A 57,671-nucleotide genomic window follows, 5' to 3' on the forward strand; every position below is an offset into this window, starting at 1 on the left:
GCAAGCCGGCTCCTACAGTTGACCGCGTTTCACTGTAGGAGCCGGCTTGCCGGCGATGGGGCCTTCACATTCAACCAACAATTACCCGCTTTCCCCTCAACCAGCCTTATGGCAACTTGCAGGCCCTTGTCGAGAGCCGAGCCATGGCCAACCCCTACCGCGAACTGTTCAAAGCCCCGGGCAGCCGAGCCTTTGTGCTGGCCGGGATGATCGCGCGCATGCCGATTTCCATGACCGGCATCGGCCTGATCACCATGCTCTCGCAATTGCAGGGCGGCTACGGATTGGCCGGTGCGGTGGCAGCGACGTTTGCCTTGGCCACGGCGTTTTGCGCGCCGCAGGTTTCGCGGCTGGTGGACCGTTTCGGGCAGCGTCGGATTTTGCCGGTGTCGGCACTGATCGGTGGCGGCGCGTTGTTGCTGGTGTTGTTGTGCACGCGTTTGCAGGCGCCGCAATGGACGCTGTTTGTGTTTGCCGCGCTGGCCGGTTGCATGCCGAGCATGTCGGCGATGGTGCGAGCGCGCTGGACCGAGGTCTATCGCGGCCAGCCGCAACTGCAAACCGCGTACGCCCTGGAGTCGGTGCTCGATGAAGTCTGTTTTATTGTCGGGCCGCCGCTGTCGGTAGGCTTGTGCGTGGTGGTGTTCCCCGAAGCAGGGCCGTTGGCGGCACTGCTGATGCTGGCGATTGGCGTCACGGCGTTCGTCCTGCAACGGGACACCGAACCGGCGATACATCCCCATGAAGAACACCATCAGGGCTCGATCATTCGTTCCAGCGAGATTCAGTTGCTGATGCTGTTGATGGTCGCCATGGGCACCATTGTCGGCGTGGTGGATGTGGTCAGCGTGGCCTTCGCCCAGCATCAAGGGCAACCGGCGGCGGCGAGCATTGTGTTGTCGGTGTATGCCATCGGTTCATGCCTGGCCGGTTTGGCGTTCGGCGCGTTGCGCTCGAAAGTGCCGCTGCCGCGACTGTTTCTGTACGGCGGGGTGGCGACGGCGGTGACCACGTTGCCGTTGCTGCTGGCGACCAATATTGTCGGGTTGGCGCTGGCCGTGTTCGTCGCGGGTCTGTCTTTTGCGCCGACGCTGATTGTCGCCATGGCGTTGGTGGAACGCATCGTGCCGCCGGCCAAACTCACCGAAGGCCTGACCTGGCTGGTGACGGGGATGAGCATCGGCGTGGCGATTGGCGCGGCCAGCTCGGGTTGGTTGGTGGATGCGTTTGGCGCGCGCAGCGGGTTCTGGGTAGCGATTGCGGCAGGGGCCGTCGTGCTCGGTTCCGCGGTCCCAACCTATCGCCATTTGAAATAGTGCTTTACCTGTAGGAGCTGGCTTGCCAGCGATGGAGGCCGGAACGCCGCGTTTATCCAGAAAGAACGCGTCATCGTTGGCGACTCCTACAGGGTGGTTGTATGACTAATTCCCTGCGGACCTCATCCGTTCTCTTAGCAGACAACTTTTCGAGGTAAGCCCGGTGACCCAGCTGACATTGCTGTGCCTGCCCTATTCAGGCGCGAGCGCCATGGTTTACAGCCGCTGGCGGCGCAAACTGCCGGAGTGGCTCAAGCTGCAGCCGGTGGAACTGCCGGGCCGTGGCGCGCGGTTCGGCGAACCGTTGCACACCGACATGCGGCGCCTGGCGCTGCAACTCGCCCAGGAACAGAAAGCCACGCTCAAGGCGCCGTACGCGCTGTTCGGTCACAGTCTTGGCGCGTTGCTGGCCTGTGAAATGGCCCATGCCTTGCGCTCGCTGGGTTGCCCGGAACCGGTGGCGCTGTTTGCCTCGGGCACCGCTGCACCGACGATGCGGGCTGATTACGATCAGGGTTTCGCCGATCCGAAAACCGATGCCGAGCTGATCGAGCAACTGCGCACCCTCAATGGCACCAGCGAAGAGGTGCTGGCCAATGAAGAACTGATGAGCCTGACGCTACCGATCCTGCGCGCGGATTTCCTGCTGTGTGGCCGTTTCGAGCCGATCCAGCGTCCGTTGCTGAAATGCCCGGTGCACGTGCTCGGCGGCAAAGAGGATCGCGCAACCACCGAACAGCTGATCGGCTGGAGCAAGGAAACCCACGGCAGCTTTTCCGTGGACATGCTGGCCGGCGGTCACTTCTTCATCCATGAGCACGAAGCCAAGGTGCTGCGCGTGATCAAGGACCAGCTCGACGTCCACCATCGCCGGCACGCCATGGCCGCGACTGCCTGACCCAATACCCTGTAGGAGCGAGCCTGCTCGCGAAAAACTTGAGAGCGCCGTGGGGTGTCAGGATGCCAGCGTTATCGTTGACGACCATCGCGAGCAGGCTCGCTCCTACAAGTTCTCATTCGCTAATTTTTCCGGTCTGCATTCGTTTTATAGGGACGACGTGCCTTTGTGCTTCCCGCCACTGATCCGGATGCTTAGAAATGAATGCTGATGACTCCTTGAAACTTGCTCGCCGGTTTATCGGGTTGCCCCTGGAAAAGCGCCAGATGTTCCTTGCGGCCCTGCAAAAGGAAGGCATTGATTTCGCCCGCTTCCCCATTCCTGCCGGCGTCGAGGCCGAGGATCGCCAGGCGCTGTCGTATGCCCAGCAACGCATGTGGTTTCTCTGGCAACTGGACGCGCAAAGTGGCGCCTACAACCTGCCGGGCGCGGTGCGTTTGACCGGTGCGTTGAACCTGTCGGCGCTGGAACAAGCCTTCGTCAGCCTCGTGGAGCGTCACGAAACCCTGCGCACGGTGTTCCAGCGCCAGGCCGACGACACCTTGCTGCAAGTGCCGGCCAGCGCGCCGCTGATTATCAAACACGTGGACTTCAGCGCCTTGCCGGAAACGGAGCGCGAACGTGCCGTCGCCCAAGCGGCCGAACAGCAATCGGTGCTGCCTTTTGATCTGTCCATCGGCCCGCTTCTGCGGGTGACCTTGCTCAAACTCGCCGAGCAGGAACACGTCCTGCTGCTGACCCTGCACCACATCGTCTCCGACGGCTGGTCGATGAACGTGCTGATCGACGAATTCATCCGCTGCTACGACGCCTTCGAGGCCGGTGCACAACCGCAACTCGCGCCGCTGCCGATCCAGTACAGCGACTACGCCTTGTGGCAACGCCGCTGGCTGGAGGCGGGCGAGCAGGCGCGCCAACTCGATTACTGGCAAGCGCAACTCGGCGATGAGCACCCGGTGCTCGAACTGCCGACCGACCACTCGCGCCCGGCGATGCCGAGCTATCGCGGCACGCGCTACGAGTTCGCCGTCGACACGCAACTGGCCGAGCAACTGCGCGCCACCGCGCAGAAACACAACATCACCCTGTTCATGCTGTTGCTCGGGGCGTTCAATGCGTTGCTGCATCGCTACACCGGGCAGACCGATATCCGTGTCGGCGTGCCGATTGCCAACCGCAACCGAGCGGAAATCGAAGGCCTGATCGGCTTCTTCGTCAACACCCAAGTGCTGCGCACCCAGCTCGATGGCCATACCCGCGTTGACGATCTGCTGCGTGCCATCAAGGAGACTGCGCTCGGTGCCCAGGCCCATCAGGACTTGCCGTTCGAGCGTCTGGTCGAAGCGCTGAAACTGGAGCGCAGCCTCAGCCACACGCCGCTGTTCCAAGTGATGTACAACCACCAGCCGCAGGTTGCGGACATGTCCAGCATCAGTACCGCGTCCGGCCTGGTGCTGGGCGCGATCGAGTGGGAAGGGCGCACCACGCAGTTCGACCTGACCCTCGACACCTATGAAAAGAGCGGCAAGCTGCACGCCGCGCTGACCTACGCCAGCGACCTGTTCGACGCGCCGACCATCGCGCGCATGGCGCAGCACTGGACGTGGCTGTTGCAGGCAATGGTGATCGACACACATCAGCGGGTCGGCGAGCTGCCGATGCTGGCGGCGGATGAACAACAGGTGCTGGTGCATGACTGGAACCGCACCGCCGAAACTTATCCCGTCGAGCAATGCATTCATGAACTGATCCACGCCCAGGCCTTGCGCACACCCGAGGCGCCGGCGCTGGTGTTTGGCGACCGACAGCTGACTTATGCACAGCTCGATGCGCGCACCAATCAGTTGGCGCATTACCTGCGCGAGCAGGGTGTCGGTCCCGATGTGCTGGTGGGGATCGCCGTCGAGCGTTCGCTGGAAATGGTCATCGGCCTGTTGGCGATTCTCAAGGCTGGCGGCGCTTACGTGCCGCTCGATCCGGAATACCCGGCGGAACGCCTGGCCTACATGATCGAAGACAGTGCGATTGGCGTGTTGCTGACCCAAAGCGCCCTGGCTGGCACGCTGCCGACCGAGGGCATCAAGGTCATCGCACTGGATCAGGACGAGGACTGGCTGGCCGGTTACAGCGAAAATTGCCCGCAGGTGTCGGTGAATCCGCTGAACCTGGCCTATGTGATTTACACCTCCGGTTCCACCGGCAAACCCAAGGGCGCCGGTAACAGCCATGCGGCGCTGGTCAACCGTTTGTGCTGGATGCAACAGGCGTACGGGCTGGACGGCAGCGACTCGGTGTTGCAGAAAACCCCGTTCAGTTTCGACGTGTCGGTCTGGGAGTTCTTCTGGCCGTTGATGACCGGTGCTCGTCTGGTGGTGGCGCCGCCGGGCGCGCATCGCGAGCCGGCGCGGTTGATCGGCCTCATCGGCGAGTTCGGCATCAGCACCTTGCACTTTGTGCCGTCGATGCTTCAGGCGTTTATCCACGAGCCGGGCGTTGAAGCCTGCACCAGCCTCAAGCGCATCGCGTGCAGCGGCGAAGCCCTGCCGCTGGATGCCCAGCTTCAAGTGTTCGCCAAGCTGCCGGGCGCCGGATTGTTCAATCTGTACGGTCCGACCGAAGCGGCCATCGACGTGACCCACTGGACGTGCGTTGACGAGGGCGCCGACAGCGTGCCCATCGGCCGGCCGATTGCCAACCTGCGCACCCACGTTCTGGACGCGCAGTTGCTGCCGGTGCCGGCGGGCGTGGCGGGGGAGTTGTACCTGGGCGGCGCCGGCCTGGCGCGCAGTTATCACCGGCGTCCGGGGCTGACGGCCGAGCGCTTTGTGCCGTGCCCGTTCCATGACGGCGCACGCCTGTACCGCACCGGCGACCGCGTGCGCCAGCGTGCCGACGGGGTGATTGAATACCTCGGCCGCCTCGACCATCAAGTGAAACTGCGCGGCCTGCGTATCGAACTGGGGGAAATCGAAACCCGCCTGATGCAGCATCCGCTGGTGCGCGAGGCGGTGGTCCTGGTGCAGGGCGGCAAACATCTGGTGGCGTACCTGGTGCTGGAAAACGCCGAGCCGCAGTGGCCGGAAACCCTCAAGGGCTGGCTGCTCAATAGCCTGCCGGAATACATGGTGCCCACCTACCTGATGCCGCTCGATGCCTTGCCGGTGACCGCCAACGGCAAACTGGACCGCAAGGCCCTGCCGCAACCGGACGCGGCGCCGCAACAGGCGTTCGTCGCGCCGCAAGATGCGATGCAGATGGCATTGGCGCAGATCTGGCAGGACGTCCTGGGCCTGGAACGTGTGGGCCTCGAAGACAACTTCTTCGAGCTGGGCGGTGATTCGATCATCTCCATTCAAGTGGTCAGCCGCGCCCGTCAGGCCGGCATCCGTCTCAGCCCGCGCGACCTGTTTCAGTACCAGACCGTGCGCAGCCTGGCGCTGGTGTCGGCATTCGACAACCGCAGTGCCATCGACCAGGGGCCGGTCAGCGGTGAGGTGATCCTGACCCCGGCGCAACACTACTTCTTTGAGCAGGCCATCGCGCAACCGCAACACTGGAACCAGTCCTTGCTGTTGACGCCGCGCGAGGCGCTGAACCCGCAAGCACTGGAAGCCGCGCTGGTGACGGTAATCAACCATCACGATGCCTTGCGCCTGCGGTTTACCGCGAGTGTCGATGGCTGGCAGCAGTCTCATGGACCACAGGTCGAAACGGCCGGATTGTGGCAGCGTCACGCGGCGTCGACCGAGGCGTTGACGGCCCTGTGCGACGAAGCACAACGCAGCCTCGATCTGGCCGAAGGGCCGTTGCTGCGCGCGCTGCTGGTCAGTCTCGACGATGGCTCGCAACGTCTGCTGCTGGCGGTCCACCATCTGGCGGTGGACGGCGTGTCCTGGCGGGTGCTGCTCGAAGACCTCCAGCAAGCCTATGCACAATTGGCGGGTGACAGCGCCGCAACGTTGCCGAACAAAACCAGCGCTTATCAACACTGGGCCAGACACCTGCAAGCGCATGCCCGCACGCTGGATCAACAACTGCCTTACTGGCAGGCACAACACGCCGATGCCCGCGACCTGCCGTGTGAAAATCCGCTGGGCAGCCTGCAGCATCGCCACGGCCACAAAATCGAATCGAAGCTCGACGCCGGGTTGACCCGGCAGTTATTGCAAACGGCGCCGGCGGCCTATCGCACTCAGGTCAACGACCTGCTGTTGACCGCGCTGGCGCGGGTGATTTGCCGTTGGACCGGGCACAATTCGACGCTGATCCAGCTCGAAGGCCATGGCCGTGAAGACCTGTTCGACGACCTCGACCTGACGCGCACCGTGGGTTGGTTCACCAGCCTGTTCCCGGTGCGCCTGCAACCTCACGCGCAAACGGCGAACACGATCAAGGCGATCAAGGAACAACTGCGCGCCATCCCCGACAAAGGCCTGGGATATGGCATGCTGCGTTACCTCGGTGAACCGGCCCAGCGTGAAGCGTTGCAAGGGTTGCCGACACCACGGATCACCTTCAACTACCTCGGCCAGTTCGACCGCCAGTTCGATGAAGACGCGTTGTTTGTACCCGCAGCGGAAAGCGCCGGTCAGGCCCAGGGTGACGATGCGCCGCTGGCCAACTGGCTGACGCTGGAAAGCCAGGTCTATGGCGGTCAACTCTCGCTGCAGTGGGGCTTCAGTCGCGACATGTTCGCCGACAGCACCGTTCAAAAACTGGCCGACGCCTACACCGAAGAACTCACCGCACTGATCGAACACTGCTGCGCCACGCCGGCGGGCCAGGTCACGCCGTCGGACTTCCCGCTGGCACGGATCAATCAGGCGCAGCTGGACGCCTTGCCCGTCGCAGCCCCGGCCATCGAGGACATTTATCCGTTGACGCCGATGCAGCAGGGCATGCTGTTCCACACCTTGTATGAGCCGCAGGCCGAGGCCTACATCAACCAACTGCGCCTGGAGATTCAGGGACTGGAACTGGCGGCCTTCGGCCGGGCGTGGCAGGCGGCGATCAACCGTCACGACATTCTGCGCAGCAGCTTCCACTGGTTGGGCCTGGAAGCTGCACATCAGGTGATTCATCGCCAGATCGACCTGCAATTGCAGGTGATCGAGGCGGCCGATATCGACCTCGATGCACTGGCCGCCGAAGAGCGCAGCCGTGGCTTCGAACTCAGTGCCGCGCCGCTTTTCCGGCTGATGCTGGTGCGCCAGAGCGGTGACGCCTGGCACCTGATCTACACCAGTCATCACATCCTCATGGACGGCTGGAGCAACGCGCAGTTGCTCGGCGAGGTGATTCAGCATTACGCCGGGCAAACACTGGCCAAGCCTTTGGGGCAATACCGCGACTACCTCGGCTGGATTCAGCAGCAGCCACCGGCGGCGGGCGAACAGTTCTGGAAACAGGCGCTGGCCGCACTCGAAACGCCGACCTTGCTGGCGCACGCCTTGCCGACGCCGGTCGAAGGGCGCGGGATGGGCGAGCATCACCTGACGCTCGAAAGCGCCGCGATACAGCGTCTGACAGAGTTCGCGCGGCAGCAGAAAATCACCCTCAACACCTTGTTGCAGGGCGCATGGGGCCTGCTGTTGCAGCGCTACACCGGCCAATCGTGCGTGGCGTTCGGCGCGACGATTGCCGGGCGATCCGCACCGTTGCCGGGTATCGAGCAACAGTTGGGCCTGTTCATCAACACCTTGCCGATCATTGCCGCGCCGTCGTCCGCGCAACCGGTCAGCCAATGGCTCAATGAACTGCAAGCGCTGAACCTGAGCCTGCGCGAGTTCGAGCATGTGCCGCTCTACGACATCCAGGGCTGGGCCGGGCAGCAGGGCAACGCGCTGTTCGACAGTTTGCTGGTGTTCGAAAACTTCCCGGTGGCCGAAGCGCTGAAGCAAGGGGCGCCAGCGGGACTGACCTTCGGCGCATTGCGCAATCACGAAATTACCAGCTACCCGCTGACCCTCGGCATCGAAGTCGGCGCTAGCCTGCGTCTGGAATTCAGTTTTGACCGGGCCTTGTTCAGCGCCGCGCAGATAGAGCGTTTGAGTGCGAACCTGCTGCATGTGCTGGAGCAATTCGTTGCGCAGCCGCAGCAGGTGTTGGGCGCCGTCAGTCTGTTGGACGCGAAGCAAAAAGCACAGGTACTGCTGGGCTCGCGTCCCGCCGCGCCGCAGCTGGACAGTCCGCTGTTGGCGCATCAGCGTTTCGAGCAGCAAGCGGCCCGCACGCCGGATGCATGGGCCGTGATTGTCGGCGACGAGCGACTGACTTATGCACAGCTCAACGCCCAGGCCAACCAGCTCGCCCATCGCCTGCGCGAACACGGCGTGGCGCCGGGGCAGCGGGTCGGCCTGTCGGTGCGGCGCAATGCGCAGATGATCGTCAGCCTCATGGCCATCCTCAAGTCCGGCGCCGGTTATGTGCCGCTGGACCCGGACTACCCGGCCGAGCGCCTGGCCTACATGATCGAAGACAGCGGCATGGACCTGCTGCTGGCGCAACCGGAGCTGCTGACCGAAGTCGCGCTACCCGAAGGCTTGCCGCGCCTGGCGCTGACGACGGCGTCGCTGGCCGGCTATTCCAAGGCCAACCCGGTCAACCTCGCCTGTGCCGAAGACCTCGCGTACCTGATTTACACCTCCGGTTCCACCGGGCGGCCGAAAGGCGTGTGCCTGGCCCATGCCGCACTGCGCGAGTTTTGCGTGATTGCGGCGGACTATTCGCAACTCAGCGCCGACGACCGCGTGCTGCAATTCGCCACGTTCAGCTTCGACGGCTTTGTCGAGCAATGCTACCCGCCGCTGTGCGTGGGTGCGGCGCTGGTGTTGCGCGGCGATGAGTTGTGGGACACCGACACCTTGTACCGACAGATCATCGAACAGGGCGTGACCCTGGCGGACCTGCCGGCGGCCTACTGGTATTTGCTGGCTCAGGAATGGGCCGCGCAGCCTCAGCGCGACAAAGGTCGGTTGCGGCAGGTTCATGTCGGCGGCGAAGCCATGTCGCTGGAAGGCCTGAAACTCTGGCATGCCGCCGGGCTCGGCGACGTACGTCTGCTCAACACCTATGGGCCGACCGAAGCCACGGTGGTTTCCAGCACCCACCTGTGCACCCTGGCCGACACGCAAAACCTGATCGGCGTGCCGATTGGCCGCGCCTTGCCCGGTCGGGCGTTGTACGTGCTGGACACCGAAGGCCATCTGCTGCCAACCGGTTGCGTGGGCGAGTTGTGCATCGGCGGCGATGCCGGCATTGCCCAGCACTATCACCAGCGTCCGGGTTTGAGTGCCGAACGCTTTATCGCCGATCCGTTTTCCACCACGCCGGGCGCACGTTTGTACCGTAGCGGCGACCTGGCGCGGTATCGCGAGGACGGCGCGCTGGAATACCTGGGACGCATCGACCATCAGGTGAAAATTCGCGGTTTCCGCGTTGAACTCGGTGAACTGGAAGCGCACCTGCAAGGCTTGCCGATGATCAGCGAAGCCGCAGTGCTGGTGCACGAAGGCGTCGGTGGCAAGCAACTGATCGGTTATGTGGTGCCGGTGTTGCCGAACGCTGATTCGCGTCAACTCACCGAGACCGTGCGCCAGGCTTTGGGCGAGCGTCTGCCGGACTACATGCTCCCGGCGCAACTGGTGGTGATGAGCGCATTGCCGCTCAACCGCAACGGCAAACTCGACCGTGCGGCGCTGCCGGCACCCGAAGTCTGGGAAGCCGTGGCTGGCACCGCACCGCAAGGTGAGCTGGAAATCGAGCTGGCGCAGATCTGGCAACAGGTGTTGCAAGCTGCCCGTGTCGATCGCGAAAACAGCTTCTTCGAGTTGGGCGGTCATTCATTGCTGGCCACGCAGATCGTTTCGCAGATTCGTCAGCGACTGGGCCTGTCGGTGAGTCTGCGCAGCCTGTTCGAACACCCGCGTCTGCAGGATTTCGCGGCTCAGGTGCAAGGCCTGCGACACGCCGCCAATGTCTGCGAACGCCCGGCGCTGGTGGCGGACCACTCCGGCGAACGCCAGCCGCTGTCCTTTGCCCAGCAGCGGTTGTGGTTCCTGTGGAACCTCGAACCCGACAGCTCGATGTACAACATGCCCGGCGCCTTGCGGTTGCGCGGCGCGTTGAACCTGTCAGCGTTGCAGCAAACCTTCGAAACCCTGGTGCAACGCCACGCCGTGCTGCGTACCACGTTCTATGAGGAAGACGGCCAGGCCTGGCAGCGGGTACACGCCGAACTGCCGCTGGATTTCGCCATCAGCGACCTGCGGCATTTGCCGGCCCCGGACGTCGAAGCCGCGCAGTTGGCCCGTGAAGAAGTCGCCCGGCCGTTCGATCTGCGCAACGGGCCGTTGCTGCGGGTGCGGGTGTTGCAGGTTGCGGATCAGGAGCATGTGCTGCTGCTGACGGTGCACCACATCGCGGCGGATGACTGGTCGTTCCGGATTCTGATCAATGAATTCGTCACGCTGTACCCGACCCTCAACCGGGGCGGCGTCGCGCAGTTGCCGGAGCACAGCGTGCAATACGCCGACTTCGCCAAATGGCAGCGCCAGTGGCTGGAGCAAGGCGGCGAGCTGCAACGTCAGCTCGATTACTGGCAGGCGCGCCTCGGTCAGCCGCAAGCCGTGCTGGAGCTGCCGGGCGACGGCGATCAGCGTCAGGCGCAGGAAGGCGCCAGCCAACATTTCACCTTGAATGCGACCTTGAGTCAGCAGTTGCGCGACTTCGCCCAACAGCGTGGATTGTCGCTGTTCATGGTGCTATTGGCCGGCTTCACCCTGGTGTTGCGTCAGCGTACCGAGGTCAGCCGCGTGCGCATCGGCACCGATATCGCCAACCGAAATCAAGTTGAGCTTGAACAAATGGTCGGCTTCTTCGTTAACCAATTAGTGCTGCAAGTGGAGGTCGATGCCGACCAGGCTGCCGGGCAACTTTTGCAAGCCTGTCGCCGTGCGGTTCTGGAGGCTTCGGACCATCAGGATTTGCCGTTCGAGCGATTGGTGGAAGCGTTGCGCTTGCCGCGTCGGGCCGGGCGTTCGCCGTTGTTCGACATCAAGTTGATCTATCAGGAAGGCGTCGGTCGCTTGCCCTCCATGGACGGCTTGTTGGTCGAGGACTTCCCGTCGGGCCGGCAAGCTGCCGAGATCGGCATGGTCGCTGCGTTCTACAACGAGGCCGAACACATTCACCTGAGTTTCGAAACACCCGCCGGGCAGTACTTGCCGAGCACGCTGCAAAGCCTGTTCGAACAAATCGAGGCGGTACTGCAAGCGTTGTTGCGCGCCGACGAGCTGACGGTCAGCGATCTGCTGGAACTGGCCACCGAGGTGCAGCGCCGTACCGATGCGCGATTGAACGAGCAGCGCAAGGCATTGCTGGGCGGGCCCATGGCGATCAAGCGTCGTCGCGGCACGCCGGCAACGCAAGGTGCGGCGGACTGATTCATTGCGGCGGCGCCAACCGGGCGCCGCCGTCATCATTTTCTGGAGGGGTTTATGACTGTTTCAACCACCAAGTCCATTCCCAAAATCGGCCGCGGTGCGCGCAAGAGCCTGTCCACCGACCCGACCCGGCTGGTGAGTTTTGCGCCGATGTTCGACGGTGCCAGCATGCCGCTGGTGTGCCGCCCGGCAGTGCCTGGTGTGAGCCTGGTGGAATGGGCGACGGAGAATCGCGCCCTGATCGAAAGCAAGCTGCTTGATCACGCGGTGATTCTGTTCCGTGGCTTCCAGGTGGCCGACATCGCCGAATTCAACCGCTGCGTGGCGGCAATTTCCGACGGCGCCCTGGAGTACCTGTTCCGCGCCTCGCCACGGACCCAGATCACCGGTCAGTTCAAGATCTACAGCTCCACCGATTACCCGGCAGCGGAGAAAATCTTCCCGCACAACGAGCATTCCTATTCGCCGGTGTTCCCGCGTCACCTGTACTTCTACTGCGACACGCCCTCGACCACCGGCGGCGAAACACCGTTCGGCGACACCCGCGAAATCCTCGCGCGGATCGACCCGGCCGTGCGCGAGGAGTTTCAGCGTAAACGCATCATGTACGTGCGCAACTACGGCGACGGCATGGGGCTGCCATGGCAGACCGTGTTCCAGAGCGAAGATCGCGGCGAAGTCGAAGCCTACTGCGCGAAGATCGGCATTCAGGCCGAGTGGAAATCGGGCAATCGCCTGCGTACCCGGCAAAACGGCCCGGCCATCGTGCGCCATCCGCTGACGGGCGAGCGCATCTGGTTCAACCACGGCACCTTCTTCAACGCGCTGACCCTGCCGGACAGCATCCGCGACAACCTGCTGCGTGAATTCGGCCCGCTGGACCTGCCGCAAAACACCTTCTTCGGCGACGGCTCGGCCATCCCCGACGACGTCATCCGCCACCTGCAAGGCATCTATCGCGACGTGATGGTCGAGTTCGCCTGGGAGAAGGGCGACGTGGTCCTGCTGGACAACATCCTCAGCGTGCATGCGCGCAACGAATTCACTGGCTACAGAAAAATCCTCACGGCCATGGCCATCGCGCAGAAAAGCGCCGACCTGGATCAGGAATAAGGACCCTCGACATGAACACCACCGCCCTCGAACCTTCGGTAGACGTTTTCCAGACTTCGGCTCAGCAGGCCTTTTATTTGCGCGCTCAGGAGCTGGGCGGACAGCCGCTGTTCGCCGCCCTGACGGTACCGGTTGACCAGGCTGTGGAGGCGCAGGCATTGCGTGCGGCACTGGATAAACTGGGCCAGCGCCATGAAACCCTGCGCACGGTCTATCGCCGACTGCCGGGGATGAAATGGCCGGTACAGAGCCTGTGCGACGAGTTGCCGGTCGCGTTGCTGGGGCGCGTGTCTTCGCTGGATGAAGCGCTGAGTCGCAGCCGCGAAACCCTGGCTGAGGCGTCGGATCGGGTGCTGGTGGTGGCGTCAGTGGAAACCACGGACGGGCAGCATTTCGTCACCTTACTGGCGCTGGCCAGCAGCCTCGACGAAGCGTCGCTGCGGGTGCTGTCGGCGGAGCTGGCGAGCCTGTTGCGCGGCGAAACACTGGCCGACAATCAGGAAGACTTGCAGTACCTGGATTACACCGCGTGGCAGGAAGAACTGCGCGAAGAAGATATCGGCCATCAAGGCGCCGCGTTCTGGCGCAACCTGCAACAGCAGTTTGCGCAGGCCCATCGTCTGCCTTTTGAAAAGGCTGTTGAAGTGACGTTGGCTCGCCATCAGGCGACGCTCGACGACGGGGCATGGCTGGCTGATGTGCAACGGCTGGCCGCCGCTCAGGGCGTCGAAGCGCAGCGCGCGGCGTTGTTGCTGTGGAGCGCGTTTGTGGCGCGCATCGGCAATCAGGAAAAGTTGCTGATGGGCTGGGAAGTGGCGGGGCGCACCGAGCAGACCGAAGCGACCCTGGGGCGTTTCGCCCGCCGTTTGCCAGTAGCGTTTGATCACCGCAGCCACGAAACCCTGGCGCAAGCGCTGGCCTCGTTTGCTGGCAACGTCGAGCAATCGCTGTCCTGGCTCGACTGCCTCAACGAGTTCGAACTGAGCGCTGAAGTCGCGACGCCGCTGCGTTATGGCCTGGTGTATCAGGCCGATGCCGACGTGAACATCGAAGTGGACGACGCCAACCCGGAAGTCCTGCGCCTGCGGATTCAAGGCGAACAGTTGCAGCTGTCGTGCCTGGCCGGCGCGGTGCCCGAGTCGATGCTGGCAGCGTGGCTGGAACAGTTTGTCGAATTCAGCCGCCAGTTGCTGACCTCGCCCGAGCTGACCCTGGGCCAGGCCACTCAGGTCAACGCGGTGCAACTGACCCGTTTGATCGAAAACTTCAACCCGCTGGCCGTCGAGCAAGTACTGCCGCATCGCTACCTGCAAGACCTGTTCACCGAACAGGCACGCCTGCATCCGCAGCGCATCGCCGTCAGCGTCAATGGCCAACGCCTGAGCTACGCCGAACTGGATGCACGCTCCAACCAGGTCGCCAATACCCTGCGCGCCCAAGGCGTGGCGCCGGATGAAATCGTCGCGGTTTACGGTCAGCGTTCGCTGGAAATTGTTATTGCACTGCTGGGCACACTCAAGGCCGGCGCCGCTTACCTGCCACTCGATCCGAACTACCCGATCGAGCGTCTGGCGTTCATGTTGCAGGACGCCGCTGCACGCCAGGTATTGGCCTGCCAGCCACTGCCGGAAGCGTTGCACGGCGAGCGGGTGATTTCGCTGATGGCGCAGGCCGAAGTCTGGTCCGCATCGCAGGAACAGCCAGCCCCACTGGGCGACAGCGCCACTCTGGCCTACGTGATTTACACCTCCGGCTCCACGGGCAAACCCAAGGGCGTGATGATCAGTCACGCCAACGCAGTGGCCTCGACCCTCGCACGCAGCGCGTTCTATCGTCAGCCGTTGCGCGCGTTCCTGATGCTTTCGTCGTTCTCCTTCGACAGCTCGGTGGCCGGGGTTTTCTGGTCGTTGGGGCAGGGCGCGACCCTGTGCCTGCCGGACGAAGACAGCTACAAGGACCCGGCGCTGCTGGCGGCGCTGATCCAGCGTGAAGAGGTTTCCCACTACCTGACCTTGCCGTCCTACCACGCGCAGATTCTCGAACACCTCGAAAACCCGGCGCTGGCGTGTGTGATCGTGGCCGGCGAAGCGTGCAGCAACGCCCTGGTCGCACGACATCGCGAGGCCTTGCCGCAGGTGGCGCTGGTCAACGAATACGGGCCGACCGAAGGCACGGTCTGGTGCTCGGCGTGGGAACTGCCGCTCGGTCAGGATGACGACACCATCCCGATTGGCCAGCCGATTCCGGGGATGCGCATTCATGTGCTGGGCCCGGACCTGATGCCAGTGGCCGTGGGCGTCGAAGGTGAGCTGTATGTCGGCGGCACCGGCATTGCTCGCGGCTACCTCAAGCGTGCCACGCTGACCTCCGAACGTTTTGTGCCCGATCTGTTTGCGAAGCAGGCCGGTCAACGCCTGTACCGCACCGGCGACCTCGCGCGCTACCGCGCCGATGGTGTGCTGGAGTACCTCGGGCGGGTCGATCATCAAGTGAAAATCCGTGGTTTCCGCATCGAGTTGGGCGAGATCGAGTCCGCCATGCGCAGCGCCCCCGGCATCGAAGACGCCGCCGTCATCGCCCGTGAAACGCCGACCGGTCCGCAACTGCTGGGCTTCGTGATTTCCCCGGCCGACACCGCCGACATCCGCCTCAACGAATTGCGCAGCCACCTCAGCGAAGCGCTGCCGGAGCACATGCAGCCTGCGCGCTTGCAGGTGCTGGAACGTTTCCCGCTGATGCCCAACGGCAAACTCAACCGCCAGGCCTTGCTCGACCTCGACGTACGTCGCAGTGCCTTCGTCGCCCCGCGCACCGATCTGGAAAAAGTCCTGGCGGCGATCTGGGCCGAAGCGCTGCACGTGGAGCGGGTCGGCGTGCACGACAGCTTCTTCGAGCTCGGCGGTCACTCGCTGTTGGCAACGCGGATTCGGGCGCGGATTCAGGAAGAACTGAACCTGGCGATCCCGCTGAAGCTGTTCTTCGAAGGCGACACCCTGGAGCGCCTGGCGGCGGAAATCGAGCAGTTCCGTCAGCACAGTGAACACAAAGAAAACGATGTAGACGCGCTGGAAGCGTTGTTCGACGAAGTGGATGAGGAACACACGCGATGAGTGCTGCACCGGACAGAATGATGACCCTGGCCCAGCGTTTCTGCGGCTTGAGCCTGGACGCACGGCGTGCCTTGCAAGAAAAGATGCACGCGCAAGGCCTGACCCTTGAGCTGCTGCCGATCCCGCCAAGGGACCCGGCGGTCGACACGCTGCCGGCGTCGTACGCGCAGCAGCGCTTGTGGTTTTTGTGGCAGATGCAGCCGCAGGCGACCGCGTACAACCTGACCGGTGCCTTTCGCCTGAGCGGTGAACTCAACCGCGCCGCGCTGGCGCAAACCCTCGCTGCGCTGGTGCAGCGTCATGAAGTACTGCGCACCACCTTCGTGTTCGATGAGCAGCAGGTGCTGCAAAAAATCCACCCGCAGATGGACGCGCCGCTGGTCGAGGCAAACGCCGCCGACGAGGCCGAACTGCATCGCCAGGTCGGCCTCAACGCCGAGCAGCCATTCGATTTGCAGAACGGTCCGCTGATGCGGTGCCGGTTGATCCGCCTCGACGCGCAGCAGCATGTGCTGGTGCTGACGTTCCATCACATCGTCACCGACGGCGGTTCGCTGCCGATTCTGTTGCAGGAATTCACCCAGCTCTACGCGCAACTCAGTGCCGGGCAAGCGCCGCAACTGCCGGAGTTGGGCATTCAGTACGCCGATTTCGCCCGTTGGCAGCGCCTGTGGCTGGAGGCCGGCGAGGCCGAGCGTCAGCTTGCTTACTGGCGTGAACAACTGGGTCGCGAGCACCCACCGCTGAACCTGCCGGCCGACCGTCGTCGCCCGGCGATCCCGAGCCAGCAGGGCGCCAGCGTCGAGCTGAACGTGCCGGCGGCCCTGGCGTCTGCTCTGAAAGATCTCGCCCGTCGCGAAGGCTGCACGCTGTTCATGGTGTTGATGGCGTCGTTGCAAACCCTGTTGCATCGCTACAGCGGCGAACGGGACATTCGCGTCGGCGTGCCGATTGCCAACCGTACCCGTCAGGACGTGGAAAACCTGCTGGGCTTTTTCGTCAACACCCAGGTGCTGCGTACCCAACCCCATGCCGACCAGCCATTTTTGCAGTTGCTGGCCGAGGTCAAGGCGGCGGCACTGGGCGCGCAGGCGCATCAGGATTTGCCTTTTGAACAGTTGGTCGATGGGCTCGATGTCGAGCGCAGCCTGAGCCACACGCCCTTGTTCCAGGTGATGTTCAACCACCAGCGTGATGCCGGCGGCGAACAGCGCTGGGACTTGCCGGGCCTGAGCGTCGAGCCGCTGATCTGGGACGAAAAGACCACCAAGTTCGAGCTGATGCTCGACACCGTGGAGAGCGACGACGGCATCCACGCCTCGTTCGTCTATGCCACCGAATTGTTCGACGCTTCGACCATCGAGCGTCTCGGCCAGCATTGGCTGAATCTGTTGCAGGCGATTTGCGCTGATGGCTCGGTCGCCTTGGCCGACCTGAACATGCTCGCCGCAACCGAGCAGCACGCCACGTTGCTGGACTGGAACCGCAGCGCCGCTTCGCAAGCCACGAACACGCTGTGCGCGCATCAACTGATCGAAGCCCAGGCCGCCGCGCACCCGCACAACATCGCGGTGACCTGCGACGGCGCGACCCTCAGCTACGCGCAACTGAACGAACAGGCCAACCGCATCGCCCAGCGTCTGCGCGAACGCGGCGTCGGGCCGGACGTGTTGGTCGGGATCGCGCTGGAGCGGTCGCTGGAAATGATCGTCAGCGTGCTGGCGATCCTCAAGGCCGGTGGCGCCTATGTGCCGCTGGACCCGGAATACCCGCAGGATCGTCTGGCCTACATGCTGGCCGACAGCGGCACGCGCTTGCTGCTGACCGACTCCGCGCTGCTGCCGCGCCTGCCGTTGTCCGAAGGCATCGAAGTGATTTGCCTCGACCACGCCAGTGACTGGCTGAATGAGGCGTCCGTCGAGAACCTGCCGAACCTGACCTGCCCGGAAAACCTGGCGTACGTCATCTACACCTCCGGTTCCACCGGCAAACCCAAAGGCACCTTGTTGCCGCACAGCAACCTGACCCGCTTGTTCAGCGCCACCGAACACTGGTTCGGTTTCAACGCGAACGATGTCTGGAGCCTGTTCCATTCCTACGCTTTTGACTTCTCCGTCTGGGAAATCTTTGGCGCGTTGTTCTACGGCGGCAAGCTGGTGGTGGTGCCGCACGCCATCAGCCGTTCCCCGGAAGAGTTTGCCCGGTTGCTGTGTGATGAACGGGTCACGGTGCTCAACCAGACCCCGTCGGCGTTCCGTCAACTGATGCCGTTTGCTTGCGCCAATGCCCAGGGCATGGCCCTGCGTTATGTGGTGTTCGGCGGCGAGGCGCTGGACGTCGCGAGCCTGCGTCCGTGGTACGACGCGTTCGACGACCAGCAGCCGTTGCTGATCAACATGTACGGCATCACCGAAACCACGGTGCACGTGACGTACCGGCCGTTGTCCCGCGCCGACCTCGACGGCGCCAACAGCTCGCCGCTGGGCGAGCCGATTGCCGACCTGCGCTGGTACGTGCTCGACCCACGCCTGAACCCGGTGGCCAAGGGCTGCGTCGGCGAGCTGTACGTCGGCGGTGCCGGTCTGGCGCGGGGTTATCACCAGCGCGCCGATCTGACCGCCACGCGGTTTGTCCCGGACCTGTTCGCCGCCGAGGCGGGTGCACGCCTGTATCGCACCGGCGATCTGGCGCGCTATTGCGCCGATGGCAGCATCGAGTACGCCGGACGCATCGACCATCAAGTGAAGATTCGTGGCTTCCGCATTGAGCTGGGGGAAATCCAGGACCGCCTGCAAAGTCACCCGGCCATCGAACAAGCACTGGTGCTGGCGCCCGAGATCAATGGCAGTCAGCAACTGGTCGCCTGGTTCACCGTCACCCAGGACATCGCCGATTTGCGTCAGGCGCTGCGTGAACATTTGCAGGCCGGTCTGCCGGATTACATGGTGCCGGCGCATTTGCTCAAGCTCGACCAGTGGCCGCTGACCAGCAACGGCAAGCTCGACCGCAATGCGTTGCCCAAACCTGACGCTACGCTGGCGCAACAGGTTTACACCGCGCCGGTGGACGACCTGCAAGCCGAGTTGGCGGCGATCTGGCAAGACGTGCTCAAGCTTGAGCGCGTGGGGATCGACGACAACTTCTTCGAACTGGGCGGCGACTCGATCATCTCGATTCAGGTGGTCAGCCGTGCGCGTCAGGCCGGCATTCGCATCACCCCGCGTGACCTGTTTCAACACCAGACTGTGCAGAGTCTGGCGAAGGTCGCGCAGCGCAGCGCCGGTCTGGTCATCGATCAGGGACCGGTGCGCGGTGATGTGCTGCTTACACCGATCCAGCACTGGTTTTTCGAGCAGGCCATCGAGTCCCGGGACCACTGGAACCAATCGGTGCTGCTGGAACTTCGCGAGCCGCTCGACAGCGCGTGCCTGCAACAGGCATTGGCCGCGTTGCTGGAACATCACGACGCATTGCGCCTGCGATTGAGTCAAGTGAATGGCGTGTGGCAACAGGCTCAGGCCGAGCACTGGAACAACGCAGAACTGCTGTGGCAACGTCAGGCTGCGAACGCCGACGAATTGCTTGAACACTGCAACGCCGCACAGGCCAGCCTGAATTTGCACGATGGCCCATTGTTGCGTGCCTTGCTGGTGGACATGGGCGCGGGCGGTCAGCGCTTGCTGCTGGTGGTGCATCATTTGGCGGTGGACGGCGTATCCTGGCGTCTGTTGCTCGAAGATTTGCAAACAGCCTACGACCAGGCGCGTCAGGCTCAACCTGTGCGCCTGCCGGCCAAATCCAGCGCCTATCAAGCGTGGGCGGCGCGTTTGCAAACCCATGCGCAAAGTCCCGAACTGGCGAGTCAGGCCGCTTACTGGCAGCGCCAATACCACGACGTGGTGGTGGACCTGCCCGCCGATAATCCTCAAGGCAGCTTCGCCAGCCAACACGCCGTAAGCGTGGAAACCGTGCTCGACAGCACCTTCACCCGCCAACTACTGCAAGACGCCCCAGCGGCTTACCGCACGCAGGTCAACGACCTGTTGCTGACGGCGTTGGCGCGGGTGCTGGGCGACTGGACCGGCCAGCCATCGACCCTGGTCAAACTGGAAGGTCATGGTCGTGAAGACCTGTTCGACGACATCGACCTGACTCGCACCGTGGGTTGGTTCACCTCGATTTTCCCGGTCAAGTTGACCCCGGCCAGTGATCTGGCCGGGAGTATCAAGGCGGTCAAGGAACAGCTACGCGCCGTGCCGGACAAAGGCATCGGTTTCGGCATCCTGCGGTATCTGGCGCAGGCCGGTCTTGAGGATTTGCCGCAACCGCAAGTCACCTTCAACTACATGGGCCAGTTCGATGCCAGTTTCGATGAGCAGGCACCGTGGCGCCCGGCCCGTGAAAGCGGGGGTGCCGAGCAGGGCGCTTCGGCCGAGCTGGACCGTGGCCTGAGCATTAACGGTCAGGTGTACGCCGGGCAATTGCGCCTGAGCTGGACCTTCAGCCGCGACGTGTTTGCCGAGCACACCGTGCAGCGCCTGGCCGACGCCTATGCCGCTGAGCTGCAACGACTGATCGAACATTGCCTCAGCGGTGCCGGTGGCCTGACGCCGAGTGACGTGCCGCTGGTCCGCGTCGATCAGGCGCAACTCGATGCACTGCCACTGGCGGCGCATGAGATCGAAAACATCTTCCCGCTGTCGCCGATGCAGGAAGGCATGTTGTTCCACAGCCTGTTCGCCCCGGATGCCGGCGCCTACATCCCGCAAATGCGCGTGGACGTGCAGGGCATTGACGTCGAGGCGTTCCGCAGCGCCTGGCAACAGACGCTGGAAAACCATGAAGTGTTGCGCGCCGCGTTCTTCAGCGAGAGCCTTGGCTCGCAGCCGCTGCAAGTGATTCTGGCCAACGCCACGTTGCCGGTGACCGTGCTCGACTGGCGCAATGAAGCGGATCAGGCACACGCCCTGGAACGTCTGGCCGAAGACGATCGCCTGCGCGGTTTCGACCTGACAGCCGCGCCGTTGCTGCGCCTGACCTTGGTGCAGACCGCGAACGACACCCATCACCTGATCTTCACCAACCACCACATTCTGCTGGACGGCTGGAGCACCTCGCAGCTGTTCGGCGAAGTGTTGCAGCGTTACTCCGGTGTGATGCCGGTGGCGAGCGGCGGTCGTTATCGTGATTACATGACGTGGCTGGGCGGGCGTGATCGTGCCGCGTGCGAAGCGTTCTGGCTGGAGCAGTTGCAGGCGTTCAACGAGCCGACACGTTTGGCCGGCGCGATGCCGGGACCGGTCGCAGGGCAGGGCGACGGTCATCGCACCGTTCACCTGAGCCTGGACCGGGCGGCCACCGAACGCCTGAGCGGGTTTGCCCGTCAGGCCCGCGTGACGCCGAACACCTTGCTGCAAGCGGCGTGGCTGTTGCTGTTGCAGCGCTACACCGGCCAGCGCACCGTCGCGTTCGGCGCCACGGTGTCGGGTCGTCCGAGCGAGTTGCAGGGGATCGAGCAGCAAGTCGGCCTGTTCATCAACACCTTGCCGGTGATCGCCACGCCGCATCCCGAGCGCACGGTCAGTCAATGGGTGGACGAGGTGCAGGCGCTCAATCTCAAACTGCGCGATGTCGAATACACGCCACTGGCGGATGTGCAGCGTTGGGCCGGGCACTCCGGCGAGGCATTGTTCGACACGCTGCTGGTGTTCGAAAACTACCCGGTCGCCGAGGCGCTGGAGGGCGGTAATCCTAGTGCGCTGAAGTTCTCGGGTATAAGCAATCACGATCAAACCAGTTTCCCGCTGGCCATCGCCGCCGAGCTGGGCGAGTGCCTGGACCTGCGTTTCAATTACGACACCGCGCTGTTTACCGCCGAGGCCATCGACGGCCTGAGCAAGCGTCTGGTGGCGTTGCTCGATGCCATGGTCCGTGAGCCGCAACTAGCCTTGGGTCGCCTGAGCCTGCTCGACGCTGCGCAGACCGAGCAACAAGTGCAAGGCTTCAACGACACCGCCGTGACCTGGCCCGACGTGCGTCCGGTCCACCTGTGCTTCGAAGCCCAGGTGCTTAAAACCCCGGACGCCCAGGCTTTAGTGTTTGCTGGTCAGAGCCTGACGTATCGCCAACTCAACCAGCAGGCCAACCGACTGGCGCACTACCTGCGCGCCCAAGGTGTCGGCGCCGAAGTGCTGGTGGGGATTGCCGCCGAGCGTTCGCTGGAACTGGTGATCGGTCTACTCGCGATCATGAAGGCCGGTGGCGCCTACGTGCCGCTGGACCCGGATTACCCGCGCGAGCGCCTGGAGCATATGTTCGAGGACAGCGGCGTGCACGTGCTGTTGACCCAGCGTCATCTGCTGGCGCAATTGCCGATTCCCGCCGGGACCACGGCGATCTGCCTGGACGACAGCGCTCAGCTGGTCGAAGGCTTGAGCGACGAAAACCTGCCGTGCGTGGTCGAGTTGCAGTCGCTGGCGTACATGATTTACACCTCCGGTTCCACCGGTAAACCGAAGGGCGCGGCCAACCGTCACGATGCGTTGTACAACCGCATTGAGTGGATGCAGGGCGCGTACCCGCTGGACGGTCGCGACACCGTGCTGCAAAAGACACCGTTCAGTTTTGACGTGTCGGTGTGGGAGTTCTTCTGGCCGCTGATGGTCGGTGCGCGCCTTGCGGTGGCCGAACCGGGCGCCCATCGCGACCCGGCGCAGCTGGTGCGTTTGATCGAGCAGTATCAGGTCAGCACCCTGCATTTCGTGCCGTCGATGTTGCAGGCCTTTGTTCAGGGCGAAGGCTTTGAGCGTTGCGCCAGCCTGCGGCAGATCATGTGCAGCGGCGAAGCGTTGTCGGCGGATTTGCAGAACAGTCTGTTCCGCGTGCTGCCCGGCGTTGCTTTGTACAATCTGTACGGGCCGACCGAAGCGGCCATCGACGTGACCCACTGGACGTGCGTCGATGACGGCTTGATCAGCGTGCCGATCGGTTACCCGATTGCCAACCTGGTGACCTACATTCTCGACGACAGCCTGCAACCGCAAGTGGCGGGCTGCGTCGGTGAGCTGTACTTGGGCGGCATCGGTCTGGCGCGGGGTTACCATCGCCGTCCGGACCTGACGGCCGAGCGTTTTGTTGCCAGCCCGTTCGGCGCACAGGGCGAGCGGCTGTATCGCACCGGCGACCTGGCGCGTTACCGCGATGACGGCGTGATCGAATACGTCGGCCGCATCGACCATCAAGTGAAGATCCGTGGCTTGCGTATCGAACTGGGTGAAATCGAAGCCTGCCTGCTGGAACATCCACAGGTGCGCGAGGCGGTGGTGATCGCGCTGGATGTCGGTAAATCCAAGCAACTGGTGGCTTACGTGGTCGGCCAGTCGCTGGCACTCGATGGGCTGAAGCAGCACCTGCGCAACGCGTTGCCCGAGCACATGCAACCGAGCCATGTGATGTTGCTGGAGCAACTGCCGGTGACGCCGAACGGCAAACTCGATCGCCGCGCCTTGCCGCAACCCGATCAGCAAGTGCGTGAATACATCGCGCCGCGCAATGCCGTGGAGGCGACGCTGCAAGAAGTCTGGCAGGCGTTGTTCGAAGTGCCGGTCGGGATTCAGGACAACTTCTTCGAGCTGGGCGGCGACTCCATCGTGTCGATCCAGGCGGTCAGCCGTGCGCGCAAAGCCGGCCTGAGCATTTCGCCGAAACACGTGTTCAGCCACCCGACCATCGCTGAACTGGCGACCGTCGCCCAGGCTGTGGAGACCGAGGAAGCCGCGCCGGTAGTGGCTGCGCCGGCGCTGAAGATCGAGCTGAGCGAAGCGCAATATCAGGCGCTGGCATTGACGGCAGACGAGGTGGACGACGTTTATCCACTGTCGCCGATGCAGCAGGGCATGCTGTTCCACTCGGTGCAGGACGGCGACTCGGGGCTGTACGTCAACCAGATCGAAGTGGGCGTGCGTGGCGTTGACGGTCCGCGTTTCCGCGAGGCCTGGGCCGACGCCGCGCAGCGTCACGCGATCCTGCGCACCGCGTTCCTGTGGGAGGGCGACAAGGAGCCGCTGCAAGTGGTGCTGCGCAACGCACCGGCGCTGCTGACCGAGCTGGACTGGCGCGGTCTGGATAACCAGCCCGAGCGTGTGCGCCAATTGGCCACCGATGAACGTGAACGTGGCTTCTCGCTGAATCGTGCGCCGTTGTTGCGCCTGCTGCTGGTGCGTCTGGAAGACGACCGCTATCGCCTGATCTGGACCTACCACCACATCCTCATGGACGGCTGGAGTGTGTCGCGCCTGATCGGTGAAGTGCTGCGTCATTACAGTGGCGATGCGCAGGAACCGGTGGCCGCGTATCGCGACTACATCGACTGGCTCGGCCAGCAAGTCGCCGAGGCCAGCGAAGCGTTCTGGAAAGCCAGACTCAATGCCCTCGAAGGCGCCACGCACCTGGCCCGCGCATTGCCAGTGAAGGCGCCGCAAGCGGGTTATCACGCGATCTATACGCACCTGAGTGCGCAGCAGACTGCGCGTTTGCAGGCGTTTGCCCAACAACAGCAAGTCACGCTCAACACCCTGGTGCAAGCCGCGTGGCTGCTGCTGTTGCAGCGTTATACCGGCCAGCGCACGGTGACGTTCGGCGCCACGGTGTCGGGTCGACCGGAAACCCTCAACGGTTCGGAGAACATGCTCGGGCTGTTCATCAACACCTTGCCGGTGGTCAACAGCGTGCCGACCGAGGCGAGCGTCGGTGACTGGCTGCGCGAGATCCAGGCCTACAACCTGGATATCCGCGACTTCCAGCAAACCCCGCTCAGCGACATTCAACGCTGGGCCGGGCAGGGCGGGCAGTCGCTGTTCGACAGCATCATCGTTTTCGAAAACCAGCCGGTGGACCGCACGTTGCGCGAGTGGAACGGCGATTCCCTGCGCTTCGAAGATGTCTCCGACTTCGGCCTGACCAGCTTTGCGATGGACTTGATGGTCAGCCTCGATGAAGGGTTGCGCATCGAGTACATGCACCAGTGCGATCAGTTCGACCTCGCCACCGTCGAAGTGCTGCGCAGCCATATGGAAAGCCTGATGCAGCGTCTGTGCGACAACGCCGGGCGCGCCGTCGGCGAGATCGGTTTGCTGACGCTGGACCAAGGCCGGCAACTGGACGGCGAGCTGCCGACGCTGGCCGACGACCACGAACGGCCGGTGCACGAGCTGATCCGCGAGCGAGCGCGGCTGCAACCGGAGCACACTGCGTTGGTGCTCAGCTACGCCGACCGCGACGCCGAACAGTTGAGTTATGCCGAGCTGGACCGTCGTTCCGACGCACTCGCGGTGCACCTGCTGGAGCAGGGCGTGCAGGCCGAAGACGTGATTGGCGTGTTCATGGAACGCTCGCTGGAACTGGTGGTTTCGCTGCTGGCGGTGATGAAGTGCGGCGCCGCGTACGTGCCGCTGGACCCGCAATATCCGCAGGAACGCCTGCGCTACATGATGGCCGACAGCGACATGCGCTTGCTGCTGACCCAGGAGCGTTTGCGTGACACAGCGCAACTCAATCCGGGCACGCCGATGGTCGCCGTGGATCGCTTGAGCCTCGACGTCGAGGTGGCTGCGCCGCAAAACAACGTACACGCCGAGCAACTGGCCTACCTGATTTACACCTCGGGCTCGACCGGCAAACCGAAAAGCGTGGCCGTGGCCCACGGGCCGTTGAGCATGCACGTGCAGGCGATTGCCGAGCTGTACGAAATGGACCCGGCCAATCGCGAACTGCATTTCATGTCGTTCGCCTTCGACGGTGCCCATGAACGCTGGATCACCGCGCTGATCAGCGGCTCGACCCTGGTGGTGCGTGACAACACCTTGTGGACCGCCGAACAGACGCTGGCGGTGTTGCACCGTCAGCGCATCAGCGTCGCCTGCTTCCCGCCGGCGTACTTGCTGCAACTGGCCGAACACGCCGAGTTGCAGGGCGGCAACCCACCGCCAGTGCGCATCTATTGCTTCGGTGGCGATGCGGTGCCGGACGCCACGTTCGAACGGGTCAAGCACACGCTCAAACCGCAATACCTGGTGAACGGTTACGGCCCGACGGAAACCGTGGTCACGCCGCTGCTGTGGAAAATCGCTGCCGACGGTCACTGCGAGGCGATGTATGCGCCGATTGGCCGCCGCGTCGGCACCCGCAGCCTGCATGTGCTGGACATGGACCTCAATCCGTTGCCGGTGGGCATGGTCGGCGAGCTGTACATCGGTGGCCGTGGCGTTGCGCGCGGCTACCACCGTCACCCGTGGCAAACCGCCGAGCGTTTTGTTGCCGACCCGTTCAGCCGCGACGGCGGTCGCTTGTACCGCACTGGTGACCTGGTGCGCCGCCGCGAGGATGGCGTGTTCGATTACGTGGGGCGCATCGACCATCAGGTCAAAGTGCGCGGCTTCCGCATCGAACTGGGCGAAATCGAAGCTCGTCTGCGCGAGCAAGTCGCGGTCAATGACGCGCTGGTGGTGGTGCGTGACGGCGGGCAGGGGCCGCAACTGATCGGCTATGTGGTCGCGGCTGAAGACGACGGCCTGGGCCTGCGTTGCCAGGCGGCCCTGCGTGAAAGCCTGCCGGATTACATGGTGCCGACGCAGGTCGTGGTGTTGCCGCGTTTCCCGCTGACACCGAACGGCAAGCTCGACCGCAAGGCCTTGCCCGATCCGACCTTCGAGGGCCGCGAGTACGTGGCCCCGCGCACGCCGCTGGAATGGGCGCTGGCCGAGATCTGGCAGCAAGTGCTGGGCGTCGACAAAGTCGGCATCACCGACAACTTCTTCGAGTTGGGCGGCGACTCGCTGCGCACCCTCAAAGTGATCTCGAAGGTGCGGGCGCTGAATCAACCGGACTTCCAGTTGAAGCTGCGCGACATGATGGCCAAACCGACCATCGCCGGGTTGTCCGGTGTCGATGAGCAACCGCTCAAACAGAGCCCGGAACTGTTGCTGCTGTTGAACCAGCCGGTGGACGATCAACCGGCGCTGTTCTGCCTGCACGCCGGGTTCGGCACGGTGTTCGACTACGAACCGCTGGCCCGTCGACTGGAAGGCCAGCGCACGGTGTATGGCGTGCAATGCCGCATGTTGCTCGACCGCCAGTGGCACGACACTTCGCTGCAACAAATGGCCGCGGACTACGTCAAGGCGATCCGCCGCAAGCAACCGCAAGGCCCGTATCACTTGCTGGGCTGGTCGTTGGGCGGGGCGTTGGCGTTGATGGTCGGCGACCTGCTTGAACAGCAGGGCCAGCGTGTGGCATTCGTCGGCCTGGTGGACAGCTTTGTGCCGACCCAGGCCAACGCCGTCGCCAGTGTGGATGAGTGGCGGGCGGACCTGCGCGAGTTCCTCGGTGCGACCTTGAGCATGGACAGCGATGCCATTGCCCAGGCGTTGAGTGCCGAAACCACGGGTGATCAGGATGCAGTCGCACGGATCGTTCGCACGGTGATCGACACCGAAGGCGAGCAGGCCAGCGGTTACGCATTGCTGGGGGCCGATGAGTTGGCGCAGACGTTCATGGTCAGCATGCGCTTGAAGGCGCTGTCGCGGCAGGTCGAGACCTTGCCACTGCCGCACGCCGAACTGTGCTGCTGGTGGGCCGATGGCAACCCGACGGCCGAACGCGCGACGCTGGAGCGTCAGCAACCACGGCTGCGCAAAGTGCAAACCGTCGCCGCCAGCCACTTCGATATCCTGCAACGGGATGAATGCCTGAGCGCTGTGGTGACGGCACTCGGTCGCGAGGTGGTGGCGCAGGACTAAGGTTTTACCGCGCCAAAACAAGCTCGCCCTAATGAACGGCCCTGACGGTTCGTTTATAGGGCGAGCTTTTTTATTTTTTGGAGACCACCGCCCATGGCACTGCACCCGGACATCGAAGGTTTTCTAGAGCTGGCCGAGTTCGGCCGCCTCACCGGCAAAAGCCTGCCTATGCACGAGCTGGACCCGACCGAAGCGCGCCAGCAATTCGAACAAACCTCGCAGCTGCTCGACGCCGCACCGATGGGCGCGCTGACCGTGACTGCGGTCAGCATTCCGGCCCGCGACGGCCATCTGCTCAATGCTCGCCTCTACGCTCGGCCGTCACTGGGCACGCAGGAACGCCCGGTGCTGCTGTATTTCCATGGCGGCGGTTACGTGGTCGGCAGCCTCGATTCCCACGACACCCTATGCCGCCGACTGGCACTGGCGGGTGGTTTTGCGGTGCTGTCGGCGGATTATCGACTGGCCCCGGAGCATCGTTTTCCTACCGCCTACGAGGATGCCGAAGACGTGACGCGCTGGCTCGCCACCACCGGCGCCGGAGCCCTAGGGCTGGACCCTGCACGTATCGCATTGGCGGGAGACAGCGTCGGCGGCAGCCTGGTGGCTTCCTTGTCGATTGCTATCACCCAGAACCCGCAGGCCTGGCTGCTCACGCCACGGCTGCAAGTGCTGTTGTACCCGGTGATCGACGCCGTGGAAAAACGCCCGTCGCTTGCACGTTTCGCTGAAGGCTACCTGCTGGAAGCGACCACGCTGGAATGGTTCTATCAGCAGTATCAACGCAGCGTTGATGATCGCCGCGACTGGCGCTTTTCCCCGTTGTTCGCCGAAACCCTGCAAGGGCTGACACCGACCTTACTGTGGCTGGCCGAATACGACCCGTTGCTGGATGAAGGCCTGGCCTGGGCCGAAAAATTGCGTGCTGCCGGACAACCCGTAGTGCTGGACGTGAAAGCCGGAATGACCCACGACTTCGCACGGATGGGGGAGATGGTCCAGGAAGTTCCGGCGATGCTGGAGCAACTGGCGGCACAGATCACTGAAAGCCTGGGTTGATGCGTGATCTGTAGGAGCCGGCTTGCCGGCGATGGCCCCACCGCGGTGAATCAGGCAAACCGTGTCGCCTGCATCGTCGGAACGCCGCCCGCAGCAAGCTGGCTCCTACAACCTACGCAACTCCTGTAGGAGCCGGCTTGCTGGCGATAAACGATAACGCGGTCTACCTGACCGAAACCGCACAACCTCCTGCTTTTCCAGACAATCCAGCACCCGATTCATCGCCAATTCCGCCAGCAAGATGACTTGCGAAATGCCAAATTTTGAATAATGGCATTATGATGTTGTTGCAGATGACGGCTCAGGTAGCCTGTACATCGCAGACTGCAAAGCCAGTTTCACACCGCTGACGGTGATTTCCGGCGGCTGCAAACCATCCAACCTCAAGAAGCAAGGACGCTCAATGCGCACTCTGTTTAAGCTTTGGCTCGGCGCGACTATCGTTTCGCTGACCCTCTATCTTCCGTTCTATGTGTTCTCCAACAACGCCATCGACGCTGTCGAAGAGCTGACTCCCATTGACCTGATTCCGGTGACCGGGATGAAGGGCCAAGACCCGGAACAACGAGAGAACATGCTGAAAAGGATGGGTATCGATACGTCCATGGAGCTTGAGGATGCCTTGGACGACAATGATCGTTTATCCAATGTCGATATCGATTACGTGGACACCGATGAAGCCCGGCAGGTCGAGTTGACCAGTGGTCTCAAACTCGTGGCGGCAACAGCAGATATTGATGGTGGCAAGCAACTGAAGATCGTTTTCGGCGTTGTGCCGAAGCGCTTTCTGAAAAGTGCCGCTGGCGTTGCAGGTATCGTTGCTTTCCAGATTACCGATGGCAAGCATTCACTTGAGATCATCCATGGCTTGTCTGATGAGCTCTATCTGTGGACGTTGTTTGAGCCCACTGGAAAGGGCGGCGTCGAGTCCGTCGATCGAATGGTTCATCTGTTCGATGCGCATGTCGCCAGAATCGAAGAAGACAAACGTGCCCGTGAGCAGGACCAAGCTGCGCAGGCGAATGCCCAACGCTCAACCCTGGCAGTAGATACTCAGGCAGCTGCGCCACAGGCTCGCCAATTCGAGAGCCGCACCGTCGCGGGTAATCCGAGCCCTGAACAGGTCATTATTTTCCAGTGGGAAGGTCAGCCTGCTTACTGTGCGGATGAAGGGGTCGATGGCGCTAATTGCCGTGGCGATGGTTCCGCCTTCATTGGGCAGGGGTCTCACAAGGACTATATGGATTCCGGCAGTGCGCTCTGCATTGCAGGTGAGCCGGATTGCAAGCTTCCACAGTATTTTCCGGAAGACGTTCGAGGATAGTCGGCGTAGACGCTCTGGCCAGCAGCGCCCCTGGGCGCTGTATTGAAATCAAGTACCCCGGTCATACCAATCCCCAAAAACAAAACCGGGCCGCAAGCGGCCCGGTAATGTTCAGCATTTAACGTGTACAGCAATCAATAATTAGCCCGCAACGTCAACGTCAGATTACGTGGATCGCCGTAGAAGTTTGTCCCCCACGAAGCATCCACGCGATCGTAGTACTTTTTATCAAACAGGTTGTTGCCGGTCAGTGTCGCCGACAGGTTCTCGTTGAACTTGTAGCCCACCTGCGCGGTGGCGATGCCGTAGCCGCTTTGTTCGAAGCGCACTTCACGCTGGTACCAGGTCTTGCTGACCACACGCACGCCGCCGCCGACGCTGAAGTCTTTGAGCGGGCCGTCGGCGAATTCATATTTGGTCCACAGGTTGAAGTTGTGCTTCGGCGTGATGGTGCTGAAGGTGCTGCCTTCGGTCGCGTCGTCAGATTTCAACAATTTGGTGGTGGTGAAGGCGTAACCGGTGACGATGCTCCAGTTGTCGGTCAGGTTACCGCTCAACTCGGTTTCCCAGCCCTGGCTGCGCGCCTTGCCTTGTGCTTCGTTTCCACCGGTGTCGGCGTTGAATTGAGCACGGTTTTCATCGTAGATGCGGAACATCGCGATGCTGGCATTCAGGCGGCCGTCATAGAACTCGCGCTTGAGGCCGATTTCATATTGCTTGCCTTTACGCGGTCCGATGGGCGAATTGTCGCTGCCGAGCTCGCTTTGTGGCTTGAACACGCCGGTGTAGCTGGCGTAGGCCGACAGTTCCGGGGTCAGCTTGGCAATGATGGCGCCATAAGGCACGACCTTGCGGTTGATGCTGGTGTGGGCTTCGCCGAAGCTGTTGAAGAAGGCGTTGGCGTTTTTCGCGTCGCTTTCGTACCAGGTCACGCGGCTGCCGCCGATCACGTCGAGCCAGTCAGTGACGTTGAACTTGGCGCGGGTATAGAGGCCGTACTGGTCGGATTTTGACCAGTTGCCGTTGACCCGCTCATAGTCGTTCTTGGGAATATCGATACTGCCCGGGTTGTAGACGTTGATCGGGAAGTACTCGCCGCCGCCGTATTCGAAGTCTTTGTCGAGGTGCTGGTACTCGGCGCCCACGGTGAACTCGTGTCTGCGATCAGCGAATTCGAACGGCGTGGTGACGAAGCTGTCGACACCGATAGTCTTGATATGGGTGTAGTAGTCATACGCCACGGCCCAGCTGTCACCGGTATCCGGATCGACTGCACCGTCGGCCCAGGTGAAGTTTCGCTGCGGCGTTTCAGCGTCGCGGTAGGTGACGGTGGTCTTGAACTGACCGCCGTTGTCCAGCGCGTGATCGACCTCGGCGAAGGACTCCCAGACTTTCTCGTTCAGGGTGTTCCACTTGGCATCGACGAAGGTCGAGCGCGACACGTCCAGCAACTTGCCGTCGGCAAAGGCCGGCAAGCCGAACGCCGGGGTGGAGTGGTTTTGCTGGTAGGCGCCGCCGACCGACAGGGTGGTGGACGGGTCGAGGTCGAATTCCAGGCGACCGTAAACCATCGGGCGCTCGTTCTGGGCGGAGTCGACGAAGGATTTGTTGTTTTCGTAAGCGGTGATGAAGCGACCGCGTACGGTGCCTTGATCGTTCAGCGGGCCGGTGACGTCTACCATCGAGCGGTAGTGGTCATAGGAACCTGCGCCCAGCTCGCCGCCGAGGGCGAATTTGTTCAGGGCGCGCTTGCGCACCACGTTGATGGTGCCGCCGGGTTCGCCAGCGCCTTGATACAGGCCCGACGGGCCGCGCAACACTTCGACGCGATCGTACATCGCGAGGTCGAAGCTGGTGCCCATGTCGCCCTGGCCGGTCGGTTGCGATACGCCGTCAACCTGTACCTGGTCGACGAGGAAGCCGCGCATGTAGACGTCGTTCAGGCTGGAACCGGAGTTGTAGGTCTTGATGGTGACGCCGGTGACCTGGCGCATCGCGTCTTGCAGGCTGTTCATGTTCTGGTCGTCCATGCGCTGGCGCGTGACGACGGACACCGACTGCGGGATGTCCTTGAGCTTGATGTTGCCCTTGCCGATGCTCACTTGATCGGTGGTGTAGGAATGCGTGCCTTCAGTGGTAGGCCCCGGCGCCACGCCGGAAATGGCGGTCGCGCCCAGTTGCAGCGCACTGGAGTTACCCGCGACCGGAATCAGCGAAACGGTGTTGCCAGTCAGTTGAAACGTAATGCCGCTCCCCAGCAGCAACGTATTCAATGCCTGTTCCGGTTCCAGATTGCCGGAAACCGCCGTGGACTTGAGGCCGTTGACCATGTCCTGGCTGTACAGAATCTGCAGGTCGGTCTGTTGACCCAGTTGCTGCAGCGCGCTGGCCAGCGATTGCGCAGGCACGTTGACGTTCACCGGCGCGGCCTGGACCTGAGAGGTGCCCAGCAGCAACAGGGTCAGCAACGCACCCGGTACGACTGTTCGGAATTTCTTTTGCGGCGCGATGGCCAGTGCCAACGGCGCGCGGGACAGGGTAGGGCTTTGCATTGCTCAAATCGCTCCTAAGGTGTGCAGATTTTTTTAGTTAATGATAATTATTATTAGACGCATCACCCCGACGAAACCGGAAAACAAACTCCGAAAATCGTCGAGATATTGGGATTCAATGGAGCTCAGGCGGTCGCCCGTTCCGTCACCACACGGCCCGATTCCATGCGAACCAACTGATCGGCCATGTCGAAATAGCGGTCGTCGTGGGAGATGACGATGATGGTTTTGCCCAGGCGCTTAAGGTCCGGAAGCAGCTCGGTGTAGAAGATCCGGCGGAAGGTCGGGTCCTGGTCGGCCGCCCACTCGTCAAACACCAGCACCGGACGTTCTTCCAGCCAGGCATTGACCAGTGCCAGGCGTTTACGCTGGCCGGTGGACAGGTCGGTGGTGGTGAAGCTGCCATCCTTGACGCTGACCTTGTGCGCGATTTCCAGGCGTTGCAGGTATTTGTTGGCGTCTTCGGGAATGTGCTGATCGCCCTGCACGACGTCATCGAACAGGTAGTAGTCGGCAAAAATCGTGGTGAACAGTTGGCGATAGTCGTCACGGTTCTGCGCATCGACACCTTCGCCGTTGAGCAGGATTGCGCCTTGTTGCGGCGCATAAAGCCCCAGCAACAACTTGATCAGCGTGGTCTTGCCGCAGCCGTTTTCGCCGACGATGAAAATGATGTCGCCCTGTTCGATGGTCAGGTTCACCGGCCCCAGGCGGAACGCTTCGCTGCCCGGTGCAGCCGGGAAGGCATAGCTGACGTTGTCCAGTTGCAGGCTGTTGACCATGGTCGGTTTTTTGCCGGTGTCGTTGAGCAGCAAGTGCGGCTCGGGTGAGGAAAACCGGCTCGACAGTTCGGCGATGCGGCGGAAGGCAATCCGCGCCCGGCTGACCACCGGCAAGGTGCCGACCAGATGCTCGATAGGCCCTTTCATGTACAGCAGCACCAGGACGAAGCCGCTCATCACCGACTTGTCGGCGCTGGGCCAGAACGATTGCAGGGCCAGCGCGAGACCGATGACCACGAAGAACAGCATCGACCCCAGCGTCTTGGCGATCACGAAGGTATTGATCGAACGCACCTGGGTGTTGCAGATGAAGTCTGCCGTGCCCTGAATGCCCGAGGTGAACATGCGCTGGCGGCGCGGACGGTGAATGCGCAGTTCCTTGGCGCCGCCGGCGATGGCGTTGTAGTGCTTTTGCAATTCGTCTTCGGCGTCACGGGCGGCCATGAAGCCCTTGATGCCCTTGCCCTGTGCGTAGAACTGGATGCCGGTGCCGATGGCAATCGCCAGCACCATCATCAGGAACATCGGCCACGACAACAGGGCCAGGTAGCCCATGCAGCCGAGGGTCACGGTCAGGGAAATGGCCAGCGGCGCGAAGGCAAACGCGAAGTCGCTGATGGTGTCGACGTCATGGGTCAGCACCGGGATCAAACGGTGGCTGCGATAGCGTTCGATCTGTTCGATGGGCGCCGACAGCACCTTTTCCCCCAGCTCTTTGCGCAGCTTGGCGATGATGTGCTGGCCGACGTAGTTGGTGCCGATGTCCGAGCAGATCGAACTCGCCAGCGCCAACAGGCAAAGGCCGCCGAACAGTGCGACCACGCCCTGGGTCAGGCCGCTTTCCGAATGCAGGGCATTGTTGATCGTGGCCAGCAGCACCGTCACGCTCAGACCGCCCACCATGCCCAGAATGATCGACAGGCTGACCACCAGCCGGAACGGTTTCAGGAGGGTGAACAATTCATGAATTGCACCGCGCGTAGGCTGGGTCATGAGGAAACGGTTCCTTGGGTCTTGAGGCAGATACCCAGAAGAACGTGTGGCCAGGCGTTTAATTTAGACGGCCGCCGACTGGCGGCGGCCGGGGGGAAGGTGTGTCAGCCTTTGGACGGCAGATCGCGCACGACGCGGAAACCGATCCAGTCGCCACGGGTTTGCGGGTAGATGTTGTTGCGGTTGCCGGAGCGCGAGAACACCGGCGCTTCGCCCCAGTCATTGCCGCGAATCTGCAAGGCTTCGCAGTTGGGTTCGACCCACGCGCTGCCGTCTGTGGGGGCGCCTACGTAATCGCTGTGTTCGCAGTCGGCGATCCACTCGTAGACGTTGCCGTGCATGTCGTACATGCCAAAGGCGTTCGGCGGGTAGCTGCCGGCCGGGGAAGTGTAGCTGTAGCCGTCGGTTGGCCCGTAAGTATTGGCATGGGTGGCGATGCTGTACTCGGTGCCTTCATCGAACGGGAACGGGAACGGCCCCGTTGAACCGGCACGGGCGGCGTATTCGCGCTGGGCCTCGCTGACGATGTGGTAGTGCTGGCCGGTCTTGAGCGACAGCCACGCGACATACGCGCTGACCTCGGCAAAGTTCATGCACACCGCCGGCTGACGCGGGCTTTGTGGATAACGCGGCTTGCTGTTGATGCACTCGCGGCCGGGGCGGGTATCGCCGTCGGGAATGGTGATCCCGGTTTCTTTCAGGTACTGGTCCCATTCGCCGGCGGTGATCTGGTAACGGCTCATGGCGAACGGCTTGTCGAACGTCACTTCGTGCATCGGGCCTTCATCGGGTTCGCGACCGACTTCACCTTCCGGCGTGCCCATGGTGAAAGTGCCGGCGGGCAGCACCACCATTTCCGGGCAGTTGCGGCAATCCTTGAACACCTTGCCCGGCAGCGGTGCGGTGGTGGCCTGGGCGGCGCCGGGCAACGCGGTGCCGAGCAATGCCAGGATTGTCAGTGCCCCGAGTTGTGGGAGCGACAAGCCGAGTCTGTGCAGGATGTTTTTCATATGCATTCTCGCTAAAGGAAATCGGTGTTTCAGAGCTTGCTGGCCAACAACGTCATGACGCGGTCGATGTGCGCCTCGGTGTTGAGCAGGCCCGGCGACAGGCGAATGATCGGGCCGACATCGCGGTCCACGGCATCGCAGACCACGCGCTGGTCCATCAGGAAATTGGCGACTTCTTCGCAGTCGCGGTTCTTGATCCGGAAGAACGTGAAGCCGGCGGAATACTCCGGCGACAACGGCGTGACGAGCTCCACTGACGGATGCTCCTGCAAGCGCTTTTTCAGGTAGCTGTTGATTTCATGGATGCGTGCCTGAACCTCGGCCTTGCCCAGGTCCAGATGCAACTTGAAGGCTTCGGTCAGCGCCCAGCGGTGTTCAAACGAGTGATAGCCGCCGTAGGTCATGACCGTGGAAAACGTGGTTGCTTCGGAGAACGTCGGGATGGTCGGCGTGAGGTCCTTCATGTCATCGGAGCGCGCGCAGATGATCCCCGTGCCCCGTGGGCCAAACATCCATTTGTGGGTGCCGGCGATGAAGTAGTCGCAATGCATGTCCGGGAAATCGAGGTTTTCCACGCCGAAGCCGTGGACGCCATCGACCACATAAAGGATGCGATCCTTTTCCTCGCGGTCGCGGTTTTTCTCGGCGACCAGTTTGCCGATTTCGCCGATGGGCAGCTTCACACCGCTGCCGGAATGCACCCAGGTCATGCCGAGCACGCGAGTCTCAGGGCGAATGTTGCGGGCAATCGAGGCCAGTATTTCTTTCGTCGAAACCTTGTACGGGTCTTCGAACAATTTGATTTTACGGACCTTGGTTCCGTCCTTTTGCGTGCGGAATTCAAACACGCTGTTGGCGGCGTAGTGCTCATGTTCGCTGGTCAGGATTTCCTGATCCGGACGCACGTGAATGCCGGCGTAAATCATCGCCAGGCCTTCGGTGGTGCTGCCGGTCAGGGCGATCTGCGAAGGCTTGGCTTTCAAGTAGCGGCCGGCCCACACGCGCACGTCTTCTTCACGGCGTTCGGTTTCGCCGCGATGCCAGTCCATCGCCAGGCCGGGGTTGCGGTCGAGGTTGGCGCGGTGCATCTCGATGGCTTCGCGCACGGGACGAGGGTGTGAGGTCACCAGGAAATTGGCGAAATGCAGGTAATCGGGATCCTGATTGAACAGCTGGCGAAACTGCGCCCATTTGTCTTTGGGCAGCGGCGCCGGCGTGGCGGCCAGCGCCGGCAGGCTGACCGCTGAACCCAGGGGAATGGCGGCCGCGACAATGCCGGCCTGCTTGAGGAATGTACGACGGTTGGTCATGAATTCGGTTCGCTTGGCAAAGTGAATGTCAGTGTTTGGCGACGGGTCTGGAGGACTTCTGCACCTGATCCCAGACGCGCAGGAAATTGCCGCCCCAGAGCTTGGCGATGTCGGCCTCGCTGTAACCGCGGCTGATCAGTTCGGCGGTCACGTTGCGTGCCTCGCTGACGTCTTTCCACCCGTTCAGGCCGCCACCGTCGTTGAAGTCGGAGCTGATGCCGACGTGATCGATGCCGATTTTTTTCACTGCGTAGTCGATGGCGTCGCCGTAATCCTTGAGGGTGGCCTTGGGTTCTTCATCGACAATGCCGTAGAGCTGACTGGCGTATTCGCCGAAACGCTGTTCCGACCACACGGTGATCACCGGGTCGCCCGGCATCAGCGCCATCTCCAGGCCTTGCAGCGGTTGCAGGTCGAAACGCGCACGCAGGGCGTTGAGTTTGTCCTGGGTGCCCTGGCTCAGCGGCTTGATGTAGGTCGGGAAGCCGACGATCTGCACCACGCCGCCGCTGTTCTTGATCAGCTGCATTTCGCTGTCGCTGAGGTTGCGCGGGATGTCCACCAGCGCCCGTGGCGCCGAGTGCGAGGCGACCATCGGTGCGCGGCTCAATTGGCTGACTTGTTCCAGGGCCTTGGTCGACATTTGCGACACATCGATGATGACCCCGAGGTCGTTCAGGCGATGCACCGCTTGCTTGCCCAGCTCTGACAGGCCGCCCAGCGCATCACGGGAATCATTGAAAAACGGCAGCGGCCGGGACGAATCGGCCCAGGCGTTGTTGCCCACGTAACTGAAACCGAACATGCGCATTCCGCGCGCGGCCCACTTATCCAGGGCATTGACGTCGTTGCCCAGCGGGTAGGCGTTGAGCATGCTGATGAACACGGCGAACTTGCCCTCGCCGTGCAGGCGTCGGAAATCGTCCGGGGTGTAGGCAATGGCCACCTGATTGGGGAAGTCGCGCACCAGGGTGGTGATGATTTTGTAGCGGGTCTCCTGCTCATGACGGGCTTCGTCGATGAACCCGGCGGTCGGGCGGTGCGGGGCGTTGTCGCCGTTCCAGATTTCGGGCCAGCCGAAAATGGTCAGCGCCGCGCCGGACAGGCGACCCCGCGCTGTCTTGACCAGGTCGAACTGGCCGCTGCCGTCCTTGTCGGCCTCGTTTTCGGCGGTGCCGAAATCCATGGGCACGGTGATGTGGCTGTCGAACGAGAGGATGCGTTCTTGCAGTTCATCGGCCTGTTTCATCACCGCGACCGGGTAGCCGGGGTTGTCGTTGAACCAGTAATCCCAGGCCGCAAACCCTGCCGCGCCAGCGATGGCCAGCGCCAGGGGCAGGCCAATGAAAAGAGCCTTTTTCGAACGAGGTTTTGTCATTGCCATCTCAGTCAGGTTCGCCGTCGAGGGTGCAGGCGCGGGGGCCTTTGCTATCTGGGGGGAACGAGTGGCCGAGTGGGAAATTTAGTGCGGATAATCCACTGTAGGAGCGAGCTTGCTCGCGATGGACGTAAACGATTACGCGAGTTTTCTGGATGAATGCGGCGCCTTTGAGTCCATCGCGAGCAAGCTCGCTCCTACAGAAAGCTTCTAAATTTGTCGGGGCAACAAACGTTCTAGCTTGGATAAAGCCTGCTCCATGGCTGACACAGGTAGGGCAATGACGATTTCTCGACGATGGTTCCTGGCGGGTCTGGCACTGACCGGCGCCGCCCTGCCTGCGGCGTATTACGGGCATCGCGAACTGACAAAACCGGACCCGACCATTACCCCCGGCGAAGCGTCATTCGACGTCGCGGATGTGGCCGGTCAGCGTTTGGCCAACACCTTGCAGGGCGTCTGGGACATTCGCTTCGAGGGGCGTGACGCGGGGCTCGACGGCTTGCCTCGCGAGGGCTTGCAACTGCTGCTCGACGTCGGTCACAAGGGCCGTGGGCTCAACGGTTTTCTCGATACTTTCGAGGCGCTACGTGCCGCACCGCCACCGCGCTATCGCGTCCTCGGCGATCTGGCCGGCGTAGATAACAAAGAGCTGAGCTGGCGCCTGATCGATTCCCGATCCCCGACCGGGACGCCGGACTACGAATTCACCTTCAAGCTGGACGAAGTCTGGGCCGCATTCGGCAATGCCGGCAGCGGCACCTTGAGTGGGCGTGTGCTGCGTCTGGATCGTCCGTTGGCCTTGACCGCCCAAGACAACCGTTTCGTCGCGGTCAAACAAGTGTTCCCTGAAGCGCGTGAGCGCACGGGCCTGGGCCCGGCATTGCTGGCGTGGCTGATTTCGCCCGAGCACCGCTTGTTCCATCAACTCTGGCACGCCTCCCGCGACAAATGGCACACCTTGTCCGAAGACAAGCGCAACGCCTTGCGCGGCATCGGCTGGCAGCCGGGGCTTCGGGACAAGGAGCGCGATGCGCGCGGGCCGCGCAAGGACCGCAATGGCTCGGGCATCGACTTTTTCTTCATGCACCGGCACATGCTCGGTACCGCGCGCTCTCTGCAAGACTTGCCGTCGTGGCAGCAGTTTCCGTTGCCGCAACCGGAGCTGGTGCGTGATCGCCAGGGCTTTGCCCGTTACTTCGACAACCACGACGGCACCGCTTTGCCGCCAGCCTGGCGCGCCGATGACGATGACGAATACTCGCAATGGGTGGCCGATCTCAAGACCGCCGAGACCTACCACAGCAATTTTCAGGTCTGGGAATCGCGATACCGTGACCCGCGTTACTTGTCGAAATTGACTTTGGGGCAGTTCGGTTCCGAGGTCGAACTCGGGCTGCATGACTGGCTGCACATGCGCTGGGCGTCGGTGCCCCGCGATCCGTCCAACGGCCAGCCTGTGCCGTTTGCGCGGGACACCGCGGACTTTTCCGCCCGTTGGTTCGCGGCGGAAAACGACTTTCTTGGCGACCCGTTTTCCTCCCATGTGAACCCGGTGTTCTGGCATTTCCATGGCTGGATCGATGACCGACTCGAAGACTGGTTCCGTGCGCACGAGCGCTTTCATCCGGGGGAAGTCCGTCGGCTGGAGGTCAATGGCGTGCCGTGGTTTGCGCCCGGTCGCTGGGTCGAGATCGACGATCCGTGGCTTGGCCCGAGCACCCACGGCTGCAACACCACGCCGGGGTTGCAGGCGGGCAAGTCGGTGGAAATGGACCCGGAAACCATGAAACTGGCGCTGCGGATTACCTTTGGTGAAGACGAGAAGAAGTTGGAGGATCTGTTCCGCAAGGTGCCGCAACGGCCTTGGTATGCGCGGAATTTGAAGGCCAAGCCGATTACGAGTTAATCAGGCCTACCGCGTTATCGTTCTTCGCGAGCAAGCCCGCTCCCACATTAGTCCTGCGTATACAGGTCCATTGTGGGAGCGGGCTTGCTCGCGAAGGCGGCCTCACAAACGTTGCAAATTACAAAACCTGCCACCCACCCCCAAGCGCCTTGTACAACGCAACACTCGCCTGCAACCTCGCCAACCGCAGCTGCACATTCAAATCCTGCGCGGCATACAGCGTGCGCTGGGTCTCCAGCACCGTCAGCAAATCCTCGGCCCCGGCCTGATAGCGGCTTTGCGCAATGTCGAAAGCCGTTTGCGCCTGATTCAATTCTTCACTTTGCCATTGGCGCTGGGTGTCCAGTCCGCGAATGCCGGTCAGGGCTTTTTCCACGTCGGCAAAGCCGTTGATGATCGCACCACGGTAGGTTTCCAGCAGCTCTTCCTGGCGCGCCGTGGCTTTGTCGCGTTCGGCGCTCAGGCGACCGTTGTTGAAAATCGGCGCGACCAATCCGGCGGTGAGGTTGTAGAACGGGCTGCGCAGCACATCGCTGAAGGTGTCGGCGCCAGAACCGATCTGGGCACTCAATGTCACGGTGGGCAGCATCTTCGCCCGGGCCACGGTCACATCGGCGCGTGCGGCTGCCAGCTGCGCTTCGGCGCGAGCGATGTCCGGGCGACGGTTGAGCAACTCGCTGGGCACGCCCGCACCGATGACCGGCCAACTGAGCTGGTCGAAGCGCTGATCGTCGAGCTTCAGTTCCTGAACCGGACGGCCGAGGAGGGCGGCGAGGGTGATCCGCGCTTCTTCGGCTTGTTGCTGCACCAGCGGCAACTGCCGTTGTTGCGCGGCCACCAGGCTTTTTTGCTGGGCCAGTTCCAGTGCCGTGGCAGAGCCTGAGTCGAAGCGGGTTTGTACCAGGTTCAAAACCTTCTGCGCGTTCGCCAGATTGAGCTGCGCGATACGGTGCTGTTCCTGCAATGACAACGCTTGCGCGTAGGTGCTGGCGACCGCGCTGAGCAGCGTCAACTCAACCGTATCGCGATCGAACTCACTGGCTCGCAGGCCGAATTGCGCACTGTCGCGGGAGGCGCGCTGGCCGCCCCAGAAATCGATTTCATAACTGGCGCTGAGGCTGGCGTCGAAGTAATCCACCGCCTTGTTGCTGTTGTCGGCGTCCAGTTGGCTGTAGCCGTTGCCGCGCATCAGCTTCTGGCGATTGGCATTCCCCGCGGCCTTCACTTCCGGCAACAGCGAACCGCCGGCGATCACGGTGGTGGCTTGCGCTTGACGCACTCGGGCCAGTGCGGCCGCCAGGTCATAACTGCCGACGCGGGCCTGTTCAATCAGTTGATCGAGCTGCGGGCTGCCAAAGTGCGTCCACCACTGGGCGTTCTGCATCAAGGCGTTTTCATGGTGTGCCGACTGCCAGGTGGGCGGCGGTTGCAGGCCGCTGTCCGGGCGCGGGTCCGGGTTGGCGCACGCGCTGAGCAACACGCAGAGGGTCAACAGGCTGAGTGGCGCTTTCATAGATCGATCATTCACTGGTAAGGGCCGTGACCGGGTCGAGCCGGGCAGCTTTGCGGGCCGGCATGAAGCCGAAGACAACACCGGTGACCAGGGCGCAGCCGAAGGCACCGAGTACCGCTATCAAAGAGAACGCGACGGCCACTTCGCTGAGAATCAGCACGCCGCCGACGATCAGCGCCAGGGCAATGCCGGCGAGGCCGCCGACCACCGAGAGCATCACCGCTTCGGTGAGGAACTGCCGCAGGATGTCGCGCTGACGGGCTCCGGTGGCCATGCGGATGCCGATCTCGCGGGTGCGTTCGCGCACAGTCATGAGCATGATGTTCATCACGCCAATCCCGCCCACCAACAGTGAAATCGCGGCGATCGAACCGAGCATCAGCGACAGGGTGTTTTGCGTGCGCGCTTCGGCCTGAATCATCGCCGCGTTGTTGGTCAGTTCGAAATCCTTTTTGCCGTCGTGCAGGCGCAACATCAACTGCTCGATGGCGGTTTCCGTCTCTTTGACCTTGCGTGCATCGGCCGCCGCGATGGCCACGTATTCGGGGTTGTGGGTGCCGAACAGTCGCACACTCGCGGCGGAATACGGGATGGCGATGCGGTCGTCGCTGTCGCTGTCGCCGGAGCTGGCACCTTTTTCCGCGAGCACGCCGACCACCTGGAAGGGCACGTTTTCGATCAGGATGTACTGGCCGATGGGGTTGGCCACGTCCTTGAGCAATTTGGTCCGCACCTTGTGCCCGATCACCGCGACGGCCGCCGCGTTGCGTTCATCGTCCTGGGTGAAATAGCTGCCTTCCACCACCGGCCAATTGAAGATCGCCGGGAAATTGGTGTCGTTGCCGCCGACGTAGCTCAAGTGGTCGAGGTTGCCGAAGCGCACCCCGGCCTCCTGGCCGTTGACCGGCATGATGCGCGTCACCTGCGGCAGGCTGCCGACCGCCGCGACGTCATCGAGGGTGATGATGCCCAGCGGTGTTCGCGGGTTCGGTGCCGAGCCGCTGAGGTAAATGATGTTCGAGCCGAACGCGCCCATCTGCGCCATCACCTGACGCTTGCTGCCTTCACCGACGGCCAGCATCACCACCACCGACGCGACGCCGATGATGATCCCGAGCAGGGTCAACGCGGTGCGAAACTTGTTGATCCACATCACCCGCCAGGCCGCGTGTACGGCGTCCACCAGTTCGCCTTTCCAGGCACCGGTGGCCTCCGCGCCTTCGCTCAGGCGCTTGCGCAAATCCACGGCTTGCAGGGCGCCGGGGTTGGCCGAGGTTTGTACGTCAGGGTTGTCGTGGGCGCTGTCGCTGATGATCAGCCCGTCGCGGATTTCGATGATGCGTTTGGCCCGGGCCGCGACTTCGCGGTCGTGGGTGATGAGGATCACCACGTGGCCCTGGCTCGCCAGTTCATCCAGCAGCGTCATCACCTCGGCGCCGCTGTGGCTGTCGAGGGCGCCGGTGGGTTCGTCGGCGAGGATGATGTGGCCGCCGTTCATCAAGGCGCGGGCGATGGATACGCGTTGTTGCTGGCCGCCGGAGAGTTGGTGCGGGCGGTTGCCGGTGCGTGAGGCGAGGCCGAGGCGGTCGAGCAGGGCGGCAGCGCGGGCATGGCGTTCGGCGGCCGGGGTGCCTGCGTAGATCGCCGGCATCTCGACGTTTTCCTGGGCCGAGCCGGACGGAATCAGGTGATAGCCCTGGAATACAAAACCGAAGGCTTCGCGGCGCAGCCAGGCCAGCTCATCGCTGTCGAGCCCGGCGACGTTTTCCCCGGCGAAGCGGTATTCGCCGGACGTCGGGCGGTCGAGGCAACCGAGGATGTTCATCAGCGTCGACTTGCCGGAACCCGACGCGCCAACAATCGCCACGAACTCCCCGGCATGGATCGACAGGTCGATGCCGCGCAGCACGTGAACTTCAGGTGAATCGCCGCCGCCGTAGGATTTGCGGATGTCCTGCAGGTCGATCAGGGGCGTCAGCATCTAGCCGCCACTCCCGTCGGCCGGGCCGATCAACAGGTGATCGCCATCCTGCAAGCCATCGAGGATTTGCACCCGCAGGCGGTCGCTGATGCCGGTGCGCACCTCGCGTTGCTCTATGCGGCCGTTTTTGGCGACGACCTGAGCGGTCTGGATGTTCGGTTGCGTGCCGCCTTGCAACGCAGCGATAGGCGCGGTGAGCACGTCTTTCGCCTGGTCGGACACGAAGAACACTTGTGTGGTCATTTCCGCCATCAGTGCGTTGTCGGCGTTATCGACGTCGAGCAGCACGGTGTACAGCACCACGCGAGCGCTGCCACTTTTGCTCGAACTGGTCGGGCTGCCACCGCCCTGGCTGGTCTGGTCCAGAGGCTTGGGCGGCACCGGCAGGATTTGCCGCACGGTGCTGCTCCAGCGCCGCTTGCCACCGCTGAGGGTGGTGAACCAGGCCGTCATGCCGGGTTTGACGTGACCGATGTCGGCTTCCGAGACTTCGGCCCAGACCGTCATCGGCGACAACTTGGCGATGCGCAGAATCAACGGTGTTTGCTGTTGCGCGTTGAGGGTCTGGCCGACCCGGGCGTCGAGTGCAACCACGGTGCCGGACATCGGCGCGTAAATGCGCGTGTAGCCGAGTTCGGCCTGATCGCTGCGCAGGCTGGCCTGGGCCTGGCGGATCTGCGCCTGGAACATGTCGATGCGTGCCTGGGTGGCGCGCAGTTCAGCCTGGGCAGTTTGCACGTCTTCTTCGCGAGTGGCGCCGCCGGCCTTGAGGTTCTGCTGGCGCTGGAACTTTTGCCGGGCCAGCTCGTGCTGTGCCCGTTGTTCCTCGAGTTGTGCCTTGAGGTTTTCCACGGAAAAACGCCCGGCGTCGAGTTTGGCCTGTTGCGTGGACGGATCGATTTCCACCAGCAACTGGCCTTCCTTGATCACGTCACCGACTTCCACATGGATCTTCTGGATCTGCCCGGACGCCTGCGCACCGACGTCCACGTAGCGTCGAGGTTGCAGGGTGCCCAGCGCCGTGACGCTGCTTTCGATGTCACCCCGACTGACTTGTACGGTGGCGAATTTGTCCCGGCCGGGCGGGATGACCTGCCAGGCAGCCACGGCGATAACGGGGATCAGACAAAGTGCTACAAGCAGGGCGCGTCGGGTGTGTCGGGGACGTTTCATGCAGGGTTCCGGCCAATGGATATCGGCCCGTCGCTCAGCCTGCGCACAAAATCCGGCAACAGTTGAACGCTGTCGGGAAGCCGACAGAGACGGGGAGCTGTCCTTTATACGAGGAAAGAGCCGAGGAATTTAGCTCTCGACACAACCCGACACAATCACCTTGTAGAGCGAGCTTGCTCGCGAAGGACGTTAACGATAACGCGCTTCTTCCTGACTAAACGCGTTGCTCTCAAGTCCTTCGCGAGCAGGCTCGCTCCTACAGGTTCGCGACTATTTGTCGGGCAAGATGAAGCAATACTTTAAATCTATATGAGAATTACTATAAATTACGCACCTCGAACTGCCACTATCGTGCCACTGCCCATTTCGGCGGTCGTTGCGGTGGCTCAAGGAAAGAAACCGCACCCCTGCGGCCGGGAGTCATGGTTGGAAAACTACTATCGCGAGCTGGTGTGTTTCCTCAACGCCAAGCTGGGCAACCGTCAGGTGGCCGAAGATGTGGTGCATGACGCTTATGTGCGGGTTCTGGAACGTTCCAGCGACACGCCGATCGAGCAGCCCCGGGCATTCCTTTATCGCACCGCGCTCAATCTGGTGATCGACGACCATCGGCGCAATGCCTTGCGTCAGGTCGAATCGCTGGAAGTGCTCGACAACGAAGAACGCTATTTCACCCCGTCCCCGCACAACAGCCTCGACCACGGCCAACGCCTGGAAATGCTCCAGCGTGCCCTGGCGGAATTGCCACGGCTGTGCCGCGAGAGTTTCCTGCTGCGCAAGATCGATGGCCTGTCGCACCCGGAAATCGCCGAACGCCTGGGGATTTCCCGGGCGCTGGTCGAGAAGCACATCGTCAATGCGATGAAGCATTGCCGCGTGCGGATGCGCCAGTGGGATGCCCACTGATCTTCTCCGGTGGGTAAAAAAACAATATTAAATTTTGTTTCATTGTCCTCGTTCCCTATCAACAGACGACCTGCTGTCCTGCTCAAGGCTGGTCAGGTCACTTAGGCTTACGCCCCACTGTTGAGGGGTTCATCCAGAGGACACTGGAAATGACACAGGCAATTGCATCGCCCATCGTTCACGACCTGATCGGCGTCGGTTTTGGCCCTTCGAACCTGGCGCTGGCCATCGCACTGCAAGAGCGCGGGCCGAGCCAGGGCGAGCTGGATGTACTGTTTCTCGACAAGCAGGCGGACTATCGCTGGCACGGCAACACCCTGGTGACCCAGAGCGAATTGCAGATTTCCTTCCTCAAGGACCTGGTGACCCTGCGCAATCCGACCAGCCCGTATTCCTTCGTCAACTACCTCAAGCACCACGGTCGTCTGGTGGATTTCATCAACCTTGGCACCTTCTATCCGTGCCGCATGGAATACAACGACTACCTGTGCTGGGTCGCCGGGCAATTCGCCGAGCAGAGCCGTTACGGCGAAGAGGTGCTGACCATCGAGCCGGTGCTGCACAACCAGCAGGTCGAAGCGTTGCGCGTGATCTCCCGCGATACCCAAGGCCAGCAACACGTGCGCACCGCTCGCTCGGTGGTGGTCAGTGCTGGCGGAACACCGCGCATTCCCGAAGCGTTCAAGGCGCTGAAGGATGACGGTCGGGTGTTCCATCATTCGCAGTACCTGGCGCAGATGGCCAAGCAGCCGTGCGTGAACAATCAACCGATGAGCATTGCGATCATCGGTGGCGGGCAGAGCGCGGCGGAAGCCTTCATCGATTTGAACGACAGCTTCCCGTCGGTGCAGGTCGACATGATCCTGCGCGGCTCGGCGCTGAAGCCGGCGGACGACAGCCCGTTCGTCAACGAAGTGTTCTCGCCGGAATTCACCGACCTGGTGTTCCAGCAGGCGAGCAGCGAGCGCGAGCGTCTGGTCAACGAGTACCACAACACCAACTATTCGGTGGTGGACATTGACCTGATCGAACGCATCTACGGGATCTTCTATCGCCAGAAAGTCTCGGGCATCGCCCGTCATGCGTTCCGCACCCTGACCACCATCGAAAAAGCCACCGCCACCGAGCGCGGCATTGAGCTGGCAGTGCGCAACAACGCCACCGGTGAAGTCACGGTTCGGCATTACGACGCGGTGGTACTGGCCACCGGTTACGAGCGTCAGATGCACCGCAAACTGCTGGCGCCGCTGGAGCAATACCTCGGTGATTTCGAGGTGGACCGCAACTACAAGCTGATCACCGACGAACGCTGCAAGGCCGGCATCTACATGCAGGGCTTCTGCCAGGCGAGCCATGGTTTGAGCGACACTCTGTTGTCGATCCTGCCGATTCGCGCGGATGAGATTGCCGGTTCGCTGTATGAGCATGGCAAGCACCGTGGGCATGGTCGTTCGGTGGTGGATTTGTTGTTGGCGACTGCCAGTTAAGGTATTCGGCGTCTGTCACGCCGCCATCGCCGGCAAGCCGGCTCCTACAGTTGATCGCATTCCCTTGTAGGAGCCGGCTTGCCGGCGATGGCGTCCTCAAAGACACCAAAAATGCCTAATCCTGAACCCTTCCTGAAGATCCCGGCAATTCCCCGACGACTTGCCAATGCATCGTTTACTCTCCAGAAATCGAGGCGTAAGCTTCGCGCGTTTTCATCAATAGCGGAGACCCACAGTGGGTACTTGTTCGAGTGACAGTAGTCGGCCGGTTTCGATAACCGGCAACAACCCGGCAAGATAACGCGCAACTTTTTGTGCCGTTGTCTCGCCTGATAGCGAGCAGCGGCATCCCGATCGCGGCCAGTTCTGGTCCGTGTCCCGACGTCCTCTCATCGACGCTGAACCGTGCGTGATGTTCGACTTTTTGTCGTCATCGCGGTGCACCGACACGCCTGCTGGAAGGTTTCCCGGCTGACCCTGGGGGAACTGCCATGAACCTGAACCTGCTCAAAGAATTCTTTGCCGGATTCCTGCGCACCCGTCACATCGCCCGACACTTCCGTCGCCTGGCGCTGCTGGAAACTTTCACCGACACCACGGTCAGCCGCGAGGTGCCGCCCACTTTGGCGCAAACCCTGGTGAGCGCCGCCAACAGCGACACCGGCCAACTGCTGCACAACCTCGGCAGCCACACCGATGGCCTGAGCGAAGCCGAAGCCGATGCGCTGCGCGTGCAATTCGGCCTCAACGAAGTCGAGCACGAGCAACCGCTGCCGTGGTGGACTCACCTGTGGCACTGCTACAAAAACCCGTTCAACCTGCTGCTGACATTGCTCGCGGTCATCTCGTGGCTGACCGAGGACATGAAAGCCGCCATCGTGATTTTCTCGATGGTGGTGCTCTCGACGTTGCTGCGCTTCTGGCAGGAAACCAAATCCAACCAGGCGGCCGACGCGCTCAAGGCGATGGTCAGCAACACCGCCACGGTGATGCGTCGTGATGCCCTGCGCACCGAAGTCCCCATCAAACAGCTGGTGCCGGGCGATCTGATCGTGCTCTCGGCCGGCGACATGATTCCCGCCGATTGCCGGGTGCTCAGCGCCAAGGACCTGTTCGTCAGCCAGGCGGCGATGACCGGCGAATCGATGCCGGTGGAAAAATTCCGCCACCAGCAGGACAGCGACACCAGCAATCCGCTGGATCTGGACAACATCCTGTTCATGGGCACCAACGTCGTGTCCGGCACGGCGATCGCGGTGATTCTGACCACGGGCAACAGCACCTATTTTGGCGCGCTGGCCCAGCGGGTCGGCGCCACCGATCGCGCGCCGACGTCGTTCCAGACCGGGGTCAACAAAGTCAGCTGGTTGCTGATCCGCTTCATGTTCGTGATGGCGCCGCTGGTGCTGTTCATCAATGGTTTCACCAAAGGCGACTGGACCGAAGCGCTGCTGTTCGCACTGTCGATTGCCGTGGGCCTGACCCCGGAAATGCTGCCGATGATCGTCACCTCGACGCTGGCGAAAGGTGCGGTGTTCCTGTCGCGCAAAAAAGTCATCGTCAAGCGCCTCGATGCGATCCAGAACTTCGGCGCCATGGACGTGCTGTGCACGGACAAGACCGGCACCCTGACCCAGGACAAAATCTTTCTGGCGCGCAACGTCGACGTCTGGGGCAACGACTCCGACGATGTGCTGGAAATGGCCTACCTCAACAGCTACTACCAGACCGGCCTGAAAAACCTGCTGGACGTGGCGGTGCTCGAACACGTCGAAATCCACCGCGAACTGAAAGTCGGCACGGCGTTTCACAAAGTCGACGAGATCCCGTTCGACTTCACCCGGCGGCGTATGTCGGTGGTGGTTGCCGAGCGCGGTCAACCGCATCTGTTGATCTGCAAAGGTGCGGTGGAAGAGGTGCTGGCGGTGTGCACGCGGGTGCGTCACGGCGAGCGCGATGAAGCACTGAGCGATGAACTGCTGACGCGGATTCGTCAGGTCACCGCCTCGTTCAATGCCGAGGGGCTGCGGGTGGTGGCGGTTGCCGCGCGGCCAATGATCGAGGGGCGCGACACTTACAGCCTGGCGGATGAGCAGGCACTGACGCTGATCGGCTACGTGGCGTTTCTCGATCCACCGAAGGAAAGCACTGCGCCGGCCTTGAAAGCGCTGGCCGCGCATGGCGTGGCAGTGAAAGTGCTGACCGGCGATAACGAACTGGTGACCGCGAAGATCTGCCGCGAAGTCGGCCTGGAGCAGCAAGGCCTGTTGATGGGCAACGACATCGAGCGCATGACCGACGCCGAACTGGCGGTGGCCGTGGAGACCACCAACGTCTTCGCCAAACTGACGCCGTCGCACAAGGAACGCATCGTCCGTCTGCTCAAGGGCAACGGCCATGTGGTCGGTTTCATGGGCGATGGCATCAACGACGCCCCTGCGCTACGCACCGCCGACATCGGTATTTCGGTGGACAGCGCCGTGGACATCGCCAAGGAAGCGGCGGACATCATCCTGCTGGAGAAAAGCCTGATGGTCCTGGAGGAGGGCGTGCTGGAAGGGCGGCGGACCTTCGCCAACATGCTCAAGTACATCAAGATGACCGCAAGTTCGAACTTCGGCAACGTGTTCTCGGTGCTGGTGGCCAGCGCGTTCATCCCGTTCCTGCCGATGCTGCCGATGCACCTGCTGGTGCAGAACCTGCTCTACGACATTTCGCAGATCGCCATTCCGTTCGATAACGTCGATGAAGAAATGCTCAAGCAACCGCAGCGCTGGCAACCGGCGGATGTCGGGCGCTTCATGCTGTTCTTCGGCCCGATCAGTTCGATTTTCGACATCACCACGTTTGCCTTGATGTGGTACGTGTTCGACGCCAATACCCCGGACCACCAGACCCTGTTCCAGTCCGGCTGGTTCGTGGTCGGGCTGCTGACCCAGACGCTGATCGTGCACATGATTCGCACGCCGAAGATTCCGTTCCTGCAAAGCCGCGCTGCCATGCCGCTGCTGGTGATGACCGGAATCATCATGGCCGTGGGGATCTTCCTGCCGATGGGACCCTTGGCGCACTACTTCAAATTGCAGGCGCTGCCGTCGCTGTACTTTGTGTTTTTGCCGGTGATTCTACTGGCGTACATGGCGCTCACCCAGGCGGTGAAGGGCTTCTACATCCGCCGGTTTGGCTGGCAGTAATGCTGCCAGATGTAGGAGTGAGCCTGCTCGCGATAGCGGTAGATCAGCCACTTTAATGTTGGATGTACCACCGTCATCGCGAGCCGGCTCACTCCCACAGGGGATCGTGTGTTTTTCAAAGGATTCATCATGCAAGCACTCAACAACATCAACCTGACCTCCCTGGTCGACACCCTGGTCAGCCTCAGCGCGGCCTTCATCCTCGGTGGCCTGATCGGCTTCGAGCGCCAATACCGCCAACGCACCGCCGGCCTGCGCACCAACGTGCTGGTCGCGGTGGGGGCGGCGATTTTCGTCGACATGGCCAACCGCCTCGGCGGGGCCGAAGGCGCGGTGCGGGTGGTCGCTTACGTGGTTTCCGGCATCGGCTTCCTCGGTGCCGGGGTGATCATGCGCGAAGAGGGCAACGTGCGTGGCCTCAACACCGCGGCAACGCTGTGGGCTTCGGCGGCGGTCGGTGCCTGCGCGGGGGCTGATCTGGTCCTGGAAGCCTTGCTCGGTACGCTGTTCGTACTTGCGGCCAATACCTTGCTGCGGCCGATCGTCAACAACATCAACCGTCAGCCGCTGGATGTGATTTCGGCTGAGGTCACCAACATCGTTTACGTGATTGCCCGCCGTTCCCAACAAAAAGCCGTGCTGGCGCTGCTGGAAGCGGAACTGGAGCGCAGCAATTACCCGGCGAGCGATGTTGATGTACACGCGTTCGGCGCAGATGAAATCGAAGTGGAGGCGACCCTCGCGACGACGTCTGTGGACGGCGACGAACTGGACGCGCTGGTGGCCCGGATTTCGACATCGACGCTGGTGGTGCAGGCATTCTGGAGTCCGAGTACGACGGAATAGCGTTGAATCCCCTCTGGCAACGGAATAAATGTCTCGGGTTTTAGGAATAGTCCTACAGAAAGCTCGTTGGCTCTTCCGTAGCCTTGCGGCCTCACGAATCTGAAACCCTCCTGGGGGCCCCGGTTGCCGAACAAAGCGTTACGTATCCTGATTGCCGACGAGCAGCATTTTCAGCGGATGAGAATCGAGCGCCTGTTCAACCGGCTCGATTATTACCGCGTGGCCCCCGTGCAAAACCTTGCCGAACTGTTGACCCTGACCGAGTACGGCGGTGTGTCTTTCGACCTGGTGGTCATCAATGCCGCGTTGGCGGACAGGGCACTGGACTTGCGCGACTTCTTCCTCGATCACCCACAGGTTCACCACGCCTTGATCTATGACGGGCCGCCGACCCCGGCTTGCGGGCAGCAAAAGGTTCAGGTGAGCGATGCTGCGTTACCCGATCTGGCGTGCATTCAACGGCTGATGGCGACCGTTGATCCTCAGCTACCGCTCGTCGGCACTGTCATTTCTGTCAGGTAGTCGGGCGCGTGTTTCCGTGCAAGAGTCTTCGCGCAGCTGCTGCGTGTAGCCGGGGTCCGACCCATGGACATTCAGTGTCCGATTGTCGTGTATTAGCACAGGGAGTTGCCATGAAGTCAGCGAAGTCAGCGCTGATAGCGGACGACCATCCGGTGGTTCGCGCTGCCGTCAAAATCCTGCTTAAACAGGAAGGGTTTCAACAGATTCACGAGGTGTCCAGCGGCAATGAGGTTTTGTCGATGATTCGTGAGCATCATCCGGATCTGGTGGTGCTTGACCTGGGTTTACCGGGACTCGACGGGCTGGATGTACTGAACCGGATCAAGGCCAGTGGTGTGCGCTGCCGGGTGTTGGTCTTCACTTCACAAGAGCCAAGGTTTTATCAGGATCGTTGCATGCGTGCCGGTGCTGCCGCGTACGTTTCCAAAACCAACGACCTGCAACATTTGCACAAGGCCGTGCACGCGGTGATGGCCGGTTACTCCTATTTCGCCAAGCTCGCCTCGAGCTCGGTGTCGCTGAGCACCTTGCAACGCAGCGAAAGGGAGATGATCGACAGTCTCTCCGACCGCGAACTGACCATCTTGTGTTACGTGGCCCAAGGTATGAGCAACAAGGAAATCGCCGAAATCACCAACCTGAGCCACAAGACCGTCAGCACCTACAAAACCCGTTTGATCGAAAAACTCAATGTGGAATCCAAGGTTCACTTGAGGGATTTCGCCAAACGTAATCATCTGATCTGAATGAGTGCGTTTCGACGATTTCGCCACCTGACCCACCTGGTATTGCTGGGGGGGCTCTGGATTTCCAGTGTCTGTGCACAACCGCAATCACTGACCCTGCTGGGACGCTCCAGCGTGGACGGCTACGACGTCAAACTGTCGGATGCCGATTCGCGTGTGCTACGGCAGAAAGGCCGGCTGGTGCTGGCCGTCTCGGCGCCGGATTATCCGCCCTTCGACATCACCACCACCGGCACCGACTACGAAGGGTTGACGGCTGACTATGCCGGGCTGCTCAAACAGCTATTGAACGTGGAAATCGATGTTCAGCGCTACGCATCGCGGGACGAGGCGGTGCGTGCGATCAAGGACGGTGCGGCTGACCTGTTGGGTACGGCTAACCGTTATGAGGTCGAGGATCCACAACTGCGGATGTCCAGTGCCTATGCCGATGATCAACCGGTGCTGGTCACGCGCACCGATTCATCCCTGCCACTGGACCCGGACCTTGCCGGTAAACGGCTGGCGATGCTGTACCACTATTTGCCCGAGCAGCAAGTGCAGGCTTTTTATCCCAAGGCGAATGTGCAGCTGTTCCCTTCGACGCTGGGCGCGGTGGGCGCCGTTGCGTTTGGTCAGTCGGACGCCTATTTGGGGGACGCCATCAGCGTCAATCACCTGATCAGTAAAAATTACCTCAACAACGTTCAACTGGCGGATTTTTCCCGTATGGAGTCCGGGCGTTTTGCGTTTGCGATGAACCTCGACAACCTCCAGTTGCAACGCATCGTCAACCGGGCGCTGGCGGCGATCCCGACCAATGAACGAATGAATATCCTGCGGCGATGGGGCGGTAGCGGGGCTTCCATTGCCGGCACGCAAGCCCTGCACTTCAGTGTCGCCGAGCAACGCTGGCTCGATGATCATCCACGCGTGCGAGTGGCGATCAACCAAAACCTCATGCCGATTTCCTTTGTCGATGACGGGGGCAATTACCGGGGCATCAGCATCGATGTGCTGGCGAAAATCAGTTTGCGTACAGGTTTGAAATTCGACATTCAGCCAACCCGGTCAGTGGCTGAATTGTTCGAGTGGATCAGGAGCGGTCATGTTGACGTGGTCGCCGGGATCAGCCCCAGCATTGAGCGTGAAACAGAACTGCGATTTACCCGGCCGTTTCTGACCAGCCCGAATGTGCTGGTGACCCGCATCGCATCCGACAGTCCGCGGACACTGGATGAAATGGCGGGCAAAAAACTGGCCATCACCCAGGGCAACAGTGCCGGCGAATTCATTCGCCAGCATTTTCCGCAGGTCGAACTGGTCACTGCGCCGTTGACCGCTGACGGGATGGAAATGGTCGCCGAGGGCAGGACGGACGGCGCCATCAACTCGTTGATCGGTGCCCGGATCATGATTTCCCGGCAATACCGCGACCGTCTGCAAGTGACCAGCACCGTCGGCACCGATCCGGCCCGCAGCACCCTGGCGACCGGTCGCGAGGCCGTTGAGCTGCATTCGATCCTGGACAAGGCGCTGCTGAGTATCTCCCCTGAAGAAATCGATGAAATGACCGGTTATTGGCGCAATGACCTGATGGTTGAACAGAGCTTCTGGCTGCGTCACCGGCAAGACATTCTCCAGGCCTTTGTCGGTGCCGGCGCCTTGCTGTTGCTGGCGCTGGCCTGGATCGCCTGGCAGCGCCGGCAAATCCGCCTGCGCCAGCAATTGCTCAGTCAATTGCAGGACGCCAAGGACGCGGCGGATGAGGCGAACCGTGCCAAGACCACGTTTCTGGCGACCATGAGCCATGAGATCCGCACGCCGATGAATGCGCTGCTTGGCATGCTCGAATTGGCGTTGAAGCGAGCGGATGAAGGCGTCACCGACCGGTCGGCAATCGAGGTGGCGGCCAATGCCGGGCAACAATTGCTGGCGTTGATTGGCGACATTCTGGACATCGCCCGCATCGAGTCCGGGCATTTGTCCCTGACGCCGGAACGGGCCAACCTGCGCAGGCTGGTCGAATCGGTGTGCCGGGTCTTTGAAGGTCTGGCCCGGCAGAAGAACCTGGAGTGGCGCGTCGACCTGGGTGAGCACAGCGACGCCGACGTGTTGATCGACCCCACGCGCTTCAAGCAGGTGCTGTCCAATCTGCTGAGCAACGCGATCAAGTTCACCGAAGAAGGTGAAGTGCGCCTGACGCTGCGGGTCGAGCCCCGTGCAGTCGGGCAACTGGCGGTCTCGGTGCGCATTGAAGACACGGGCATCGGTATCAGCGAGATCGATCGGCAGCGACTGTTCAGCCCGTTTGTGCAGGCGCAAAACAGCCAGCAAACAGGTCGAAACGGCTCAGGTCTGGGGCTGGTGATCAGCCGCACGTTGTGCGAAATGATGGGCGGGCAATTGCAGCTTGTCAGCGTGTTGGGGAAGGGCACGCGGATTGATGTCTGCCTGGATCTGCCCGCGTTGCAACCGTTGCCATCCAGCGAGTTACCTGACCGTGAGGAACAGGCGCAGACCCGGCCGCTGACCATTCTGGTGGTCGATGATTACCCGGCCAATCGATTGCTGCTCTCACGGCAGTTGAGCTACCTGGGCCACCGGGTGATGGACGCCGAGGACGGTCAGCAAGGTCTTGATCGATGGCGCGAGTATGAGTTTGATGTGCTGATTACTGACTGCAACATGCCGGTGCTCAGCGGTTATGAGTTGGCCGGGGCCGTCCGCGATGAAGAGCAGGCTCAGGGATTACAACCGATCCTGATTCTGGGGTTGACCGCCAATGCGCAGCCCGAGGAGAAGGCCCGTTGCCTGGAAGCGGGGATGGATGACTGCCTGTTCAAACCGATCCGCCTGGCGGATCTGGGCGCCTGGTTGGCGTCCAGGTTTGCCGATGGAGCGGTGCCGCCCCTCGAAACACCTTCAACCGCCGACATCGACTTGAGCGGTCTGGAGCGCTACGTCGGCGAGGACTACGAACTGATCAATCAACTGCTGAGTGACCTGGCCGCGACCAATCGCACGGATCGGGACGAGTTGCTCAAGGCCCATGCCAGTGGCGAACAGCATGCCCTGCGCACGTTGGCGCACCGCATCAAGGGCGGGGCGCTGATGGTGCGGGCGGTCAGTCTGATCGAATGCTGCGAGGACCTTGAGCGTGCCTGCGGTGATGGTCGTGCGGGGCTGATCGACGAAGCCGTCGATCAGTTGCAGCAGGCCATGACGCGCCTCGACCAACGCCTGGCGCAGGGCGACGCTTAATCCCAGTTTGGCGCGATGCCTTTGGGGCTGGTCAGGCGGTGGGCGCGTTCAAGGCCGGCGATCAACGCCATGTCGGCGTCGCTCAGGGTCAGGGCGCAGGCCTTGAGGTTGCTTTCAAGGTTGGCGCGTTTGGTGGACGACGGGATCACCACGTAACCCGATTGCATGGCCCAGGCCAGGGTGACTTGCGCAGGCGTTGCTTGCAGGCGCTCGGCAATCTGCTGGATAACCGGGTCTTTCAGCACTTCGCCGTACGCCAGGGTCATGTAGGAGGTGATCTGGATGTCCTGGCTTTGCGCGAATTCGACGACCTTGCGGTTTTGCAGGTACGGGTGCAGTTCGATCTGGTTGGTGGCGATGTGCTCGGCACCGATGGCGGCGATGGCTTGCTTCATCAGGTCGACGGTGAAGTTGGAGACGCCGATCTGCCGGGTCAATCCGAGTTTTTTGGCTTCGAGCAACGCGCCCATGAATTCTTCGACCGGCACCTGGTTTTCCGGCGATGGCCAGTGGATCAGCGTCAGGTCGAGGTAGTCGCTCTGCAGTTTTTGCAGGCTCTCTTTGAGGCTGTCGATCAAGCGGTCCTTGGCGAAGTTGGCGACCCAGATCTTGCTGGTGATGAACAGCTCTTCACGGGCAATGCCGCTGGCCGCGATGGCCTCGCCGACCTCGGCTTCGTTCTCGTAGATTTGCGCGGTATCGATGGCGCGATAGCCCAGTTCCAGGCCAGTGCTCACCGAATCAATGACCACCTGGCCTTGCAAGCGAAACGTACCAAGACCGAATGCGGGAATAGACATCAATGACTCCAGGGGTTGCAGTGGGAATGGGCACGAGTATCGGTGCCTGCATCCTTGAGAAAAACCGCTGGATGGGCAAAGCAATGTTTACCGCAAGTCATGAATCGTAAGGCAAGAGGATTCGCGGTGTTGCAACGGACGCCTTCGCGGGCAAGCCTCGCTCCTACAAAAGTGCGCCGCTCCCCCTGTAGGAGCGAGGCTTGCCCGCGAAGGCCGCGACTCGGTTTCGGATCTTATCCGCGAGCCTCAAGAATCATGCAAGTCGTCGACCCCGTCGCATACAACCGCCCATCCACATCATAAATCCGCCCCTCGGCCAGCGCCGTCGAACGCCCCAGGTGCACAATCTTGCCCTCGGCACGCACCGGTCCGCTGGCGCCGGTCAACGCGCGGACATAGCTGATGCGCAGATCCAGCGTCGTATACCCCTGGCCCTTTTTCAGCTGCGTATGAATCGCGCAGCCCATGCACGAATCCAGCAAGGTCGCCGCATAGCCGCCATGCACGCTGCCCAGCGGGTTGTAATGCCGGGCGTCCGGCGTGCCCTGGAAGATGAACAGCCCGGCCGACCATTCGATAGGGATGAAGTCCATCAGCGTGCCAATCGGCGGCGAGGGCAGTTCACCGTTGCCGATGCCCTCGAAGAACTCGGCCGGCGACAGAGCACTGACCTCGGCCAGCGACAGGCTGCCGGGCCCGGCCAGACGTGCGCGCATGGCGTCTTCCTGAACGATCCATTGGGCGAGGGTGGCTTCTCGGTTGGGGCTTTGCATATTCAGTGTCCTCGGACGGGCGCAGATATTATGGTTGTAATCTGCGCTGATATTATGTCCGAAATAAACACTCCGCCAGCCCCCACTCATCGGCCCTGTAGGAGCGAGCCTGCTCGCGATGGAGGTCAACGGTAACGCAGCCAGTCTGACGCCCCGCGGAGCTCTCACGTTTTTCGCGAGCAAGCTCGCTCCTACAGGTTCGTCCGTGTCGGCAAAAAAGGACTAGGCGATGTCGCTGTGGGTGAATTCCTCACCGAGAAAGTCAATCAACGTCCGTACCGACGGCAGTAACCCACGGCGAGAGGGGAAGATCGCATGGACGATCCCGCACTTGGGCGCCCAGCCCGGCACCAGTTCGACGAGGCGTCCGGCGGCAATGTCATCGCGCACCACCACGCTGGGCAGGTGCGCGACGCCAATCCCCGCGAGCACCGCGTGACGCAGGGCCAGCAAGTCATCGGTGACCATGCGCGGTGCGTGTCGAATCAGCGCGCT

27 protein-coding genes and 1 pseudogene (1 of these 28 running past the window's edge) are annotated in these 57,671 nt (G+C 62.1%); 16 read left to right on the plus strand and 12 right to left on the minus strand.

Features of this window, described 5'->3' with window-relative positions:
* Positions 1–143: 143 nt before the first annotated feature.
* Together PMI32_RS07935 and PMI32_RS07930 are read left to right on the plus strand one after the other, a co-directional pair.
* Positions 144–1,316: an MFS transporter gene (locus PMI32_RS07935; protein ID WP_008032303.1), complete on the plus strand. Its 1,173-nt coding sequence runs from the start codon at positions 144–146 to the stop codon at positions 1,314–1,316.
* 163 nt (positions 1,317–1,479) lie between these two features.
* Entirely contained in the window at positions 1,480–2,214 is a 735-nt protein-coding gene (locus tag PMI32_RS07930) for a thioesterase II family protein (protein ID WP_008032305.1), read from the plus strand.
* Here the strand turns inward: PMI32_RS07930 and PMI32_RS30735 are convergent.
* Positions 2,213–2,302: pseudogene (locus tag PMI32_RS30735) on the minus strand (outer membrane lipoprotein carrier protein LolA); the annotation flags it as partial. The gene PMI32_RS07930 and the pseudogene PMI32_RS30735 overlap by 2 nt on opposite strands.
* A 112-nt stretch (positions 2,303–2,414) precedes the next feature.
* Between PMI32_RS30735 and PMI32_RS07925 the strand changes: the two are divergent.
* The 6 genes from PMI32_RS07925 (at position 2,415) to PMI32_RS07900 (ending at position 30,058) form a co-directional block, all read left to right on the plus strand.
* On the plus strand, positions 2,415–11,657 hold the full coding sequence (locus PMI32_RS07925) for a non-ribosomal peptide synthetase (protein WP_008032306.1): 9,243 nt from the start codon (positions 2,415–2,417) through the stop codon (positions 11,655–11,657).
* Positions 11,658–11,711: 54 nt separating this feature from the next.
* Positions 11,712–12,770 (plus strand): TauD/TfdA family dioxygenase, encoded by a 1,059-nt coding sequence (locus tag PMI32_RS07920; protein ID WP_008032309.1) that lies wholly within the window; start codon positions 11,712–11,714, stop codon positions 12,768–12,770.
* Between the two features lie 11 nt (positions 12,771–12,781).
* Positions 12,782–15,880, plus strand: a complete 3,099-nt coding sequence (locus PMI32_RS07915) for a non-ribosomal peptide synthetase (protein ID WP_008032310.1) — start codon at positions 12,782–12,784, stop codon at positions 15,878–15,880.
* Positions 15,877–27,675: a non-ribosomal peptide synthetase gene (locus PMI32_RS07910; RefSeq protein ID WP_008032312.1), complete on the plus strand. Its 11,799-nt coding sequence runs from the start codon at positions 15,877–15,879 to the stop codon at positions 27,673–27,675. Before PMI32_RS07915 ends, PMI32_RS07910 begins: the two co-directional genes overlap by 4 nt.
* A gap of 93 nt (positions 27,676–27,768) precedes the next feature.
* Positions 27,769–28,734, plus strand: coding sequence for an alpha/beta hydrolase (locus tag PMI32_RS07905; protein WP_008032314.1), 966 nt, complete (start codon positions 27,769–27,771; stop codon positions 28,732–28,734).
* A 403-nt stretch (positions 28,735–29,137) separates the two neighbouring features.
* Positions 29,138–30,058, plus strand: a complete 921-nt coding sequence (locus PMI32_RS07900; RefSeq protein ID WP_008032315.1) for a hypothetical protein — start codon at positions 29,138–29,140, stop codon at positions 30,056–30,058.
* A gap of 134 nt (positions 30,059–30,192) precedes the next feature.
* Here PMI32_RS07900 and PMI32_RS07895 read toward each other — a convergent pair whose 3' ends face one another.
* The 5 genes from PMI32_RS07895 to pvdM all read right to left on the minus strand — a co-directional run bounded on the left by PMI32_RS07895 (position 30,193) and on the right by pvdM (position 38,083).
* A complete protein-coding gene (locus PMI32_RS07895) occupies positions 30,193–32,610 on the minus strand; it encodes a TonB-dependent siderophore receptor (protein ID WP_008032317.1) in 2,418 nt (805 codons plus the stop codon).
* Between the two features lie 125 nt (positions 32,611–32,735).
* Complete coding sequence (locus PMI32_RS07890) at positions 32,736–34,385, minus strand: cyclic peptide export ABC transporter (protein ID WP_008032319.1); 1,650 nt, start codon at positions 34,383–34,385, stop codon at positions 32,736–32,738.
* Between the two features lie 104 nt (positions 34,386–34,489).
* Positions 34,490–35,395, minus strand: a complete 906-nt coding sequence (gene pvdO / locus PMI32_RS07885; protein ID WP_008032321.1) for a dihydropyoverdine dehydrogenase — start codon at positions 35,393–35,395, stop codon at positions 34,490–34,492.
* A gap of 29 nt (positions 35,396–35,424) precedes the next feature.
* Positions 35,425–36,705 carry a pyoverdine-tailoring periplasmic protein PvdN gene (gene pvdN, locus PMI32_RS07880; RefSeq protein WP_008032323.1) on the minus strand — a complete coding sequence of 427 codons (1,281 nt, stop codon included), beginning with the start codon at positions 36,703–36,705 and terminating at the stop codon, positions 35,425–35,427.
* Between the two features lie 28 nt (positions 36,706–36,733).
* Positions 36,734–38,083: a pyoverdine-tailoring dipeptidase-like protein PvdM gene (gene pvdM, locus PMI32_RS07875; protein ID WP_008032325.1), complete on the minus strand. Its 1,350-nt coding sequence runs from the start codon at positions 38,081–38,083 to the stop codon at positions 36,734–36,736.
* A gap of 280 nt (positions 38,084–38,363) precedes the next feature.
* Between pvdM and pvdP the strand changes: the two genes are divergently transcribed.
* Positions 38,364–39,992 carry a pyoverdine maturation tyrosinase PvdP gene (gene pvdP, locus PMI32_RS07870; protein ID WP_008032327.1) on the plus strand — a complete coding sequence of 543 codons (1,629 nt, stop codon included), beginning with the start codon at positions 38,364–38,366 and terminating at the stop codon, positions 39,990–39,992.
* Positions 39,993–40,110: 118 nt separating this feature from the next.
* On the opposite strand, the gene PMI32_RS07865 is transcribed toward pvdP, so the two are convergent.
* From PMI32_RS07865 to PMI32_RS07855, 3 genes are read right to left on the minus strand one after another with little or no spacing between them, the layout of a single operon-like run.
* Entirely contained in the window at positions 40,111–41,505 is a 1,395-nt protein-coding gene (locus tag PMI32_RS07865) for an efflux transporter outer membrane subunit (RefSeq protein WP_008032329.1), read from the minus strand.
* Between the two features lie 7 nt (positions 41,506–41,512).
* Positions 41,513–43,486 carry a MacB family efflux pump subunit gene (locus PMI32_RS07860; RefSeq protein WP_008032330.1) on the minus strand — a complete coding sequence of 658 codons (1,974 nt, stop codon included), beginning with the start codon at positions 43,484–43,486 and terminating at the stop codon, positions 41,513–41,515.
* On the minus strand, positions 43,487–44,659 hold the full coding sequence (locus PMI32_RS07855; RefSeq protein ID WP_008032333.1) for an efflux RND transporter periplasmic adaptor subunit: 1,173 nt from the start codon (positions 44,657–44,659) through the stop codon (positions 43,487–43,489).
* A gap of 426 nt (positions 44,660–45,085) precedes the next feature.
* Here PMI32_RS07855 and PMI32_RS07850 point away from each other — a divergent pair, with 426 nt between their 5' ends.
* The 7 genes from PMI32_RS07850 to PMI32_RS07820 all read left to right on the plus strand — a co-directional run bounded on the left by PMI32_RS07850 (position 45,086) and on the right by PMI32_RS07820 (position 55,603).
* On the plus strand, positions 45,086–45,565 hold the full coding sequence (locus tag PMI32_RS07850) for a sigma-70 family RNA polymerase sigma factor (protein ID WP_008032335.1): 480 nt from the start codon (positions 45,086–45,088) through the stop codon (positions 45,563–45,565).
* 149 nt (positions 45,566–45,714) lie between these two features.
* Positions 45,715–47,052 (plus strand): lysine N(6)-hydroxylase/L-ornithine N(5)-oxygenase family protein, encoded by a 1,338-nt coding sequence (locus PMI32_RS07845; protein ID WP_008032337.1) that lies wholly within the window; start codon positions 45,715–45,717, stop codon positions 47,050–47,052.
* A gap of 491 nt (positions 47,053–47,543) precedes the next feature.
* Positions 47,544–50,246 carry a magnesium-translocating P-type ATPase gene (gene mgtA, locus PMI32_RS07840; protein ID WP_008032339.1) on the plus strand — a complete coding sequence of 901 codons (2,703 nt, stop codon included), beginning with the start codon at positions 47,544–47,546 and terminating at the stop codon, positions 50,244–50,246.
* A gap of 129 nt (positions 50,247–50,375) precedes the next feature.
* Positions 50,376–51,092, plus strand: coding sequence for an MgtC/SapB family protein (locus PMI32_RS07835; protein ID WP_008032341.1), 717 nt, complete (start codon positions 50,376–50,378; stop codon positions 51,090–51,092).
* A 123-nt stretch (positions 51,093–51,215) separates the two neighbouring features.
* A complete protein-coding gene (locus PMI32_RS07830) occupies positions 51,216–51,614 on the plus strand; it encodes an ANTAR domain-containing protein (protein WP_032829021.1) in 399 nt (132 codons plus the stop codon).
* Positions 51,615–51,724: 110 nt separating this feature from the next.
* Positions 51,725–52,360: a response regulator transcription factor gene (locus PMI32_RS07825; protein ID WP_008032346.1), complete on the plus strand. Its 636-nt coding sequence runs from the start codon at positions 51,725–51,727 to the stop codon at positions 52,358–52,360.
* A complete protein-coding gene (locus PMI32_RS07820; RefSeq protein ID WP_008032348.1) occupies positions 52,361–55,603 on the plus strand; it encodes a transporter substrate-binding domain-containing protein in 3,243 nt (1,080 codons plus the stop codon).
* Here the strand turns inward: PMI32_RS07820 and dkgB are convergent.
* From dkgB to PMI32_RS07805, 3 genes are all read right to left on the minus strand, one after another.
* A complete protein-coding gene (gene dkgB / locus PMI32_RS07815; RefSeq protein WP_008032350.1) occupies positions 55,600–56,403 on the minus strand; it encodes a 2,5-didehydrogluconate reductase DkgB in 804 nt (267 codons plus the stop codon). The two genes, PMI32_RS07820 and dkgB, sit on opposite strands and share 4 nt — an antisense overlap.
* Before the next feature lie 233 nt (positions 56,404–56,636).
* Positions 56,637–57,176, minus strand: a complete 540-nt coding sequence (locus PMI32_RS07810; protein WP_008032351.1) for a PaaI family thioesterase — start codon at positions 57,174–57,176, stop codon at positions 56,637–56,639.
* Between the two features lie 222 nt (positions 57,177–57,398).
* On the minus strand, positions 57,399–57,671 hold the final stretch of the coding sequence (locus tag PMI32_RS07805; protein WP_008032353.1) for a LysR substrate-binding domain-containing protein. It continues 636 nt past the right edge of the window; the window shows 273 of its 909 coding nt (coding positions 637–909); its start codon lies beyond the right edge, outside the window; the stop codon is at positions 57,399–57,401.

It is taken from the genome of Pseudomonas sp. GM60 (assembly GCF_000282415.1).
Lineage (GTDB): Bacteria > Pseudomonadota > Gammaproteobacteria > Pseudomonadales > Pseudomonadaceae > Aquipseudomonas > Aquipseudomonas migulae.

Excerpts from the sequence above, each read along its gene's own strand:
- PMI32_RS07935 (WP_008032303.1), top strand. The coding sequence starts at position 144 with ATGGCCAACCCCTACCGCGAACTGTTCAAAGCCCCGGGCAGCCGAGCC.
- PMI32_RS07925 (WP_008032306.1), top strand. The coding sequence starts at position 2,415 with ATGAATGCTGATGACTCCTTGAAACTTGCTCGCCGGTTTATCGGGTTG.
- PMI32_RS07920 (WP_008032309.1), top strand. The coding sequence starts at position 11,712 with ATGACTGTTTCAACCACCAAGTCCATTCCCAAAATCGGCCGCGGTGCG.
- PMI32_RS07915 (WP_008032310.1), top strand. The coding sequence starts at position 12,782 with ATGAACACCACCGCCCTCGAACCTTCGGTAGACGTTTTCCAGACTTCG.
- PMI32_RS07910 (WP_008032312.1), top strand. The coding sequence starts at position 15,877 with ATGAGTGCTGCACCGGACAGAATGATGACCCTGGCCCAGCGTTTCTGC.
- PMI32_RS07905 (WP_008032314.1), top strand. The coding sequence starts at position 27,769 with ATGGCACTGCACCCGGACATCGAAGGTTTTCTAGAGCTGGCCGAGTTC.
- PMI32_RS07900 (WP_008032315.1), top strand. The coding sequence starts at position 29,138 with ATGCGCACTCTGTTTAAGCTTTGGCTCGGCGCGACTATCGTTTCGCTG.
- PMI32_RS07895 (WP_008032317.1), bottom strand. The coding sequence starts at position 32,610 with ATGCAAAGCCCTACCCTGTCCCGCGCGCCGTTGGCACTGGCCATCGCG.
- PMI32_RS07890 (WP_008032319.1), bottom strand. The coding sequence starts at position 34,385 with ATGACCCAGCCTACGCGCGGTGCAATTCATGAATTGTTCACCCTCCTG.
- pvdO (WP_008032321.1), bottom strand. The coding sequence starts at position 35,395 with ATGAAAAACATCCTGCACAGACTCGGCTTGTCGCTCCCACAACTCGGG.
- pvdN (WP_008032323.1), bottom strand. The coding sequence starts at position 36,705 with ATGACCAACCGTCGTACATTCCTCAAGCAGGCCGGCATTGTCGCGGCC.
- pvdM (WP_008032325.1), bottom strand. The coding sequence starts at position 38,083 with ATGACAAAACCTCGTTCGAAAAAGGCTCTTTTCATTGGCCTGCCCCTG.
- pvdP (WP_008032327.1), top strand. The coding sequence starts at position 38,364 with ATGACGATTTCTCGACGATGGTTCCTGGCGGGTCTGGCACTGACCGGC.
- PMI32_RS07865 (WP_008032329.1), bottom strand. The coding sequence starts at position 41,505 with ATGAAAGCGCCACTCAGCCTGTTGACCCTCTGCGTGTTGCTCAGCGCG.
- PMI32_RS07860 (WP_008032330.1), bottom strand. The coding sequence starts at position 43,486 with ATGCTGACGCCCCTGATCGACCTGCAGGACATCCGCAAATCCTACGGC.
- PMI32_RS07855 (WP_008032333.1), bottom strand. The coding sequence starts at position 44,659 with ATGAAACGTCCCCGACACACCCGACGCGCCCTGCTTGTAGCACTTTGT.
- PMI32_RS07845 (WP_008032337.1), top strand. The coding sequence starts at position 45,715 with ATGACACAGGCAATTGCATCGCCCATCGTTCACGACCTGATCGGCGTC.
- mgtA (WP_008032339.1), top strand. The coding sequence starts at position 47,544 with ATGAACCTGAACCTGCTCAAAGAATTCTTTGCCGGATTCCTGCGCACC.
- PMI32_RS07835 (WP_008032341.1), top strand. The coding sequence starts at position 50,376 with ATGCAAGCACTCAACAACATCAACCTGACCTCCCTGGTCGACACCCTG.
- PMI32_RS07825 (WP_008032346.1), top strand. The coding sequence starts at position 51,725 with ATGAAGTCAGCGAAGTCAGCGCTGATAGCGGACGACCATCCGGTGGTT.
- PMI32_RS07820 (WP_008032348.1), top strand. The coding sequence starts at position 52,361 with ATGAGTGCGTTTCGACGATTTCGCCACCTGACCCACCTGGTATTGCTG.
- dkgB (WP_008032350.1), bottom strand. The coding sequence starts at position 56,403 with ATGTCTATTCCCGCATTCGGTCTTGGTACGTTTCGCTTGCAAGGCCAG.
- PMI32_RS07810 (WP_008032351.1), bottom strand. The coding sequence starts at position 57,176 with ATGCAAAGCCCCAACCGAGAAGCCACCCTCGCCCAATGGATCGTTCAG.